We start from the raw sequence: 57,161 nt of genomic DNA on the forward strand, positions 1-57,161 counted from the left end.
TGTCTCCCCGGTCTCCCGCGGCGACTCCGGAACTGTACGGGCACCGACCCGCCACATGCAAATCGCCTCCGCCCGGGACTCCGGACGGAGGCGATGCGACGCGGTGCGACGCGTGTGACGCGTGCGATGCGACGTGATGCAGACACAGAGCCCGTCGGCCCGGGGTCAGCGGACCTCGGTGATCTCCGGGCCTCGGGCGAACGGGTCGAGCGAGCCGTAGCGGCCCTCTCCCTCGCCGGCCGCGGCAGCAGCCCCGCCACCGTCGGCGACCATCTGGGCGTCCTCGGGAAGCTTCAGCACGATCGGGTCGCGGGGAGCCATCGGGCTCTCGCCGCGGACGACGACGGTCTGGCGGAAGACCTGCTCGAGGATGCCGGCCATCTCGGGCTGCACGGCGGCCTGGCCCGAGATCACACCGCGCAGGAACCAGCGCGGGCCGTCGCATCCGACGAAGCGCACCAGCTGCACCCCCTGGGTGCCGTCCGGGAGCTGCACCGGGACCTGGGCGCGGAGGTGCCAGCCGAGCGGGCCCTCCTCCTCCTCGACCAGGCCGCCCTGCGAGGTGATGCCGTTGGCGATCTCCTCGCGGACCTCCCCCCAGATGCCCTCGGACTTCGGGGCCGCGAAGGCCTGGAGCTGGATGGCGCTGTTGCCGAGCACGAGGGTCGCCGCGACGATCGCGTCACCCGCGACCTCGACGCGCAGCTCCATGCCCTCGACACCGGGGACCAGCAGACCCCCGAGGTCGACTCGTCCCTCCTCCGGGGACTCGAGCTCGGTGTGGTCCCACGGGCCGTCCGGCCGCGGGGCCGGCGGCAGGCCGACCTTGTCGGCCGGGTCCAGCTCGGTCACGTTCTCGCTCTCGGCGGAACCTTCGACGTCATCGGCCGTCTCGTCGGCGCTGATGGCGTCGTCGGCGAGCTGCTCGACAGCGTCCTCGCTCTTCTGGCGACGACGGAACACGGTCACTGTCCTTCCCGGTCCAAGACCGATGCGAATACCTGCTCGGCTTCCTGCGAGGCCGCGGGAATGCTAGACCGCGGCGTGGCCACCGGTCGACCCGAACCCGCCCTCGGCGCGTGCCGACCCCGGCAGCTCGGCCACCTCGTGGAAGCGGGCCTTCTCGACCTGCTGGATGACCAGCTGAGCGATCCGGTCCCCTCGGCGGAAGCTGACCCCCTCGCGCGGGTCCAGATTGACGACGATCACCTTGATCTCTCCACGGTACCCGGCATCGACCGTCCCCGGGGCGTTCACGAGGGCAACTCCGCAACGAGCTGCCAGCCCGGAGCGCGGGTGGACGAAGGCCGCGTAGCCGTCCGGGAGCGCGATGGCGACGCCGGTGGGGAGCACCGCCCGCTCTCCGGGTGCCAGCTCGGCGTCGACGGTGGTCCGCAGGTCGGCACCGGCGTCCCCGGGCTGCGCGTACTCGGGCAGCGGCAGCTCGGGATCGATACGCCTGATCAGGACGTCCAGCTGCGGGCGGGGGGTCTCGCTCAAGGGTTCACCTCAAAGGCTCGTGCGCGCTTCATCAGATCAGGGTCGTCGAGGACCTTCTCGATGTCCTCGGGACGACCGTGCGTGGTGAAGTGTTCCAGCTTCACCTGGATGAAGAGCGCCTGTGCGCGCACGGCGACCGGTCCGTCCGGGCCGCCGATCCGCGCCTCGGCGGCGCTGTAGATCTTGCGGCCGTGCACACCGGTGATCCAGGCGCGCAGGTGCAGCACCGAGTCGACGGGCACCGGGCTGAGGAAGTCGGTCTCCAGCCGGCCGGTCACGGCGGGCGCGTGCAGCAGCCAGTTGAGCGTGCCGAGGGTCTCGTCCATCGCCGTCGTGAGAAGCCCGCCGTGGGCCAGCCCGGGGCCGCCCTGGTGGACGTCCCGGACGGTGAGCTCGGCCGTGACGTCCAGGCCCTCTCCCGCGACCGCGTCGATCCGCAGGCCGCCGGGGTGTTGCGGGCCGCAGCCGAAGCAGTGCTCGTAGTGGGAGCCGAGGCGGGTGCCGGGGGCGGGCGCCTTGGGGTGGCGCTCCGGAATCACGGCGTCCGGCGGCGGCGTGGTCGGGGTCGGCGGCAACGCGGGCGCCGACCGGTCGGTGGGGATTGTGGTGGGGGTGGTCGTACCGGTCACGGATCGCAGCCTACCCAGGGGTAGCAAGGCCTCCGGTGGGGGTGGCGTCCCGTGCCGGGCATCAGGACGCCCACAATGGAGGGCATGTACGACGAACGCCTCACGGTGCCGCGCTCCTGGTGGCTGCTCCCCGTCGCAGTCGGTCTGACCCTCGCGCTGATCCTGATCCGGGTCAGCGGTCTGGCCGCCCTGGTCGGCCTGGTTGTCGGCATCGCCGCCGGCGCGGTGGCGATCAGCAGCTACGGCTCGGCTCGGATCCGGGTGGTGCAGGGCTCGCTGGTGGCCGGGCCGGCCCGCATCCCGGTGGACGCGCTGGGCGCCGCGCAGGCGCTGAGCCCCGCCGAGGCCGCGGCCTGGCGCGGTCCGAAGGCCGACCCCCGCGCCTTCATGCTGCTGCGCAGCTACGTCCCGACCGCGCTGCGGGTCGAGGTGAGCGACCCGGCCGACCCGACGCCCTACCTCTATCTGTCGACCCGCTCGCCGATGAAGCTGGCCGAGGCGCTGGAGGAGGCCCGGCGCGGCGCCCGCACGTAGCCCGTGCACCACGAGGGCCCCGAAAGACCGAGAGGGACGGTTCCGCTGCTGCGGGACCGTCCCTACGACTTCGTCCTGGCCGGCGCACGGCCGACCGACTCCGTCCTCCCGGGTCCGTCCTTCCGGACGGTCCGCGGACCTGCCGTCCGGCCCCGCTGCCCGGGGCCGGAAGGAGCGTTGTGCCGGTCCCGCGGGAGCCACGGGTGCCTGGCGCTGTCCGCTGCGGTGCTCAGGCGCCGCAGTCCCGGCAGATCGGGTTGCCGTTCTTCTCGCTGTACAGCTGGCTGCGGTGGTGGACCAGGAAGCAGCTCATGCAGGTGAACTCGTCGGCCTGCTTGGGCAGCACCCGAACCGCGAGCTCCTCGTTCGAGAGGTCGGCGCCGGGAAGCTCCATGCCCTCGGCGGCGTCGAACTCGTCGACGTCCACCGAGCTGCCGCCCTTGTCGTTCCGACGCGCCTTGAGCTCCTCGATGCTGTCCTCGTTGAGCTCGTCGTCGGTCTTGCGTGGGGTGTCGTAGTCGGTTGCCATTTTTCGCTCTCCCCCTCCGGGTTGTGCGGTGTGTGCGGTATCTCCAGCGCACGTAACGCATGGGGGGTCGGTCTTGTGCCCGACCCGAGGCGGAGATTTTGCCTTACTTCAAGCCCCGTTACTCAATCGACACTCAGCCAGGGCTCCGTTGGGGTGATCCTCCGGGGCGCGGAAGGCCTCACGCTGGGCCATCGCCGACCCGTCGCGCGCCTGTCTTTCCAGCGACTCACAGTGAGCGGGAGCCGTACTGGTGTGCGCGGAATCCCTTGCCCACCAGGGGCGCCGACCGATCCCGCGATCCGGTAGCAGGCCGGATTCCGGTCACGGACGGCGATCAGCACCTCCGACGAAGTGATCACTCTCCGGGGTCGACCGACATCATGGAGCGACACGGTGTGAGCTTGGTCACGTTCAGAATCTTCCGGGGCAAAACCCGGAAAATCCACCCACTCCGCCCCCCTCGGCCGGGGGCGCGACCGTCGACGGGGGGCGCCCCGCGGGGGTTCTAGCCGGCGTTGCGGCGGGCCTCCCGGCGTGCCAGCAGCGCGGCCTGGCGCTCCTCGAACTTGCGCGCCTGCGTGTCCAGGCCGTCCAGGAAGACGCCCAGCTCGTTCTGCGCCACCAGGCCCTCCGGGCCGAGGCCGCCGAACTCCATCACCCGCAGGTGGCGCAGCACCGGCTGCAGCACGTCGTCGTGGTGGATGCGCAGGTTGTACACCCCGCCGAGGGCGATCTGCGCGGCGGCGCGCTCGAAACCGGGGATGCCGTGGCCGGGCATCCGGAAGTTGGTGACCACGTCGGCGATGGCGCGCATGGCCTGGTCCGGGGCGATCTCCAGGGCGGCCTTCAGCAGGTTCCGGTAGAAGACCATGTGCAGGTTCTCGTCGTTGGCGATCTTCGCCAGCAGCTGGTCGCACAGCGGGTCGCCGGCGTGCTTGCCGGTGTTGCGGTGCGAGATGCGGGTGGCGAGCTCCTGGAAGGCCACGTACGCGACCGAGTGCAGCATGCTGTGCGCGTTGTCGGACTCGAAGCCCTCGGACATGTGCGACATCCGGGCCCGCTCCAGCTCGACCGGGTCGACGGCCCGGGTGGCGAGCAGGAAGTCACGGATGGCTATCCCGTGCCGGCCCTCCTCGGCGGTCCAGCGGTGCACCCAGGTGCCCCAGGCGCCCTCGCGGCCGAACATGGTCGCGATCTCGTGGTGGTAGCTGGGGAGGTTGTCCTCGGTCAGCAGGTTGACGACCAGGGAGACCCGGCCGAGCGCGGTCACCTGCGACTGCTCGACGTTCCACGCCTCGCCGCCCAGCACGCCGTCGAAGTCACGGCCCTGGCTCCACGGGACGAACTCGTGCGGCATCCACTCCTTGGCCACGCCCAAGTGGCGGTTGAGCTCCTTCTCCACGACCTCCTCCAGGGCCAGGATCAGTCGCGTGTCGGTCCAGCCGCTCGATCCGAGCGAGGGGCTCTGCACAGGGGCGATGGTCACGGTCGGGCTCCTGGGGGACGGATACGCGCGGGACGGGCGCGTTGGGCGGGCAAGCGTCGTACGGGGGCCGTCGGCGGGCAGACCGACAGACACACTTACGGTTGCGTAGGTTACGACACCGTAAGTTGCCCGGGCCGGAATGACAAGCCGCCCCCGCCAGGCCTTATGTCGTCTTGACAGGCCTGCCGGGGGCGGCTGGGAACGGTCGCCCACGGAACGCACCGGCGTCCGGGGCCGACATCGCGCAGAACGGCGCAGGAGGCTCCTACGGCGAGGGAATCCGCACCCGCATGGTGAGGCCTCCCCCGGCGCGCGGAGTGGCCTCGATGGTGCCGCCGTGGGCGCGCACCACCGAGCGGACGATGGACAGGCCCAGCCCGACCCCCTTGTCGCTGCGGGTGCGGTCGGCGCCCTTGATCCGGCGGAACGGCTCGAAGATGTGCTCCAGTTCGTAACCGGGCACCACCGGGCCGGTGTTGGAGACCACCAGCTCGCCGCCGCCCGGCACCGTCGTGGTGGCCAGCTCGACCCAGCCGCCCGGGGTGTTGTACCGGACGGCGTTCTGCAGCAGGTTCAGGGCGAGCCGCTCCAGCAGCACGCCGTTGCCGGCGACCGCGGCCGGGTCGAGCTTCGAGCGCAGCTCGACCTCGCGCTTGTCGGCCTCGCTGCGGGTCTGCTCCAACGCCCGGGTGGCCACCTCGGACAGCTCCACCGAGCGGCGGTCGGTCAGCTCGTTCTCGCTGCGGGCGAGCAGCAGCAGGCCCTCGACCAGCTGCTCGCTGCGCTCGTTGGTGGCCAGCAGGGTCCTGCCGAGCTGCTGGAGGTCGGGCGAGGCGGCCGGGTCGGAGAGCTGGACCTCCAGCAGGGTGCGGTTGATCGCCAGTGGGGTGCGCAGCTCGTGCGAGGCGTTGGCGACGAAGCGGCGCTGGGAGTCGAAGGAGCGGTCCAGCCGGTCCAGCATGTCGTCGAAGGTGTCGGCGAGCTCCTTGAACTCGTCGTCCGGCCCGTCCAGCTCGATCCGGCGGTGCAGGTCGGAGGAGGCGACGTCACGAGCCGTTCGGGTGATCCGGCCGAGCGGGCGCAGCACCCGGCCCGCCATCGCGTAGCCGGCCGCGAAGGCGATCACGGCGAGGCAGACGAGCACGGTGAGCAGCTTGCGCAGCAGGGTGTTGAGCGCCTGGCTGGCCTGGAAGCTCCTCTGGTCGCTCAACCACTGGTCGAGCGCGGACTGGCTGGTGATGATCTGGTTGTCCTGCGTCCGGAAGGGGATGCCGCTGAACAGCAGGTGCGGCTGGCCGACCTGCTGGAGCGCCTGCTGGACGAAGAAGTACATCACCAGCAGCAGCACCACGCCGGCCATCAGGAACATCCCGCCGTACAGCAGGGTGAGCCGCATCCGGATGGTGGGCCGGAAGGGCAGCCAGGCGAGCAGGCCGTCGCCGGGGACGTAGGTCTCCGGCTGGTGCCCCCGGGCCTGGCGCGGCGGGTGCACGGGCTTGGGCGGGACGGCACGCGGGCCGCCGGCGGGCGCGCCGGAGGGCCCGCCGGCCGGGCGCGGCGGGGTGGTCATGATGGTCCTCTCGGGCGTCCGCCAGGGCGGGCGCTGGTACAGCGGGGAATCCTCGGGGGCGGGCTCGGTGGCCCGGACCGCAGCGGTCGGGCCGTGGGTGTCGGGTTCCGGTCAGATCCGGTAGCCGGAACCGGGCACGGTGACGATCACCGGTGGGTCGCCGAGCTTGCGGCGCAGCGTCATCACGGTGACGCGCACGACGTTGGTGAACGGGTCGGTGTGCTCGTCCCAGGCCTTCTCCAGGAGCTGTTCGGCGGAGACGACGGCGCCGCCGGCCCGCATCAACACCTCCAGGACGGCGAACTCCTTGGGGGCGAGCTGGACGGTTCGCCCCTCGCGGATCACCTCGCGCCGGCCAGGGTCGAGCGAGATGCCGGCCCGCTCCAGCACGGGGGGCAGCGGGATGGTCGCGCGACGGCCCAGCGCCCTGACCCGGGCGACGAGTTCGCTGAAGGCGAACGGCTTCGGAAGGTAGTCGTCGGCGCCGATCTCCAGGCCCTCGACCCGGTCGCTGATGTCGCCGGAGGCGGTCAGCATGATCACCCGGGTGGCCAGGCCCTGCTCGACCACCTTGCGGCACACGTCGTCGCCGTGCACCAGCGGGAGGTCGCGGTCCAGGACCACCACGTCGTAGTCGTTGACCGCGATGCGCTGGAGCGCGGCCTCCCCGTCGTACACCACGTCGACGGCCATCGCCTCGCGGCGCAGGCCGGTCGCGACGGCCTCGGCGAGCAGCTGCTCGTCCTCGACGACGAGAACCCGCACGGTCGTTGTCCCTTCTCCAGGCCGGCCCCGGAAGCGGACGCGCGGCTCCGACGGTGCCTCCATCCTGCCTGGTCCTGCGGTAAAGCAGCGATAAGCTGCCCCCCTGGCAGGGAACCGGGGCCCGCGGCGGTGACCGTTCGTGCCGAGAACGCTCCGGTTGGACTGTGACAGGGGCAACTTTCTTCCGCGGCGAGGTTTCCCGGCCCCCGGGGTGGGGAGGACAGCTGCACACCCGCGATCTGGCTGTTGGCCGATCGCACCCACCCGCCGTGCGTTCATCCGCGCCGGCCCTGGGGCTGGGGCGTCACCGGGAGCGGCCGAAGGCCGTCGTCCGCGTCCGACCGGAGATCCACCACCTGCCGGCTCGGGAGCATTCACCGGCTGGACCCTCCTCAGGGCGGAGAGCGCACGACCGTGCACGTCCGACACAGTAAGGGGGCCCGTATGGACGCCTTCAAGGCCGGAATCCTGCAGCGCATAGCCAACGCCGAGCAGGACCTGCACCGCGCGATCGAGGCCGGGGACGAGTTCCTCGCCGAGGTGGAGCAGTCCGAGCTGGACGACCTCCGTCGTCTCGCCGCCGAGCACGGTGTGGACACCGTGCTGGACCGCCACCGCACCGCCGCCTGACCCGACGCCGGTACTCCGGCACCAGCGGCCCTGCGGGGGCCGTGCGAAACCCCAGGCCCTGGCATCCCCCGTGTGCCAGGGCTCTTCGCTTGTCCGGAGGGTCCTGGCACACGGGCCCCTTTACGGTGGGGCCTCAGTCCGCCCAGGCGCGCAGCGCGGCCAGTCGCTCCTGCAGCGGCTCGTACACGCCCGGGGCGGCGGCCACGGTCAGATCGCCGTCCGGGCCGTGGCCAGGGCGGCCGCCGACCAGGGCGCCGGCCTCGGTGGCGATCAGGCAGCCGGCCGCCCGGTCCCAGGGGGCGAGGCCGCGCTCGTAGTAGCCGTCCAGTCGCCCGGCGGCGACGTCGCACAGGTCCACCGCGGCCGCCCCGCCCCGGCGGACGTCCCGCACCTCGGGCATCAGTGCCAGCAGCACCTCTGCCTGGCGCACCCGCACCGGCTGGACGTAGTTGAAGCCGGTGGCGATCAACGCCTGGCCCCAGGGCGGGGCCGGGCGGGCCGAGACCGGGCGGCCGTCGAGGCGGGCGCCGCGGCCCAGCACCGCGTGGAACAGCTCGCCGCGCGCCGGGGCGTACACCACCCCGACGGCGGCCCGGCCGTCCACCTCGGCGGCCACGCTGACCGCCCAGGAGGGCAGCCCGTAGAGGTAGTTGACCGTGCCGTCGAGCGGGTCGACGACCCAGCGCACCCCGCTGGTGCCGGGGCGCTCGGCGCCCTCCTCGCCGAGATAGCCGTCCTCGGGGCGGCGGTCGGCGATCAGCTCCACGATGAGCTTCTCGGAGGCGAGGTCCATCTCGGTGACCACGTCGACCGGGCTGCTCTTGGTGCCGGCCACGCCGAGGTCGGCGGGGCGGCCGTCGCGCAGCAGGGCGCCGGCCTTCCGGGCCGCGTCCAGGGCGACGTCCAGCAGGTCGTCGAGGAGCCCGTCGGCGGGCGGGGCGGGGGTGGGCACGGGGGTTCTCCTCCGGGAGGGATCAGCGCTCGGCGGCGGCCGGGCGGGGAGCGCGCGGGTTGGGGCAGCAGGCCACCGCGCACACGTCGTGGCTGGGTCCGAGGGCACCGAGGGCGCAACGGGTGACGCCCTCGCCGCGCTCGGTGGCGGCCCGTTCCAGGACGAGTTCGCGCACCGCGGCGGTGAACCGCGGATCGGCGCCGACGGTGGCCGCGCGGGCGACCGGCAGGCCCAGTTCGGCGGCCTTGGCGACGGCCTCGGTGTCGAGGTCGTACTTGACCTCCATGTGGTCGGAGACGAAGCCGATCGGGACCATCACCACGGCCGGCGCGCCGTCGGCGTGCTGGGCCTCCAGGTGGTCGCAGACGTCCGGTTCCAGCCACGGGATGTGCGGGGCGCCGCTGCGGCTCTGGAACACCAGCTGCCACGGCCGGTCGGCCACGCCGGTGCGCTCGGCGACGGCCGCGGCGATCAGCCGGGCCACGTCCAGGTGCTGGGCGACGTACGCGCCGCCGGGCGTGCCGCGGGCCGGGTCGTCGGGGGCGCCGGAGGTCTCCGCCATCGCGTCCGGGATGGAGTGGGTGGTGAAGGCCAGCCGGGCGTCGGGGCGGACCGCCTCGGGCAGCTCGGCCAGGGCGGCGACGGTGGCGTCGATCATCGGCTCGACGAAGCCGGGGTGGTTGTAGAAGTGCCGCAGCTTGTCGACGGTCAGCGCCGGGTGGCCCTCCTCGGCGAGGACGGCCAGCGCGTCGGCCAGGTTCTCCCGGTACTGGCGGCAGCCCGAGTACCCGGCGTAGGCGCTGGTGGCGAGCACCGCGATCCGGCGGTGGCCGTCCGCGGCCATCTCCCGGAGGGTGTCCACCAGGTACGGGGCCCAGTTCCGGTTGCCCCAGTAGACCGGCAGCTCCAGCCCGTACTCGGAGAAGTCCTTGCGCAGGGCGGCGAGCAGCTCGCGGTTCTGCTCGTTGATCGGACTGACCCCGCCGAACAGGAAGTAGTGCCTGCCCACCTCCTTCAGCCGTTCCTTGGGGATGCCGCGGCCCCGGGTGACGTTCTCCAGGAACGGGACGACGTCCTCGGGGGCCTCGGGCCCGCCGAAGGAGAGGAGCAGCAGGGCGTCGTACGGGGCGGCGCCGGAGGGGGAGGGTTTGCGCGCGTCGGACATGGGACCGATCCTGCCACTGAGGGGCCGGGGCCCGGCGCCGGGGCCGCGCGGGTGTCCGGAAAATACCGTTTGCCAACGTACGTAAGCTGTGTTGACCAGCCTTGTTCCTTACCCCCCTGCCCGGAGCTCCCGTGCTGTCCAGCTACCGCCGAATATTCGCCGCGCCCGGCACCGTGGCCTTCTCCTCCACCGGCTTCGTCTCCCGACTGCCGATCTCGATGACCGGCATCGGCATCGTGACCATGCTGTCCCAGCTGCGCGGCTCGTACGGCGTGGCCGGCCTGGTCTCGGCCACCCTGGCGGTCTCCGCCGCGGTCCTCGGCCCCCAGGTCTCCCGGCTGGTGGACCGGCTCGGCCAGGCGAGGATCATCGTCCCCGCCATGGCCCTCACCATCGGCGCCGTCGTCGGCCTGCTGATCTGCGCCCGGCTGAACGCACCGGACTGGACGCTGTTCGTCTTCGCCGCCGGCATGGGCGTCATGCCGAGCACCGGCGCGATGGTCCGCGCCCGCTGGGCGCACCTCTACCGCGAGGACGCCGGCAAGCTGCACACCGCCTACTCCTTCGAGGCCGTCGTCGACGAGGTCTGCTTCATCGTCGGCCCGATCCTCTCCATCGGCCTGGCCACTTCCGTCTTCCCCGAGGCCGGCGTGCTGCTCGCCGGGATCTTCCTGGCCGTCGGCGTGCTGCTCTTCGCCGGACAGCGCTCCACCGAGCCGCCGGTCCACGAGACCGCCCGGCACGAGGGCCGCTCGGTCATCCTCAACCGCGGCCTGCAAGTACTGATCCTCACCTTCGTCGCCACCGGCGCGATCTTCGGCTCGGTCGAGGTGGTCACCGTCGCCTACTCCGAGGCCCAGGGGCACAAGTCGGTCTCCAGCGTGATCCTCGCCCTGTGGGCGCTCGGCTCCTGCCTCGCCGGGGTGGTGTTCGGCGCCCTCAAGCTCACCGGCTCGATGGCCGTGCGCTTCTTCCTCGGCGTGCTGTTCATGGCGCTCAGCATGGTGCCGCTGCTGCTGGTCTCCCACGCGGTGCACGGCATCGGCGGGCTGGTCGCGGTCGGCACCGCGCTGCTGGTCGCCGGCATCGCCATCTCCCCCACCCTGATCAGCGCGATGGCGCTGGTCGAGCGGCTCGTCCCGGCCTCCCAGCTCACCGAGGGCATGACCTGGACCACCACCGGGCTGGCCCTCGGCGTCGCGGTCGGCTCCTCCGCCGCCGGCTGGGTCGTCGACGCCTTCGGCGCCGCCGCGGGCTACGCGGTGCCGCTGGCCGCCGGCGTGCTCGGAGTCTTCGCCGCCCTGGCCGGCCTCGGCCGCCTGCGCGCCGGACTCCCCGCCGAGCAGCCCGCGGCGGCACCCGCCGGACCGGCTTCCGGATCGGTCGATCGACCCGTAGACGCCGAACGGTGAACTGACTAATCTCTCGCCCTACCCGCGGCCCTACCCGTGGGTAGGGCCTTTCCCCCGGGTCTTGCCGGATCAGGCCGCGGCGCTGGGGTGCGTGCACCGCAGGGCGGAGTGAGGAAGCCACTGCGATGGGGGCACCTCCCGGCCGAAGGCCGGGGCAGCGACGCGGACGCGGTGAGGACGAGGAGACAGGCCCTGAGGGCGGCCCCGCCGCCCCGGACGCGCCGGACCTCGTCCGGCCACGGAGCAGGAGGCAGCGCAATGCCCCAGGCCAGCAGCGCGACCCGCACCCGGTGGACCAACTGGGCGGGCAACCAGAGCGCCCACCCGGCCCGGACCGCCACCCCCGGCACCGCGGAGGAACTGGCCAAGGAGATCCTGCGCGCCGCCGAACAGGGCCGCAGCGTCAAGGCCGCCGGCTCCGGCCACTCCTTCACCGCGATCGCCTCACCCGGCGACGGCCTGCTGGTCCGCCCCCACGCCCTCACAGCCGTCCGCGAGATCGACCGCGAGGCCGGCGCCATCACCGTCGAATCCGGCCTCCCGCTGAGCCGCCTCAACCGGATCCTCGCCGCCGAGGGGCTCTCCCTCACCAACATGGGCGACATCGAGGTCCAGACCGTCGCCGGCGCCACCAGCACCGGCACCCACGGCACCGGCCGCGACTCCGGCTCGCTCGCCGCGCAGATCCGCGCCCTGGAGATCGTCCTCGCCGACGGCACCGTCCGGCGCTGCTCCCCCACCGAGAACCCCCGGCTCTTCCAGGGCGCCCGGCTCGGCCTCGGCGCCCTCGGCGTGATCACCGCCCTCACCTTCGGCGTCGAACCGGCCTTCCTGCTCACCGCGCACGAGCAGCCGATGGGCTTCGACGAGGTGCTGGAACGCCTCGACGACCTCACCGCCGTCAACGAGCACTTCGAGTTCTACTGGTTCCCGCACACCGACCGCTGCTCCACCAAGCGCAACAACCGCAGCCAGGGCCCGGCCGCCCCGCTGCCCTGGTTCAAGGGCTGGCTGGAGGACGACTTCCTCTCCAACACCGTCTGGGAGGGCGCCTGCCGGGTCGGCCGCCACTTCCCCGGCTCCATCCCCACCATCGCCTCCCTCGCCAGCCGCGCCTGGTCCGACCGCAGCTACACCGACACCGCCCACAAGGTGTTCACCAGCCCGCGCAGGGTCCGCTTCGTGGAGATGGAGTACGCCGTCCCGCGCGCGGCCGTCGCCGAGGTGCTGCGCGAGCTGAAGGCCCTGGTCGAACGCTCCGACTGGAAGGTCAGCTTCCCGGTCGAGGTGCGCTTCGCCCCCGCCGACGACCTCTGGCTGTCCACCGCCTCCGGCCGCGACAGCGCCTACATCGCCGTCCACCTCTACCGGGGCACCCGCGACCAGGGCTACTTCACCGGCGTGGAAAAGCTGATGACCGCCCATCAGGGCCGCCCCCACTGGGGCAAGCTGCACACCCGCGACGCCGACTACCTGGCCGGCGTCTACCCGCACTTCGGCGACTTCACGGCGCTGCGCGACGAGGTCGACCCGCAGCGACTCTTCGGCAACGACTACCTGCGGCGCGTGCTGGGCGCCTAGGACAGGTCCTAGGGCGCCGGGGCCCCTGCACCGGGCGGCGGGGCCACCGTCGTGTGGACCGGGACGTCGCCGGGCGCGGACGGCTGCGGCGTAACCCCGCCCGTCGGCCCGGTGTCGCCGCCCGCCGACGGGGAGGCGCCGGCCAAGGGGGTCGAGCTCGGGACGGCCGAGGGGGAGGCGGTGCCACGGTGCTCGCCCGTGCCACCGCCCGGGGTCGTGCCCGGCTCGAGGCCCGGCCGGGTGGTCGCCGGGGCCGAGGCGCCGCCGGAGGGCGTGGCCTCCGGGCCGCGCCCTCCGCCCCCGGTGGCCGGCCGGTCCGCGGGGGCGTCCTGCGGCGTGGACGACCTGGGCGCCACCGCGCCGCCGAAGGACGTCCCGTTGCCGGACTCGCCCTTCACCGTCGCCGACACCGGCTGGCCGGTGGCCAGCTCGAACGCCACGATCGGCGTCATCGCCAGCACGAACACCAGCCCGGACATCGCCGCGTAGGTCTTCCAGCCCCAGCGCCGGCGCACCCGCACCACCTGCGGCTCGTTCCACTCCGCGGTGATCACCGGCGGTCCGGCCGGCTCCGGCGCGGCGCACTCCGGCTCCACCGGCACCTGGCGCAGGGCCTTCACGGTCTGGTTCGGCCCGCGGTCCACCACCTCGCGCAGCTGCTGGCCGGTCCGCCTGAACACGTGCTGGAACACCGCGCCACCGGTGGTGGCCCCGACGCTCACCACCGCCGCGCCCATGATCGTGCCGTAGACGCCGAGTTCGGAGGCGAGCACTGCGCCCACCACCGCGGCCAGTGCACTCGCCACGACCTGAGCCACGCTCAGGTCGATCCGCTTGCGCTCCTCCTTGCCGCCCTCCTCGGCGGGGCTCCGCTCCGGCATCAACATCCCTCGGTCCGTACGACTCTTACTCGAACAAGCCACTCCATCTTGCCCAAAGAAGGACACAAGGGGCGAAAATGCGGTTCTGCGCGCCCGGATTGTGTGAAGATGATCACCGTTCATCCGACGGCGGTCCGCCGTTCGGGGTGCGCGCTCTTGAGATTCCCGTGAATCGCGGGAGACTTGAGCGGCGAGCCGCCCCTCCGGATGCCACGAATGGAGTACTGTTCGTAAAGCCCGAGCCTTGGGTCGACTTGTCGACTGTGCCTACACCGGCAGCTTGACGAAGAGCCACTGAACGGGCACGCACGGCGACGCCGGTCCCGGATCGTCGCGAACACTCCGCGTGCGAGGACGGCCGGGACACCCAGGCGCGACGTCGACGGATGACGTGGCAAAAAGGCAACCGTGCCACATTGGTGTGCCCGGGCGTACGCCCGACACGCCGGGGAACTCAGCAAGGTTGTGGCCAGTCGCGAGTGGGCAGGCCACACTCAGTACGGGAGCAGCGACGCAGGTGACGTCGGCAGGCACCACCCGGGAGGTAACCGTGCCCGAACTGCGGGTTGTGGCCGTCAGCAACGACGGCACACGGCTGGTGCTCAAGGCTGCCGACAGCACGGAGTACACCCTCCCCATCGACGAGCGGCTGCGCGCCGCCATCCGCGGGGACCGGCCGCGCCTCGGCCAGATCGAGATCGAGGTCGAGAGCCACCTCCGCCCCCGGGACATCCAGGCCCGGATACGAGCCGGTGCCTCCGCCGAGGAGGTCGCGCAGGCCGCCGGCATCTCCGTCGACCGCGTCCGCCGCTTCGAGGGACCGGTCCTCGCCGAGCGCGCCTTCATGGCCGAGCGCGCCCGCAAGACCGCCATCCGCCGCAATGGCGAGTCCCCCGGACCGCAGCTCGGCGAGGCCGTGGCCGAGCGGCTCGCGCTGCGCGGCGCCGAGAAGGACACCGAGCGCTGGGACTCCTGGCGGCGCGACGACGGCACCTGGGAGGTCATCCTCTCCTACCGTGCCGACGGCGAGGGCCGCAGCGCGTCCTGGACGTACGACCCGCCCCGGCGCCTGGTCCAGCCCAACGACGACGAGGCCCGCGCGCTGATCGGCGAGACGGTCGAGCGCGAGGAGGACTCGGTCTTCCCGTTCATCCCGCGGATCGCCCGGCTCCCCCAGGACCGGCCGCCCCGCCCGATGATCGACCGGCCCTCCGCCGACCGCATCATGTCGGCCCGCGAGGTCCGCGAGTCACGGGAGGCCACCGCCGAGTCCCGGGACTCGCTGACCAGCCTGCTCGACGTGGTGCCCGCCTTCCGCGGCGACCTCGCCGTCGGCGGTCCGACCCCGATCGAACCGGTGCCCGCCGAGGTCACCGAGGAGAGCGAGGAGGCGGCCGCGGCCGCCGCCCCGGCGGTCGGCGCGGGCTCGGCCTACGCCGACATCCTGATGCCGCGCGCCGTCGCGCCGCACCGCGAGCGCCTGGTCGGCACCACCGACCGGCAGGCCGAGGCGGACGGCGTCCGGCCCGGCCGCCGGGCCACCGTGCCCAGCTGGGACGAGATCGTCTTCGGCAGCCGGCGCAAGAAGCAGGAGTAGCGGTCCCGACGTACGTCGAAGGGGCGGGAGGCCGGCCGGCCTCCCGCCCCTTCGACGTGTCCGGGGCTCAGCCCGGCCGGCCGGTCACCGCCACCGGGCGGCTGCCGTCGCTCGACCACTCGCTCCACGAGCCCGGGTACAGCGTGGCGTCCAGGCCCGCCACCTCCATCGCCAGGATCTGGTGCGCCGCCGTCACCCCCGAACCGCAGTACACCGCGGTCCTGCGCTCCCCCGCACCGAACGCCCGGAACCGGGCGAGCAGTTCGGCGACCGGGCGGAACCGCCCGTCCGGACGCACGTTCTCGGAGGTCGGCGCCGACACCGCGCCCGGAATGTGCCCGGCCCGCGGGTCCACCGGCTCGGTCTCGCCCCGGTAGCGCTCCCCCGACCGGGCGTCCAGCAGCAGCCCGCTGCGCGCCCAGTCCGCGGCGGCGTCCGCGTCCACCGTCGGCAACTGTCCCGGCACCGGCTCGAAGTCGCCCGCCGCCGGCTCCGGCAGCTCGGCCGTCACCGGCAGCCCGGCCGCCTGCCAGGCCGCGAAGCCGCCGTCCAGCACCCGGACGTCCCGGTGCCCGGCCCAGCGCAGCAGCCACCAGGCCCGGGCGGCCGCCATCGAGGCGGCCCCGTCGTACACCACGACCGGCCGCCCGGCGCTCACCCCGAAGCCGCGCATCGCCGCGCCGAACTCCTCGGGATCCGGCAGCGGGTGGCGGCCGCCGTGACCGGGGGCGCCGGGCGGGGCCGCGAGGTCCCGGTCCAGCTCGACGAAGTGGGCACCGGGCAGGTGTCCGGCCCGGTACTCCTCGGCCGCGGTCGGACCGCCCGGTGCGGCGCCGACCAACTGGTAGCGCACGTCCAGCAGCACCGGCGGACGCTCGGAGGCGAGCGCCTCGCCCAGTTCGGCCGCGGAGATCAGCGGGGAACCGTCGTTGAAGGTCGTCATGCGGGCCATTGTCGCGCAGCGCGCCCGAACCACGGCTCTTTGTGTGCTCTTTGCCGGACTTTCCGCGCGGGTCGAGGGTTGGGCGCGCGCCAGGGTGGAAGCATCACCCTCGCCCGCACGTGTTTCCGTGCGCCAACCACCCGTGAGGAGGCCCGCATTGCCCGCGGTGGAACTCCGACTGGCCCAGGGCACGCCCTGCTGGGTCAGCCTGCTGACCCACGACCTGCCCGGCGCCCGCGCCTTCTACGGCGAACTGCTCGGCTGGACGTACTCCCCCGGGCCCGGCCAACTCGGCGCCTACGTACGGGCCGAGCTCGACGGGGCACCGGTCGCCGGCCTCGGTGTCTCCACCGCCACCGGCTTCCCGGTGCAGTGGACCACCTACTTCGCCGTGGACGACGCCGACCGCACCGCCCAACTGGTGCGCGAGTGCGGCGGCACCGTCGCGGTCGGGCCGCTCCAGGCCGAACGGGCCGGGCGGATGGCCATCGTCTCGGACGTCTCCGGCGCCGTCTTCGGCCTCTGGCAGGGTGAGGAACACCTCGGCCGCGAAGCCGGAGCGGAACCCGGCGGCCCCGCCTGGGCCGAACTGCTCACCCCGGACGCCGACGGCGCCGCCACCTTCTACGGCTCCGTGCTCGACCGCCCGGTGCGGCCCGCCGTCGGCGGCTCCGCGCTGCTGGTGCACGGGCGCCCGGTCGCGGGCATCCGCCACCACGCCGACCTGCGCGGCCACCCGCCGCGCTGGCGCACCCACTTCGCGGTCGGGGACGCCGCGCTGACCGCCCGGCACACCGTGGAACTCGGCGGCCGCGTCCTGGTCGAGCCGCACGACACCGCCCACGGCCGCGCCGCCCAGCTGGCCGACCCGCAGGGCGGGCACTTCTCGGTACTCGAAGCCGCGGTTTAGCCTTCGAGCGGACCCGCCTGCGGGGAGTCCGCAGGCGGGGCCCTAGACCTGGTGCTCCTCGAAGGGCAGCACGTCCGGAGACAGCACCGAGGCGCGCGCGGTCGCGGCGGTCAGCCGGCGGCGGTGGTGGCGGCGGCACAGCACCTCGTAGCCGATCTCGTCGTCGCTCACCGAGATGTCGCCGATCACCACCTGGGCACCCTCGACCACCATCACCCCGCCGACCGTACGGGCGTTGTGGGTCGCCCGGGCGCCGCACCAGCAGAGCGCCTCCACCTGCAGCAGCTCCACCCGGTCGGCCAGCTCGATCAGCCGCTGCGAACCCGGGAACAGCCGGGTGCGGAAGTCGGTGGTGATACCGAAGGTGTAGACGTCGATGTCCAGTTCGTCCACCACCCGGGCCAGCTGGTCGACCTGCTCGGCGGCGAAGAACTGGGCCTCGTCGCAGATCAGGTAGTCCACCCGGCCGCCGGCCGAGAGCCGCTGCACCACGTGCGCGTGGAAGTCGAAGTCGTCCGTCACCTCCACCGCGTCGGCGCGCAGGCCCAGCCGGCTGGAGATGGTGGCCGCGCCGGCCCGGTCGTTGCGGGTCAGGATGACGCCCCGCCGGCCGCGCGCGGTGTGGTTGTGGTCCATCTGCAGCGCCAGCGTCGACTTGCCGCAGTCCATCGTGCCCGAGAAGAACACCAGTTCAGCCATGGGTGGAGCAAAGGCCTTTCACGTCAGGGGGGTTCGGGCACAGAGAAGTCAACGGTCCGGCTCAGCCACGGACTTCGAGCAGCGGGACGAACTGTTCGACCGAGGTCATCGAGCCGTGCAGGCCGATCATCGCGGACTCGCCGGGCTCGTTGCGGGAGGCGATGACCGCGATGTCGTCGCGCGCCGCGGCGACCACGTCGCCGATCCGGTGGTACACCCGCTCGTCGACGGTCGGGCCGAACCAGCCCGCCTCGATCGCCTCGTCCCGGGTGGCCACCCACATCCGGTCGCCCAGCACCTCGCTCCAGACGGTGTGCACGTCGGCCGCGGCGCCCGGCACGGCGTACACGTGCCGGGCCCGGCCCTCGCCGCCGAGCAGGGCGACTCCGGCGCCGAGCTCCCAGTCCTCGTCGAAGTCGATCCGGTCCTCGGGCGCGATGTCGATCATGCCGTGGTCCGCGGTCACGTACATCGCCGAGCGCGGCGGCAGCTGTTCGGCCAGCCGGCGGGCCAGCCGGTCCACCGCGTCCAGCGTCATCCGCCACTCGTCGGAGTCCACCCCGAACCGGTGGCCCGCGCCGTCCAGCTCGCTGACGTAGGTGTACACCAGTGCCCGGTCGTGCTCGGCCAGCCACGAGGCGGCCAGGTCCATCCGCTCCTCGCCGGTGGTGCGGCCCAGGAAGCTGCCGCCCGACAGCGCCACCCTGGTCAGCGGGGTCTGGGCGAACAGCGGGGAGGACACCTGGGCGGTCGCCACCCCGTCCCGGTGGGTCTGCTCGAAGACCGTCGGGTACGGCTGCCAGGCCTGCGGGTCGGTGTGCGGCTGCCAGCGCAGCTGGTTCATCAGGTAGTCGGCGCCCGGCACCGCCACCGTGTACCCGGCCAGGCCGTGCAGGCCCGGCGGCGTGCCGGTGCCGACCGAGGCCAGCGAGGTCGCGGTGGTGGACGGGAAGCCCGCGGTCAGCGGACGGCCCGAGCCGCCCATCGAACTCCCGGCCAGCGAGGACAGGAACGGCGCGTACTCCGGGTGGCGCAGCAGCAGCTCCCAGCCCAGGCCGTCCACCAGGAACACCACCGCCCGGTCGGCCGGGGCGATCGGCAGCGTCGCGGTGAACCCCGGGACGCCCAGGCCCGCCGCCACCGAGGGCAGCAGGTCGCAGAGCGAGCCGCTGCCGTACGGGGGTGCGGGGGCGGCGGCCGGGTCGAGGATCTCGAAGGCGTCGTAGCCGTCGGAGGGTGCGAAGGACATGGAACCGGATTCGTAGCGGTCGGAAACGCGGGCGGAGGCGCGAACGGGCACGCGCGTGGGGGCGCGGACGGAAGCGGCCGGGTTCGGCCCGGGGCTCAGACCCGCGGTCCGTTGTCGATCGTCGCGTCGGACAGCGCGCGGGCGAACACCAGCGCCTGGGCCACCGTCTCCGGGCCGTCCCCGGCTTCGCTCACCCGCAGCGACAGGTCGTCGGCCGTCGCCGAACCGGTGTAGCCGTGGTCCGCCTCGCAGTTCGGGTCGGAGCAGCCGGCCGGCTCCAGGTCCAGACGCTGCACCGCGCCCCAGCCGATCGTCAGCACCACCTCGCGCGGCAGCGTGCCGGGCGTGTACGTCTCCGGGTTCGCCACCATCCGGCTCAGCACGACCGAGCCGATCCGGTCCAGCCGCACGCTCTCCGTCGAGGTGGTCGCGAACGGCACGGCGGGGCTGCCCGCGTCGCCGGTCTGCTCGTCGGTGTGGCTCACCACGAACCGGGTCGGGGTCAGCACCAGCACCGTCACGTGCCGGCGCACCTCGTTGGAGTCGAAGGTCGTCTCCTGGTGCACCAGGTAGGAGCTGATCGGCTCCGGGCCCACCGCGGACTCCACCGCTTCGGACACCAGGGCCGGGTAGTAGCCGCTGCGCTCGATCGCCGAGCGCAGGTCCTGAGTGGTGGTGGTACCGGTCTTCGCCATAACTCCATCCTGGCATGGTCCGCCGACGAAGCGGGCGGCACGGCGCCGAGCTTCGGACATCAGCGCCAACGGGCAGGCGCAACCAAGGAAGGTTACAGCGTGCTCATCGCCCGCGGGCCCAGATCGCTGCGGACGGGCAGCGGTGCGACCCGCACCCGCGCCCCCAGGATCGCCAGTCCGTGCGGGGCCACGACCACCGGTTCGAGGTCCACCGAGGCGATCTCCGGGACGTCGTCCACCAGCTGCGACACCCGCAGCAGCAGCTCCTCCAGCGCGGCGGTGTCCACCGCCTCGGCGCCGCGCCAGCCGAACAGCAGCGGCGCCGCCCGCACCTCGCGGATCAGCCCGGCGACGTCCTGGTCGGTTGCCGGGACGAGGCGGTGGGCCATGTCGCCGAGCAGTTCGGCGGGGGCGCCGGCCAGGCCGAAGGAGAGGATCGCGCCGACGGCCGGGTCGACCGTGGCGCCGATCACGGTGTCCACGCCGCGCGGGGCCAGCCGCTGCACCACCAGCTGGGCCCCGGCAGCGCCGCCGAGCAGGGCGTCCAGCTCGCGGTGGGCACGGCGCAGACCCGGCTCGCCGGTCAGGTCCAGCCGGACGCTGCCCAGGTCGGGGCGGTGGCGCAGGTGCGGGGCGGTCGCCTTGAGGGCCACCGGGTAGCCGAGCTGCTCGGCGGCCCGGACGGCCGCCTCCTCGTCCGGGGCCGGCAGCGTGGGCGAGACGTCGATGCCGTAGCGGTCCAGCAGCGCCCGGGCCTCGGTGTCCGGCAGGGTGATCCGGGCACCGCCGGGCTGGGTGCGCGCGGCAACCGCGGCCCGGGTGCGCAGCGCCGCCGCCACCAGGGCGCGGGCGCCCGGCTCGTCGATCCGGTCCAGGTCGGGGACGCGCGCCGTCTCCTCCGCCTCGGCGGTGCGGCGGCGCCACTCGGCGTAGTGCACGGCGTGCGCGAGGGCGCGTACGGCGCGCTCGGGCGCCGCGTAGGCCGGGATGCCGCCGGGGCGCAGCCGGGGCGGCAGGTCGGTCAGGGCCAGGTGGGCCAGCACCAGCGGCTTGCCCAACTCCCGCGCGCGCTCGCCCGCGTCGAGCAGGGCGGTGGCGATCTCCGGGTCGTCCGAGCCCATCTCCGGGTCGTCCGGGCCGGTCAGCCGGCCGCCCATGAAGGCGTGCGCGGAGGTGCCGATCGGGGGGATGGCGACGGCGATCACCGCGTCCACGGCCGGGTTGCTGAGCGCGACGTCCAGCGCGATCCGGAAGTTCTCGCCGGTGGCGGCGGTGGTGAGGTCGACGGGCGTGCACGGGCGCAGCCCGGCGCTCAGGCAGGCGTCGTAGGTGAGCAGGCCGAGCGAGTCGGAGTTGCCGACCACGGCGACCCGGTCGCCGGGCGGCAGCGGCTGCTGGGCGAGCAGCTCACCGGTGTCGAACAGCTCGGTGATGGTCGCCACCCTGGTCACCCCGGCCTGCTCGAACAGCGCGTCCACGGTCGCGTCGCGCAGGCCGGTGGCGGTGGCCGGGACGGCGTGGCCGGGCGGCAGGCTGCCGGTGTGCCGGGCGCCCTTGACCACCACCACCGGCTTGGCGGCGGCCAGGCGGCGGGCGATCCGGGTGAACTTGCGGGGGTTGCCGAAGGACTCCAGGTAGAGCAGCACCACCTCGGTGGCGTCGTCCTCTGCCCAGTACTGCAGGAAGTCGTTGCCCGAGACGTCCGAGCGGTTGCCGACCGAGGCGAAGGAGGAGACCCCGAGGCCGCGCCTGTGGGCGGCCTCCAGCAGGGCGACGCCGATCGCCCCGGACTGGCAGAAGATGCCGAAGCCGCCGCGATCGGGCAGGTGGGGGGCGAGCGAGGCGTTCAGCGGAAGGTCGGGGTCGGTGTTGATCAGGCCGAAGGCGTTCGGGCCGATCACCCGCATCCCCGCCGCGCGGGCCTGGCGGACCAGGGCGCGCTGGCGGTCGCGGCCCTCCGGCCCGGTCTCCGCGTAGCCGGCGGTGACCACCACCAGGCCCTGCACACCGTGCGCGCCGCACTCGGCGACTGCCGCCGGGACGGCGCCCTCGGGGACGGCGATCACCGCGAGGTCGACCGGCCCGGGAATGTCCAGAACCGAACGGTGCACCGGGATGCCGTCCAGCTCGGTGCCGGGCGGGGCGCTGCGGTTCACCGCGTAGACGGCGCGCGGGGCCCGCTCGGGCTCGTACCGGCTCTCGAACCCGGCGTCGAAGCTGCCGAGCAGGTCGCGCAGGAGGGCCCGGCCGACGGTCTGCGGGTTGCGGGAGACCCCGATCACGGCCACCGAGCGCGGGGTCAGCAGCCGCTGCACCGAGCGGGCCTCGGCGCGGTGCTCGCGGGCGCGCATCACGGCGAGAGAGCGGTCGGTCTGTTCGAGGTCGAACTCCAGGTGCACCACGCCGTCGGCGAAGCTGCGGCGCTGGGTGTAGCCGGCGTCGGTGAAGACCTTCACCATCTTGCGGTTCTCCGGGAGCACCTCGGCCTGAAAGCGGCGGATGCCGCGTTCCTGGGCCACCGCCGCGATGTGCTCCAGCAGGGCGGAGGCCACCCCGCGGCCCTGGTGGGCATCCTGGACCAGGAAGGCGACCTCGGCGTCGGTGCCGTGTTCGCAGGGGCGGCCCTCGGCGTCGATCCGGTCGTAGCGGACGGTGGCGATGAAGTGGTCCCGGACCACCACGGCGAGGCCGACCCGGTTCACGAAGTCGTGGTGGGTGAAGCGGCGGACGTCCTTGTCGGACAGCCGCGGGTAGGGGGCGAAGAAGCGGAAGTACTTGGACTGGTCCGAGACCTGCTCGTAGAACTCGACCAGCCGCCCGGCGTCGTCGGGAGTGATCGGCCGGATCCGGGCCGTGCCGCCGTCACGCAGCAGGACGTCGGCTTCCCAGTGCTGCGGATAGTCGGGTTGCGCGGGGTTCACCACCGCGGGGTCTTCCACATTCGTCAGGTTATCCGGCGGCGGGCCCGATGGCGCCGGGCGCGGGCTCACGGCAGGGTGGACAGGGCCACTGGCCGGGCTTTATGCCCCGAAAAGAAACAATCACAACTCCTGAACGCGACGCCTCCAAGGGGTTGTCTGCGTGCGACACTGGTCTAGACAACACGGTCGTTTCCCCCGCTCCCCCGAGCACGGCCGTGACCAGCTTCACCGGAAAGGCACGTCTCATGGCTGAGCGCCGCGTCACCATCGGTTGGGCCGAGGGCCTGCACGCCCGTCCCGCCTCGATCTTCGTCCGGGCCGTCACGGCGACCGGCGTGCCGATCACCATCGCCAAGCCGGGCGGCAACCCGGTCAACGCCGCCTCCATGCTCGGCCTCCTCGGCCTGGGCGCCCAGGGCGGCGAGGAGGTCATCCTGGCCTCCGACGCCCCCGGCGCCGACGACGCCCTCGACCGCCTCGCCAAGCTGGTCTCCGAAGGCCTCGACGAGCTCCCCGCCGCCGCCTGAGCCTCGCAGCCGCCCGATCGGGGGGGGGGGCCCCCCCGGGGGGGCCCCCCCCCCGGGGGGGGCCCCCCCCCCCCCCCCCCCGTCCCCCCCCCCCCCCCGGTGGGTGGGGGACCCGCCCCCCCCCCCCCCCCCCCCCCCCCCCCCCCCCCCCCCCCCCCCCCCCCGCCGGGGCGGGGGCCCCCCCCCCCGGCGCCCCCCCACCCCGATCGGCTTTTCGCCCCCACTCGCTCAGCCCTTGACGCAGACCACCTGCTTGAGGTGCGCGACCACCTCGACCAGGTCCTTCTGCTGCTCGATGACCTTCTCGATGTTCTTGTAGGCGCCCGGGATCTCGTCGACGACACCACTGTCCTTGCGGCACTCCACGCCCTTGGTCTGCTCGGCCAGGTCCCGCGTGGTGAACCGCTTCTTGGCGGCGTTGCGGCTCATCTTGCGGCCGGCGCCGTGCGAGGCGGAGTTGAACGAAGCCGCGTTGCCCAGGCCGCGGACGATGTAGGAGCCCGTCCCCATCGAACCCGGGATGATCCCCAAGTCGCCGGAGCCGGCCCGGATCGCGCCCTTGCGGGTCACCAGCAGGTCGACGCCGTCGTACCGCTCCTCCGCGACGTAGTTGTGGTGGCAGCTGATGACGTCGTCGAACGTGACCTTCGCCTTGGGGAATTCACTGCGGACGGCGTCCTGGAAGAGCGCCATCATCACCGCTCGGTTGTTCTTGGCGTACTCCTGCGCCCAGAACAGGTCCTGGCGGTAGTCGGCCATCTCGGGGGTCTTCGCGAGGAAGACCGCGAGGTCGTGGTCGACCAGGCCCTGGTTGTGCGGCAGCGACCGGGCGACGCCCATGTGGTGCTCGGCCAGCTCCTTGCCGATGTTGCGGGAGCCGGAGTGCAGCATCAACCAGACATTTCCTTCCGTATCGAAACACACCTCGCAGAAGTGGTTGCCGGCTCCGAGCGTTCCCATCTGCCGCATGGCACGTTCGCGACGCCACTTGACCGCGTCCGCCACCCCGTCGAAGCGCTGCCAGAAGTCGTCCCAGCCCGCCGCGCGGAAGCCGTGCAGCTTGGTCGGGTCGACCGGGTCGGTGTGCAGGCCGCGGCCGACCGGGATGGCCTGCTCGATCTTGTCGCGCAGGCCGGAGAGGTCGTCCGGGAGGTCCTCGGCGGTGAGCGAGGTCTTCACCGCGCTCATCCCGCAGCCGATGTCGACGCCGACGGCCGCCGGGCAGACCGCGTCCTTCATGGCTATGACGGAGCCGACCGTCGCGCCCTTGCCCAGGTGGACGTCGGGCATCACGGCGAGACCGTACAGCCAGGGCAGGGAGCTGATGTTGCGCAGCTGCTGCAGGGTCTGGCCCTCGACCGTCGCCGGATCGGTCCACATCCGGATCGGAACCCGAATACCGGGCACCTCGGTGTACGTCATGGTTGAACGACCTCCAGCGGTCGGGGAGTTCAGAGGAAGGGCATGCCGCGCGAAGAGAATCCCGGCGCGGCTCGGGGAAGTTCAGGGAACGGCTGGGCTCAGGCAGCCGGAGCGGAACAGGGGAGGAACGGCCCTGGGGAGCGTCGTCGTATCTCTCGCTCGACCCGCACGGTGACCGCCTCCCTTCGTTCGTCGCAGTTCGCAGTTCGCACGTGCTGTGCGTCGGGGAACATCTATCCACGGAACCACCGGGGCCCGCAACGGATTTAGGAACGCGTCCGGCCCGGCGGAGCAGAGGCGCTCCACCGGGCCGGACGACGACGACTGGCGTCAGCTGATGACGGTGACCTCGCCGATCCCGAGCGCCCGCACGTCGTCCTCGATCGCGGCGGCGTCGCCGACCAGGACGGTGACCAGGCGGTCCGGCGGGAAGGCCGCGACCACGGCCTCGGTGGCCGCGGCGGTGGGCAGCTCGGCCAGCTGCCGGTAGACCTCGGCCTGGTAGTCGTCCGGGAGGTACTGCTCGACCTGGTCGGCCAGGGTCCCGGCGACCGAGCCCGCGGTCTCGTACTTCAGCGGCGCGACGCCGACCAGGAACTGCACGGCCTCGTCGCGCTCGGCGTCGGTGAGGCCCCCGGCGGCGAGGTCGCGCAGGATGGTCCAGGTGTCGGCGAGCGCGGGGGCGGTGGAGGCGGTGTCCACCGAGCCGCTGATGGCGAGCAGCGAGCGCCCGCTGCCGTCGGCGGCGGAGCGCAGCGGCTGGGCGAAGGCGCGGACGCCGTAGGTGTAGCCCTTCTCCTCGCGCAGGACGCGGTCGAGGCGGGAGGTGAGGGTGCCGCCGAGGCAGTAGGTGCCGAGGATCTGGGCGGCCCAGACCGGGTCGTGGCGGTCGGGACCGATCCGGCCGATCAGCAGCTGGGTCTGGACGGAGCCGGGGCGGTCGACGATGACGACGCGGCCGCGGTCGTCGCCGGTGACGGGGGCGTGGACGGAGGGTTCGGCGGCGGAGCCGGTCCAGGTGCCGAGGGTGCTCTCCAGCAGGTCGGGCAGGTCGACGCCGGTGAGGTCGCCGACCACCACGACGGTGGTGGTGGCGGGGCGCACGTGGGCGTCGTAGAAGGCCTTGACGGCGGCACGGTCGATCGACTTGACGGTGTCGGCGGTGCCGCTGCGGGGCCGGGAGAGGCGGTCCGCGGCGTCGAAGAGCTCGGCGTAGAGGGCCTTGGCGGCGCGCCGGGCGGGGTTGGCCTGCTCGTGGACGATCTCGTCGAGGCGGTTGGCGACGAGTCGCTCGATCTCCTCGGCGGGGAGGGCGGGGGCACGCAGGGCGTCGGCGAGCAGGGTCAGCCCGCGCTGGAGCCGGGAGGCGGGGACCTCCAGGGCGACCCGGATGCAGGGGTGGTCGGCGTGCGCGTCGAGGGTGGCGCCGGCGCGCTCGAGTTCCCCGGCGAACTCCTCGGCGGTGAGGGTGTCGGTGCCCTCGTTGAGCGCGCGGGCGAGGATGGCGGCGATGCCGTCGAGGCCCTCGGGCTCGGCGGCGAGCGGGGCGTCGAGGAGGACCTCGACGGCGACCAGCTGCTGGCCGGGCCGGTGGCAGTGCAGGACGGTGATGCCGTTGCCGAGGGCGGCGCGCTCGGGGGCGGGGAACGCCCACGGGCCCGGGGTGCCGGGCTGGGGCTGGGGGTGGAAGGTCATCGCGGGGACGTAGTCGGTGCTCATACGGCGGCACCCTCCTCTTCGGAAGCGGCGTCGGAAGCGTCGTCGGCGGTCGCGGTCGGCTCGTAGACGAGGACGGCCCGGTTGTCGGGGTGGAGCCGGGCCTGGGCGACGGCCTGGACCTCTTCGGCGGTGACGTCGAGGACCTTGGGGAGGGCGTCGTTCAGCAGCTTGGGGTCGCCGAACAGGACGGCGTAGCGGCAGAGTTCGTCGGCGCGGCCGGCGACGGTGGTGAGCCGGTCGAGCCACTCGCGCTCGATCTGGGCCTGGGCTCGCTCGAGTTCCTCCGCGGTGGGGCCCTCGGCGGCGAAGCGGGCGAGTTCCTCGTCGACGGCGGCGTCGATCTGGGCGATGGTGGCGTCGCCGGAGGTCTTGACGTCGAGCCAGCCGAGGCTGGGGGCACCGGCGAGGCGCAGCAGGCCGAAGCCGGCGGCGACGGCGGTGCGGTCGCGGCGGACGAGCCGGTTGTAGAGGCGGCTGGACTCGCCGCTGCCGAGGATGGTGAGGGCGAGGTCGGCGGCGTCGGCCTCGCGGGTGCCGTCCTGCGGCAGGCGGTAGGCGGCCATCAGGGCGCGGGAGGGGACGTCCTCGGTGAGGTTCTGCCGGATCTCGCGGCCGATGGTGTCGGGGAGTTCGCCGGAGCGCGGGGGCTGCTTGCCGTCGTGGGAGGGGATGGAGCCGAAGTACTTCTCGACCCAGGCGATGGTCCGCTCGGGGTCGATGTCGCCGACGACGGACAGCACCGCGTTGTTGGGCGCGTAGTACGTGCGGAAGAACGCGCGGGCGTCCTCCAGGGTGGCGGCGTCGAGGTCGGCCATGGAGCCGATGGGGGTGTGGTGGTACGGGTGGCCGTCGGGGAAGGACAGCGCGGTGAGCTTCTCGAAGGCGGTGCCGTACGGGACGTTGTCGTAGCGCTGGCGGCGCTCGTTCTTGACGACGGCGCGCTGGTTCTCCATGGACGTCTCGTCGAGGGCGGCGAGCAGGGAGCCCATCCGGTCGGCCTCCAGCCAGAGCGCGAGCTCCAGCTGGTGGGCGGGCATGGTCTCGTAGTAGTTGGTGCGCTCGAAGCTCGTGGTGCCGTTGAGCGAGCCGCCGGCGCCCTGGACGAGTTCGAAGTGCCCGTTGTTGGAGACGTTGGCGGAGCCCTGGAACATGAGGTGCTCGAAGAGGTGGGCCAGGCCGGTGCGGCCCTTGACCTCGTGGCGGGAGCCCACGTCGTACCAGAGGCAGACTGCGGCGACCGGGGTGAGGCGGTCCTCGGAGAGGACGACGCGCAGGCCGTTGGCCAGGCGGTGCTCGGTGATGGCGATGCCTCGGCTGGAGGCGGGGGCCGGGTTGGCCATGCGCTCGGGTCCTTCCCGTCGTCGATGTCGGGGTTCGTGTGGCGTCCCCCATTGTGGTGCAACGCGCGGGAGGCGCGTTCGTGCCCGCGCGGAAGTGGCGTTCGCCAGGGGCGGAAGAGGGCCGCTGACCGGGAGTGTCGGCGCGAGGGTCCACAATGGGGGCGCCGCGCCCTGTTGACCGCGCCCGGTTGACGGGTCGCGGCGGCAGGACGGCGAAGCAGGACGGCGACGTCCGTCCGACGATTTGACCGACGGCCGACGACCGACCGACGACCCAGCCAGCGACACGTAAGGGAGCCCCGCCGCGATGGCCCGCCGCAGTTCGCAGACCCCGCCGCCCGGAGACTTCGAGGAGCGGATCCTCGACGTCGACGTCGTGGACGAGATGCAGGGCTCCTTCCTGGAGTACGCCTACTCGGTGATCTACTCGCGTGCGCTGCCGGACGCGCGGGACGGTCTGAAGCCGGTGCACCGCCGGATCCTGTACCAGGCCAACGAGATGGGCCTGCGTCCGGACCGCGCGCACGTGAAGTGCGCCCGTGTGGTGGGCGAGGTGATGGGTCGGCTGCACCCCCACGGTGACGCGTCGATCTACGACTCCGTGGTGCGCATGGCGCAGCCGTTCTCGATGCGGCTGCCGCTGATCGACGGGCACGGCAACTTCGGTTCGCTGGGCAACGACGACCCGCCGGCGGCGATGCGCTACACGGAGTCGCGGCTGACGGCGGCCTCGATGGCGATGGTGGAGTCGATCCACGAGGACACCGTCGACTTCGGGCCCAACTACGACGGCAGCGAGCAGGAGCCGCTGGCGCTGCCGGCCGCGTTCCCGAACCTGCTGGTGAACGGCGCGACGGGCATCGCGGTGGGCATGGCGACGAACATGCCGCCGCACAACCTGTCCGAGGTGGTGGCGGCGGCCCGACACCTGATCAAGCACCCGACCGCGGACCTGGACACGCTGATGCGGTTCGTACCCGGGCCGGACCTGCCGACGGGCGGGCGGATCGTGGGCCTGTCGGGGATCCGGGACGCGTACGAGTCGGGCCGCGGCACGTTCAAGATCCGGGCGACGGCGACGGTGGAGTCGGTGACGGCGCGCCGCAAGGGCATCGTGGTGACCGAACTGCCGTACAACGTCGGCCCGGAGAAGGTCATCTCGAAGATCAAGGACCTGGTCAACGCGAAGAAGCTGCAGGGCATCGCGGACGTCAAGGACCTGACCGACCGCGAGCACGGGCTGCGGCTGGTGATCGAGGTGAAGAACGGCTTCGTGCCGGAGGCGCTGCTGGAGCAGCTCTACAAGCTGACGCCGATGGAGGAGACCTTCGGCATCAACAACGTGGCGCTGGTGGACGGGCAGCCGCTGACGCTGGGGCTGAAGGAGCTGCTGGAGGTCTACGTCGACCACCGGTTCACCGTGGTCCGCCGGCGCAGCGACTTCCGCCGCCGCAAGCGGGAGGAGCGGCTGCACCTGGTCGAGGGTCTGCTGGTGGCCCTGGTCGACATCGACGAGGTCATCGCGATCATCCGGTCGAGTGACAACGCCCAGCAGGCGAAGGAGCGCCTGATGGAGCGCTTCTCGCTGTCGGAGACGCAGACCGGGTACATCCTGGACACCCCGCTGCGCCGGCTGACCAGGTTCGACCGGGTGGAGCTGGAGCAGGAGAAGGCGAAGCTGACCTCGGAGATCGCGGAGCTGACCGAGATCCTGGAGTCGGACGGCAAGCTGCGCAGCGTGGTGTCGTCCGAACTGGGCGCGGTGTCCAAGCAGTTCGGGACGGAGCGGCGGACGGTGCTGCTGGAGGCGGGGGCGGCTCCGTCGGCGGCGCTGTCGGTGCCCCTGGAGGTGGCGGACGACCCGTGCCGGGTGCTGCTGTCCTCGACGGGACTGCTGGCGCGGACGGCGGACGGCGAGCCGTTCGAGCTGTCGGAGAAGCGGGCGAAGCACGACGTGATCGTGTCGGCGGTGCCGGCCACGGCGCGGGCGGACGTGGGTGTGGTGACGTCGGCGGGCCGGGTGCTGCGGCTGCCGGTGATCGACCTGCCGGCGCTGCCGCCGACGCCTTCACCGACGCTGGCGGGCGGCGCCGCGGTGGGAGAGTTCCTGCGGCTGGAGGCCGGGGAGCGGGTGCTGGCGCTGACCACGCTGGACGAGTCCTCGCCGGGGCTGGCGCTGGGCACGGTGCAGGGTGTGGTGAAGCGGGTGGTGCCGGAGTGGCCCGCCAACAAGGACGAGTTCGAGGTGATCGCCCTCAAGGAGGGCGACGAGCTGGTGGGCGCGGTCGAACTGCGCACCGGCGAGGAGGACTTGGTCTTCGTCACGTCGGACGCCCAGCTGCTGCGCTACCCGGCGGGGCAGGTCCGTCCGCAGGGCCGCCCGGCGGGTGGCATGGCGGGCATCAAGCTCGCGGACGGCGCCCGGGTGCTGTCGTTCACGGCGGTGGATCCGGCCGCGGACGCAGTGGTGGTCTCGGTGGCGGCGGCCTCGGGCACGCTGTCGGGTGACGAGCAGACGTCCTGGAAGGTCACCCCGTTCGAGCAGTACCCGCGCAAGGGCCGGGCCACCGGCGGCGTGCGCTGCCAGCGCTTCCTGCGCGGCGAGGACGGCCTGGCGTTCGCCTGGGTCGGCGCCGCCCCGGCCCGGGCCGCCACCGCCAAGGGCGCGCCGGTCGACCTGCCGGAGCGCGACCCGCGCCGGGACGGCTCGGGCACTCCGGTGACGACTCCGATCGCGGTGGTCGCCGGCCCGGCGTGACCGGGAGACGGAGGGCGGGGTGCCTGCGGGCGCCCCGCCCTGCGGCGTCCGGAGGCTCCCGCTGCGGCGGGTCCGCAGGCTCCCGCTCCGGCGGGTCGGGGCCCCTTGCCGGCCCCTGAGCCGGGCCTAACCGCTGAGGGTAGCCTTGCCTAGATGAGCACCTGTACGACCCTTTCGCGTGAACTTTCGGAGCCGCTGACCGCGACCGCCGCGGTGGCGACCACCTGGCTGCTGGTGGAGCAGAACGGCCCGTGGGGTGCGAAGGCACTGGGCGAGAGCCACCTCGACCGGGCGACCGGGCGAGCGCTGGAGGCCGCCGCGGCCGGTACGGGCGTGCGGGTGGCGCTGATCCGGCGGCCGGGCCGGCACGCGGACCGCCCGCCGACGGCGCGGCACGAGGTGGTCGTCGCGCACACGGTGCCGGGCCGCGGCTGGGTGCGCCAGGCGCAGGTGGCGGACCCGGCGGTGCTGCTGGAGCTGGACTTCGCGGCGCTGGGCGCCGGTGACCACACGGGTTTCGGGGCGGAGCACGTCGGCGTCCCGCTGGCGCTGGTGTGCACCAACGGCCGCCGGGACCGCTGCTGCGCGTTGCTGGGCCGTCCGCTCGCCGCGCAGTTGGCGGGGGCCGGGCACAGCGAGGTGTGGGAGGTGACCCACCTGGGCGGGCACCGCTTCGCCCCCACGATGCTGGTGCTGCCGTACGGCTACGCGTACGGACGGCTGACGCCGGAGAGCGCCAAGGAGGTGCTGGCGGCGACGGCGGCCGGACACATGGTGCCGGAGTGGTCGCGGGGCTGCTCGGGCTGGGAGCGCCCCGGGCAGGCGGCCGAGCACGCGGTGCGGCTGGCGACCGGCGAGACCCGGGTCGACGCGCTGACCGTGGCGCAGCGCCCGGACGGCGAGGGCCGCTGGCTGGTGCGCGTGATCCACCGGGACGGCCGGGCCTGGGAGGTGGACGTGATCGAGACGGTGAGCGAGCCGCCGCGACCGGAGAGCTGCGGCAAGGCGGTGGGGACGCCGTCGCGGATGGACGTGCTGTCGGTCAGGGGCGTGTAGCGGCGGCCCCGCGCCCGTGGGGGTGAGCGCGGGACCGCGGCGGTGGGGGCCTCAGCCGGCGGCCTTGCCGACGAACTCCGTGGTGTACGTCCTGGACAGGTCGATCGTGCCCTCCTTGCCCTGGACGTCGGGGTGGAAGGCGGCGAGCACCGCGAGCACGGTCCTGGGCCCGTCGGCCGGCATCACCCCGTCGGTGGTGAACATCGGCAGGGTGGACTTGATCGCCGCCGCGTACTGGGCGGCGCCGCCCTGGGCGTAGTCGGCGGGCATCTGCGCGGCGATCTCCTCCGGGCTGTGGGTGGACATCCACTTGAGGGTCTTCACGAAGGCGTCGGCGAGCTTCTGGGTGGTGTCCTTGTTCTTCTCCACCCACTCGGTGCTCATGTACAGCGAGGACGACGGGTAGAGCCCGCCGAGCGCCTGCCGCGAGCCCTCGGGGGTGCGCATGTCGTAGAGGATCTTGCCGAGGCCCTTGTCGAGGACGTTGGCGACGGTCGGGTCGGTGGTCATCCCGGCGTCTATGCTGCCCTGCTGCAGTGCGGCGACGAAGGTCTGGCCGGCGCCGACGGCGATCGGGCTGAACTCGCTGACGGAGGCGCCGTTCTTGACCGCGAGGTACTTGGTGAGGAAGTCGGTGGAGGAGCCGATGCTGGTGACGCCGAGCTTCCTGCCCTTGAAGTCGGCGCCGGACCTGATGGCGTCGGCCTGCTTGGTGGAGACCAGTTCGACCTCGCCGGGGGCCTGGGCGAACTGCACCACGGACTCGACGTGCTTGCCCTTGGCCTGGAGGTCGATGGTGTGGTCGTAGAAGCCGACGGCGCCCTGGACGTCGCCGGCCAGCAGTGCGGTGGTGGCGTTGACGCCGGCCGGCTCGGTGAGCAGTTCGACGTTGACGCCGGCGTCGGCGAAGTAGCCGAGCCGCTGGGTGAGCATCGCGGGCAGGTAGATGACCTTGTCCAGGCCGCCGACCATGATCTTGACCTTGGGTCCGTCGACCTGCTTGCCGGCCGGGGCGGCGCCGTGGGCGGAGGTGGCGGCGTCGTTGGCACAGGCGGAGAGCGGGAGGAGCAGGACGGCGGCGAGGGCGGCGACGGCGGATCTGCGCATCACGGGGGAGCCTCTCTCTTCTTACGAGCGGGGGGGTTCAGCGGATTCAGCGACTCTGTGGGCTGGGGGGAGCCCAGCGGCCCTGCGATTGGGGAGTGCTCAGCGGCCTTGGGATCGGGGGGGGTGCTCAGCGGCCTTGGGATCGGGGGGGTGCTCAGCGGCCTTGGGATCGGGGGGTGCTCAGCGACCGGGTGGTCAGCGGCCGTCGCCCGCGTCGGCGGGCTTCCAGCGGAACAGCTTCTTCTCGGCGAAGGTCAGCAGCCCCTCGGTGAGCAGCGCGACGACCGCGAGGATGGTCATGGCGGCGTACACCCCGGCCGCGTTGAAGGTGCCCTGGGCGGCGGCGACCAGCAGGCCGAGGCCCTTGGTGGCACCGATGTACTCGCCGACGATCGCGCCGATCAGCGCGAAGCCGAAGCTGACGTGCAGGCTGGTGAAGATCCAGGTGGTGGCGGCGGGGATGACCACCTGGAGGGTGACCCTGCGGTTGTCGGCGCCCAGGATGCGGGCGTTGGCGACCAGGTTGCGGTCCACCTCGCGGGCGCCCTGGAAGGCGTTGAAGAACACCGGGAAGAACACCAGCACCACCGCGGAGGCGACCTTGGACGCCGGGCCGAGGCCGAACCAGATCAGGAAGATCGGGGCGAGCACGATGCGCGGGATGGCGTTGAGCACCTTGACGTACGGCCCGAACACGTCGGCCAGGAAGCGGATCCGGCCGAGCGCGATGCCCAGCAGCACGCCGCAGACCACGCCGATCACCCAGCCGGTGAGGGCCTCGTAGAGGGTGTAGCCGATCTGCTCGCCCAACGAGCCCTGGGCGGTGCCGTGGGTGATCCACTGCCAGATCTGGTCCCAGATCTTCGACGGCTGCGAGAAGTTGAACGGGTCGATGACCTCGGTGCGGGCACACACCTCCCACAGCCCGAGGAAGGCGACCAGCACCCCGGCCCGGGCCGCGAAGACGGTCAACCGGCGGTTGCGGGCGGCCCGTTCGCGGGCCTCGGTCCTCGTGGTGGCGGCCGGGGACTTCCCGGCCGCGGTCGCGGCGGTCTCGGACGCGGTCTCAAGCGGCACGACCCGCTCCTCTCTCCCGGGTGATGCGCACCTCTTCGCCGAGCGAGGCCCAGATCTCGCGGTACAGCTCGACGAACCTCGGTTCCAGCCGGACGGCCTCCACGGTGCGCGGTCGTGGCAGGTCGACGGTGAAGATCTCCTTGACGGTGGCGGGCCCGGCCGTCATCACGACGACCCGGTCGGCGAGCGCGATGGCCTCGTCCAGGTCGTGGGTGACGAAGACGACCGACGAACCCGTGCCGGCCCACAGCTCCAGCAGCTGATCGGACATCAGGGCGCGGGTCTGCACGTCCAGCGCCGAGAACGGCTCGTCCATCAGCAGGATGGTCGGGTCGTTGACGAAGGTCTGGGCGAGCGCGACGCGCTTGCGCATGCCGCCGGACAGCTGGTGCGGGTAGCGGTCCTCGAAGGCGGCGAGGCCGACCCGGCCCAGCCAGTCCCGCGCCCGCTCCCTGGCCTCGGCGGCGGGCACGCCGCGGAAGCGCGGCCCGGCCATCACGTTGGACAGCACGGTGCGCCAGGGGAAGACGGCGTCCTGTTGGAAGACGAACCCGACCTTGGGGTCGATCCCGCGCACGGGCTCGCCGTACACCCGGACCTCGCCCTCGGTGGGCTCCTCCAGGCCGCTGACCAGGGTCAGCGTGGTGGACTTGCCGCAGCCGGTGGGGCCGACGACGGCGACGAACTCGCCCTGGGCGACGGTCAGGTCGAGATCGCGGACAGCGGTGTGCAGCGCCCCGGAGGGGGTGCGGAAGCGTTTCGTCGCGCCGGTCAGCTCGATCGCCGGGGTGCTCATTCCCCACCTCGCTTCGCTCGGCGGGTGCCTCGCACCGGTGGCACCTCTCGACGGTTCACTCGCCGCGCTCGCTCACGCATTCATTCCTCCCGGGTCAGTGCCTGCCCCGGAAAGGTAGGAGCGGGCCCGGCCCCGGCGGGAGCCTTCTCCGCGTAGTGCGACTTCTCCGCGTTGAAGGGTGTTCTGCTCGTTTTGCTTCCGCTACAACTGCGGGGACGCGGGCTGACAGAAACACCCGGGAAACATAGGGTGTCCCGACCCCGGTCGCCTGAAGCCCACCCCCGGCACCCCGGGCCCGACCCCCGCCCCCGTAGCACCGCCGCCGCCGAGAGGAGGCCCGGATGAAGCTCCCCCACTGGCCCCGCCGGGTCTTCGCCCAGCTCCTGCTGAGCCAGACCGTCGTCACCGTCGGTGTCACCACCGTGACCGCCGGGCTCTTCCTGGCCCCGGTCAGCAGCGAGCTGGACCACGACGCGATGCAGCGGGCGCTGTCCATCGCCCAGGCCACCGCCACCGACGAGACGATCGCCCGGGCCGCCGACACCCGCGACGTGGTCACCGCGCAGCGCAACGCCGAGCAGATCCGACTGGCCACCGGCGCCAGCTTCGTCGTGGTCACCGACCTGGACGGCATCCGCCTCTCGCACACCGACCCGGACCGGATCGGCCAGCGGGTCAGCACCGACCCCGAGCCCGCGCTGGGCGGCCGCAGCGTCACCGCCATCCAGCAGGGCACCCTGGGCCGCACCGCGCGCGGCAAGGTGCCGCTGCGGATGGCAGACGGCCGGATCGTCGGCGAGGTGTCGGTCGGCATCAGCGACGACTCGATCCGCCGCCGCCTGCTGAAGATGCTCACCGGCATCCTGCTGTGCGCCGGCGCGGGCCTGGCCGCCGGGACCGTCGCCACGCTCGCCCTGGCCCGCCGGCTCAAGCGCCGCACCCACAACATCGCGCTGGCCGACATCTCGGCGCTGCTGGTCGAGCGCGAGGCGATGCTGCACGGCATCCGCGAGGGCATGGTGGCGCTGGACGAGCGCGGCCGGATCCGGCTGGCCAACGACGAGGCCGTCCGGCTGCTCGGCCTGCCCGGGGACTGCACCGGCCGCCCGATCGCCGGGGTGCTGCCGCCGGGCCGGCTGGCCGACGTGCTGACCGGGCGGATCACCGGCACCGACCTGCCCGCCGTACGGGACGACCGGGTGCTGGTGGTGAACCGGATGGCCACCACCGAAGGGGCGGTGGTGACCCTGCGCGACCGGACCGAACTGGAGTCGCTGGTCCGCGAGCTGGACACCACCCGCAGCCTGACCGAGGCGCTGCGCGCCCAGGACCACGAGCACGCCAACCGCATGCACACCCTGCTCGGCCTGCTCGAACTCGGCCGCCACGAGCAGGCGGTGGCCTTCATCTCCGAGCAGTCGGGCTCGCACGCCGTGGTCGCCGCCCGGATCGCCGAGCAGGTGCAGGACCCCCACGTGGCGGCGCTGCTGGCGGGCAAGACGGCGGTGGCCGGCGAGCGCGGGGTGCGGCTGGTGCTGGCCCCGGGGGCGCACCTGCCGGACACGGTGGTGGACGCCCGGGCGCTGGTGACGGTGCTCGGCAACCTGATCGACAACGCGGTGGACGCGCTGACGCCGAGCGGGGGCGGGGGCGTCGGCGGGCGGCTGGAGGTGACGCTGGCGGCGGCCGGCTCCACCCTGCTGCTGCAGGTCACGGACAGCGGCCCCGGCGTGCCGGAGGAACTGCGCGAGCAGGTCTTCGAGGAGGGCTGGACCAGCAAGGACGCGCCCGCGCACCGTCCGCGCGGGCTGGGCCTGGCGATGGTGCGGCGGCTGGTCGAGCGGACCGGCGGCCGGATCGTGCTCGACACCGGCCCGCTGGGTGGCGCCCGGTTCACCGTCGAGCTGCCCGAAGCCCTGCTCACCACTCAGCTCGTGGAGGCGTGATGATCGACGTACTCGTGGTGGACGACGATTTCCGGGTCGCGGACGTGCACGCCGCGTACGTGGCCAAGGTGCCGGGCTTCCGGGTCACCGGCACCGCGCACTCGGCCGGGGAGGCACTGGCCGCGCTGGAGCGCCGCCCGGTGGACCTGCTGCTGCTCGACCACCACCTGCCGGACGAGACCGGCCTCGCCCTGGTGCGCCGGCTGCGGGAACGGCAGGTGGCCTGCGACGTGATGATGGTGACCGCCGCCCGGGACGTCTCCACGGTGCACGCCGCGATGCAGCACGGCGCGCTGCAGTACCTGGTCAAGCCGTTCACCTTCGCCGGGCTGCGGGACAAGCTGGTCTCGTACGCCCAGCTGCGGCACGCGCTGGCCGCACCCGCCCGGGAGGCCGGCCAGGACGAGGTGGACCGGCTGTTCGCGACCCTGCGCAGCGTCGGCGCGTCCAGCGGGGCACTGCCGAAGGGCCACTCGGCGCCTACCACCGACCTGGTCCTGGGCGTGCTGCGACGGGCGGGCCGGCCGCTGTCCGCCCAGGAGGTCGCCGACGCCACCGGACTGAGCCGCTCGACCGCCCAGCGCTACCTCAAGCAGCTGGAACGGGACAGCCGTCTGCGGCTGACCCTGCGCTACGGCGACACCGGCCGCCCCGAGCACCGCTACGGGCTGGCCGCGAGGAGCACCCAGGCCTGAGCGCCCGGGCAGGGGGGAACCCCGGCGGCCCCAAGCCCGCCGGGGTTCCCGGGGCACGGCGACTAGGCCGCGCCCGCACCGGTGAGGGCGCGCACCTCCAGCTCGGCGAAGCGATCCGCGTCGGCGGGCTCGGGCGAGGTGAGCGTCCCGATCCAGCCCGCCAGGAAGCCGAGCGGGATGGAGACGATGCCGGGGTTCTCCAGTGGGAACCAGTGGAAGTCGACGCCGGGGAACAGCGCCGTCCCGGAGCCGGAGACCACCGGCGAGAAGAAAACCAGCAGGATCGCCGGGACCAGTCCGCCGTACACCGACCAGACCGCGCCCCGGGCGGTGAACCGTGACCAGAACAGGCTGTAGAGCAGTACCGGCAGGTTCGAGGAGGCGGCCACCGCGAAGGCGAGGCCGACCAGGAAGGCGACGTTCAGCTGCTGGGCGTAGAGGCTGATCACGATCGCCGCCGCGCCGATCCCGGCGGCGGCGAATCGGGCGACCACCACCTCCTGTTGCTCGCTGGGCTTCTCGGCGACCTCTCCCCCGCGGCGGCGGCGCGGGCCGCCGTGCCAGGCCCCGGCCCAGATGTCGTGGGCGAAGGCGGCGGAGGAGGCCAGGGTCAGCCCGGCGACCACGGCGAGGATGGTGGCGAAGGCGATCGCCGAGATCAGTGCGAACAGCACCACCCCGCCGGTGCTTCCGTTGCCGCCGCCGAGCACCAGGGCGAGCAGCGGGACGGCGGTGTTCCCGGCCGAGTTGGCGTGCCGCACCTCGGCCGAGCCGATCAGCGCGGTGGCGCCCAGGCCGAGTGCGATGGCCATCAGGTAGAAGCCGCCGACCAGGCCGATCGCCCACATCGTGGACCGGCGGGCGGCCCGGGCGGTGGGCACGGTGTAGAAGCGGGACAGGATGTGCGGCAGCCCGGCGGTGCCCAGCACCAGGGCCAGGCCCAGACTGAAGAAGTCCAGCCGGCTGGTGAGCGTGGCGCCGTACTTGAGCCCGGGTTCGAGGTAGCGGTGCCCGGCGCCGCTGTGCTGGGCGGCCTGGCGCATCAGCTCGAAGAGGTCGCCGTGGAAGCGCACCAGCAGCAGCACGGTGAGCAGCACCGAGCCCGCGGTCAGCAGGAAGGCCTTGACGATCTGGATCCAGGTGGTGGCCCGCATCCCGCCGATCGTCACGTAGACGATCATCAGGGCGCCGACCGCGATGATGGTCCAGGTCCGGGCCTGGGCGCTGTTGGTGCCGAGCAGCAGGGCGACCAGCGAACCGGCGCCGACCATCTGGGCGACGAGGTAGAGCAGGGTGACCACGACGCTGGCGCCGCCGGCCGCCGCCCGCACCCGGCGGCGGCGCAGCCGCAGCGCGAGCACGTCGGCGAGGGTGTACCGGCCGGCGTTGCGGACGAGTTCGGCGACCAGCATCAGCACGACCAGCCAGGCGACCAGGAACCCGATGCTGTAGAGCACTCCGTCGTAGCCGTACAGGGCGATCAGCCCGGCGACGCCGAGGAAGGAGGCGGCGGAGAGGTAGTCGCCGGAGAGCGCGAAGCCGTTCTGCAGCGGGGTGAAGTCGCGCCCGCCGGCAAAGAAGTCCTCGGCGGCGTTGCCCTGGCGGCCGACCCAGAGGGTGATGCCGAGGGTGACCAGGACGATGACGGCGAACAGCACGATCGCCAGGCCGTGGTGCTGGCCGGTGGGGGCGACGGGGGGCGGGGTGGCGGTGGTCATCACGCCGGTGGTGGCCGTCATCGCAGCTGGTCCTGGGTGTCCCAGCGCAGGCCCAGGGCGGCGCGGTCGCGCCTGGTCCGGGCGTTGCGGGCGTAGAGCCAGGTGAGCAAAAAGGTGGAGGCGAACTGCAGCAGGCCGAGCAGCCAGGCCACGTTGACCGGGCCGGCCACCGGACTGCGCATCACACCGGGCACGACGGCCTCGGCGCCGACGTACACCAGGTACCAGCCGAGGAAGGCGCCGCAGGTCGGGAAGACGAACATCCGGTAGCTGCGCCGGATGTCCCGGAAGGCCGCGCTGGCCTGGACGCTCCGGTAGACCTCGGTGCTGTCGGTGGTGCTCACCGGCGCCGGCGGCTCCTGCGCCGTGACGGCCGGGGCGACCGACGGTGCCGCTGGTACGACGGGCCGGGCGAACGGCGGCTCCACGGGCGGTGCGGTCACCGGCTCGGCGGCCGCGGCCGACTGGGCGGCGGCCGTACGGGTGGATCCCTGCTGGGCCGGTACGGCCGTTCGGCGGGGCGCGACAGCTGACTCGGACACGGCGTCGGCGGCCGGAGTGGCCCACCAGTCGAATCGCTGCCCCTGACCGGGACTGCTGGTCTGCTGCTGTGGCACTGCTGCTCCTGGGCCGGACCGGGCGTTCTGACCCGAACCATCATGGAGGGCCTCGGACACCGTCCCTGACCATCGCAGATACCTTCACTCAATGAGGTGGTCGATCATCTGACGGATGGTCATCCGACTACTGCTGCGTACCGGTGATTCCGTGGCGGAAGGCGTACGCGACCGCCTGCGCACGGTCCCGCACCGCGGTCTTGGCGAACAGGTTGTTGATGTGCGTCTTCACGGTGGCCTGGCTGACGAACAGCCGCTGGGCGATCTCGGCGTTGGAGAGCCCCTCGGCGATCAGCGCGAGCACCTCGGCCTCCCGCACGGTCAGCCCGTCCGGCAGCCCCCCGGCCCGGGCGGCGGTCGGCGCGGTCGGCCCGCCGGGCGAGCCGGACGTGCCGGACGTGCCGGACGTGCCGGAATTCGGCGCGGACTTCACCGGAGACTCCGAAAGCCTTTCCAACAAACGGAGTTGAACCTGCGGCGAGAGTCCCGCCGCGCCCGAGCGGACATCCGCGATGGCCTTGGCGATCTCCTCGCCACCGGCGTCCTTGGTGAGGTAGCCGCGCGCCCCGGCCTGCAACGCGGGGAACAGCGACTCGTCGTCGGCGTAGGTGGTGAGCACCACGACCTCGGTCTGCGGGTGCGCGGCCCGGATCCGCCGGGTCGCCTCGACGCCGTCGACGCGCGGCATCCGCAGGTCCATCAGCACCACGTCCGGGTGATGGCGCTCCACCAGCGCGACGGCCTCCTCCCCGTCCGCCGCCGCGCCGACCACCTCGATGCCGGGCAGCAGCCCCAGCAGCATCACGATGCCCTCGCGCACCACCGTCTGGTCGTCCGCCACCAACACCCTGGTGACCGCACCGTTCATGCCGGCACCCGCAGCAACACCCGCCACCCTCCGTCCTCCGGGCCCGCCAGCAGGGTGCCGCCGAGCAGTTCCGCGCGTTCGCGCATCCCCAGCAGACCGTACCCGCTGCCGCTGACGGCCAGCTCACCGGAGGACTGCTCCGCGGACGGGCCGCGCGGCGCCCGGGTGTTGCGCACCTCCAGCTCCACCGCGTCGTCCAGGTACCGCAGTTCGACCGAGCACCGGGCGCCCGGCGCGTGCTTGCGCACGTTGGTCACCGCCTCCTGTGCCGTGCGCCGCACCGCCAGGCCGGCCTCGGCGGCCAGCGGCCGGGGCGTACCGGTCACGGTGAACGGGGCCCGCTCCCGCTCGGTCAGCTCCACCAGGAACTCCCCGACCGGCGTGAACTCTCCGCGCAGCGCGGACAGCGCCTGCCGGGTCTCGGCCAGTCCGTCCTGCGCCATCCGCCGTGCCGCGACGACCCGTTCGCGGATCTGCTCGCGGTCCGTCCCGGCGTCCAGCATCAGCCGGGCCGCCTCCAGGTGGACCAGCTGCGCGGAGAGGCTGTGTGCGAGCACGTCGTGGATCTCCCGGGCGATCCTGGCCCGTTCGGCGAGCGCCGCGCTCTCCGCCTCGGCGGCCCGGGCGGCACGCTCCTGGACCAGCAGTCGGCGGGCGGTGCCGCGCGCCTCGATGTCCAGCCGGAGCAGGAAGCCGAGCAGGGCGACCCCGCCGATGGTGGCGAGGACGCTGAGCCAACTCGCCCAGCTGGCCACGGTGTACGAGCCCAGCGCGGCCGTGCCGACGAGCAGCGCGGGCGCGAACGGCAGCCGGACCAGCGCGATCACGGCCAGTCCCACCCAGATCAGGTCGGCGAGCGTGTAGGCCCGGCCCCAGTTGGCCAGCCAGGCGGCCCCGACCAGGACGGCGGCCAGCAGGTAGGAGGCGGCCGGGCGCTGTTCCCGGCTGGCCTGGAGGAACGCCACGCAGAGGGCGGCGGCCGCGGCCAGTCCGGCCGCCGCGGCCGGCACCGCCCAGCCGGTGTACTTGCCGTCGGCGAAGGTGCCCCAGCCGACGACGGCCAGCAGGACGATCCGGCCGAGCACGGTGAGGACCCGCCGCGGCACGCTCTCGGCGTCGCGCTCCAGCCCCTCCCGGGACGGCCAGCGGGTCCGGTACCACCCGGGCAAGGGTGCCTCCTCAGTGCTCACGGCGGTGGATCAGTGCAGTACGGCGGTCGCCTGCGCGGGCTCCAGCGTCCGGGCCCTCCAGTTGACCACGAGCGAGCGGACCAGCAGCAGGACCGCCATGCCCAGCATCAACGAGCTGCCCGCCTGGTGGACGCCCAGGGCCGAGCCGATCGCGTACAGGCCGATCCGGATGGCGAGCATCCCGCCCCAGGCGGCCAGCGTGGCCTTGGTGCCCTTGACCAGGACCTTGCCGTCGGCGGCCCGCCAGATCCGCACGGTCCAGCCCCAGACCGTTCCCATCGCGAGCACGGTGACCAGCCCGGCGGCGAGCAGGGTGGCCGACAGCGCGGCGTGCCGGTGGTCGATGATCTGCGGATCGCGCAGCGCGAGCACGCCCAGGACCAGCGGCAGCAGCCAGAAGCGGCGCTCGGTGTCCAGGCGCTGGACGCGCGTCTGACGCTGGACCACCAGGACCACCACCGCGGCGATCACGAGGAGGTTGACTACGGCAGTCATGGGAGGTTCTCCGTCCCGGGGAGAGGCTTTCGCTGACCTCTCCGACGCTACGGATCCGGCACTCCCCGCTGATCGGCGCCAGGGTGGACCCCAGGTGGAACCAGCAGCGCGAGGGCCCTCCACCCACGGGTGGAGGGCCCTGGTCGGCCGGGCGCGTCAGGCGTCGATGCGGGAGCGGTCCAGGGTGGCCGCCGAGTCCACGATGAACTCCTTGCGCGGGGCGACGTCGTTGCCCATCAGCAGGTCGAAGATCCTCTCGGCCTGCTCCAGGTCGCCCAGGTTGATCCGGCGCAGGGTGCGGTGGCGCGGGTCCATGGTGGTCTCCGCCAGCTGGTCGGCGTCCATCTCGCCCAGGCCCTTGTACCGCTGCACCGGCTCCTTCCAGCGCTGCCCCTTGCGCTGGAACTCCAACAGGGTGGAGCGCAGCTCCGCGTCGGAGTAGGTGTAGTGGTACTTCTCCTGGCCGCGCTTGGGATTGGTGAGTTCGATCCGGTGCAACGGCGGGACGGCGGCGAAGACCCGGCCCTGCTCGACCATCGGCCGCATGTAGCGGTGGAAGAGGGTCAGCAGCAGGGTGCGGATGTGCGAGCCGTCGACGTCGGCGTCGGCCATGAAGATCACCCGGCCGTAGCGGGCCTGGTCGATGTCGAAGGTGCGGCCCGAGCCGGCCCCTATCACCTGGATGATCGCGGCGCACTCGGCGTTCTTGAGCATGTCGCTCACCGAGGCCTTCTGGACGTTGAGGATCTTGCCGCGGATCGGCAGCAGCGCCTGGAACTCTGAGTTGCGGGCGAGCTTGGCGGTGCCGAGCGCGGAGTCGCCCTCGACGATGAACAGTTCGCTGCGGTCGACGTCGTCGCTGCGGCAGTCGGCCAGCTTGGCGGGCAGGGAGCTGGTCTCCAGCGCGGTCTTGCGGCGCTGGGCCTCCTTGTGCTGCCGGGCGGCGACCCGGGTGCGGGCGGCGGCGACGACCTTCTCCAGAACGGCCCGGGCCTGCTGCTTCTGGTCCTTCTTGGCCGAGGTGAGGAAGGCCTTGAGCTCCTTGGCGACGACGGCCGCGACGATCCGGTTGGCCGCCGAGGTGCCGAGCACCTCCTTGGTCTGGCCCTCGAACTGCGGCTCGGCGAGCCGGACGGTGACCACGGCGGTGAGGCCCTCGGTGGCGTCGTCCTTGGTGATGTCGTCCTCGGCGACGCGCAGCAGCTTGCTGGCGCGCAGCACCTCGTTGACGGTCTTGGCCAGCGAGCGCTCGAAGCCGGTGACGTGGGTGCCGCCCTTGGGGGTGGCGATGATGTTGACGAAGGAGCGCAGGGTGGTGTCGTAGCCGGTGCCCCAGCGCAGCGCGATGTCCACGCCGAGGTGGCGGGTGACCTCGGTGGGGGTCATGTGGCCGAGTTCGTCCAGGACCGGCACGGTCTCCTTGAAGGTGCCCTCGCCGCGCAGCCGCAGCACGTCGCTGACCGGCTTGTCCGGAGCCAGGAACTCGCAGAACTCGGCGATGCCGCCGTCGTAGTGGAAGACCGACTCCTCGACCTGCTCGCTCTCGGTGAGCCGCTCGTCACGCACGACGATGGTCAGGCCGGGGACGAGGAAGGCGGTCTGCCGGGCGCGGTTGTGCAGGTTCTCCAGGGAGAGCTTGGCGTCCTTGAGGAAGATCTGCCGGTCGGCCCAGTACCGGATGCGGGTGCCGGTGCGGGCCTTGGGCACCTTGCGGGTCCGGGTGAGGCCGTTGGCGGGCTCGAAGGGCGCGTCCGGGCTGGCCTCGGTGAAGATGCCCGGGGTGCCGCGGCGGAAGCTGATCGCGTGGGTGTGGCCGCTGCGGTCGACCTCGACGTCCAGCCGCGCGGAGAGCGCGTTGACGACCGAGGCGCCGACGCCGTGCAGACCGCCGGAGGCCGCGTACGAGCCGCCGCCGAACTTGCCGCCCGCGTGCAGCTTGGTCATCACGACCTCGACGCCGGACAGCCCGGTCTTGGGCTCGACGTCGACCGGGATGCCGCGGCCGTTGTCGCGGACCTCGACCGAGGAGTCGGGGTGCAGCAGGACCTCGATGCGGTCGCAGTAGCCGCCCAGCGCCTCGTCGACCGAGTTGTCGATGATCTCCCAGAGGCAGTGCATCAGACCTCGGCTGTCGGTGGACCCGATGTACATGCCGGGGCGCTTGCGGACGGCCTCCAGGCCCTCCAGGACGAGCAGGTGCCGCGCGGTGTAGTTGGAACCGTCGTCGCCGGCCAGCAGCGCGGACGGCACGGTCGTTTCGGCACTCACGCGGCACTCTCCTCGGTGAAGTTCTGTCTCATCGGTCACATCCGGACACATCCGGACCATCCGCCAGTGCAGCACGCCGCACCGACAGTCGTCGCTCCGTGTGCTCGCGCCCCTGCGACGGGTGCACAGCACGGCGGGCCGGCCCGGCGCAGCTTGTACGCGCTGCGCGAACAAGGACCGCACCCGGGTGTGGGCCCCGGGGGCGCCATCTCCTCCCGGTACCACCGGTCCTGGCGGATCGTGGGGTCGGGCACAGGCTCCGGAACTGCCGTTATGCAGGCTACCGGGGCCCGGGACGGGGCTTATGCTCCAACCCGGCAGAGGATTATGCTACGCGGACCTCGAACCCGGTCCCGATCGGACGTTCGAGCGAGGGGCGGATCCCGGGATTCGGCACGCATGAACCACCGGCCCCCGGGGCACGTCCTCATCAACACAGCAGAATCCTCAGAGAAGAAAAGCCACGAGCGGGAACGTTTTCGGCCTGGTTGGATGTTGACCCTGGTACGACAGCTCGTCGAGCTAGAGAAGAGGCGACGTGACTACTGTTCTGACACCTGCGAGCCCGCTCACCGCGGCTGACCGCTGCGACCGCTGCGGCGCCCAGGCCTACCTGCGCGTCGTACTCGCCAGCGGCGGAGAGCTGCTCTTCTGCGCCCACCACGGCCGGAAGTTCGAGCCCGAGCTCAAGAAGATCGCCGTGGAGATACAGGACGAGAGCGGCCGTCTCACCACCAGCACCACCGCGACGGCCACCGACGACGAGCGCTGATCACAGGCGCCCCAACCAGCCGGCGTCGAGCTGTGTCCGGCCGCGCACCCTGCGCGACCGGGGAGCCGGGTGGTCGACCCCTCCGGGGCCGGCCACCCGGCTTCGCCGTTCCCCGAACGGTTCTCCCGCGTTCTGCCGCGTTCGCCCTGCGCGGGCCGCACCGGCCGTCACCGGGGAGCGAAACGACGTCAGGACGTCACCGCCCCCTCACCCGCAGCGATGATCAGAGAGCCGAGCGCACCGCGTCCGTGACCGAGGACACCCGGGTGTAGACCCCCGGGTGGGCCGCTTCTGCGCAGCCCGTCCCCCAGGACACCAGCCCGGCCAGTCGGCCGGCCACGATCAGCGGGCCTCCGCTGTCGCCCTGGCAGGCGTCCTTGCCGCCCTTCTCCTCGCCCGCGCAGACCATGCCCCGGGCGTCGAACTTGCCGTCCGGGCCGCCCGGGTAGGCGTGCGCGCAGGTCTGGTCCGGGAGGATCGACACGTCCACCCCGCGCAGCGACGGCGAGTAGTCGCCCCGACCGCTGGTGTCGCCCCAGCCGTAGACCCGCGCCCTGGCCCCCGCCTCGTACGGCCCGCTCTCGCCCTGACCGACCAGCTCGACCACCGGCCGGCCGCCCTGGGGCTCGGCGAGGGTGAGCACCGCCACGTCGTTCATGTTCGCGGTGAAGTCGTAGGCGGGGTGGATCCAGACCCGTTGGACGGCCACCTCACGACCGACCGAGCCGCGGAGGTCGTCCCGGCCGACGATCACCTTGAGGCCCGGGCGGTCCACCCGACCCTTGGCCTCGTCGTAGAAGCAGTGCGCGGCCGTCACCACCTTGGTCGGGGTGACCAGCGCGCCGCCGCAGAACTGGCCGGAGCGCCTGTTGCCGAACTGCTGGCGGCTGGCCAGCGCCACGATCCACGGGTGGTCGGCGGTGCTCACGGCGTCACCCCCGACCACCCTGCGCTGGGCCTCGGCCGGGGCGGCCGCGCCGAGGGCGACCAGCGGCACGGGAACGGCGGCGAGCAGCGCCAGCAGGGCGCCCCGCCGGCGGCGACGGCCCGCCCGGGCAGCGGCCGGGGCCGCGGGCGAAGCGTCGGCCCGGGCGGCGGTCGGGACGGCCCCGCATGCGGCGGGGGTCGGCAGGTCGGCTCGGTCCGGGTCGGTCAGCACCGTGACTCCACAAGGCTCGGCAGCAGGCAACCGGCACAGCGTAGGTGATCGATTACAGTGCGCGACCGGATCCCGGTGCGCCGCCACCCGGACGGGGGACAAGCGCCACCCGGACGCTGACACACCGCCCCCGAACGGCCCGAAGGCCCGGAACCGTACGGTTCCGGGCCTTCGTCGCGTACTGCGGTCGGATCAGTCCAGGTAGTCGCGCAGCACCTGGGAGCGCGACGGGTGGCGCAGCTTCGACATGGTCTTCGACTCGATCTGGCGGATGCGCTCACGGGTGACCCCGTACACCTTGCCGATCTCGTCGAGCGTCTTCGGCTGACCGTCCGTCAGGCCGAAGCGCATCGAGACCACGCCGGCCTCGCGCTCGGACAGGGTGTCCAGCACCGAGTGCAGCTGCTCCTGGAGCAGGGTGAAGGAGACCGCGTCGGCCGGGACGACCGCCTCGGAGTCCTCGATCAGGTCACCGAACTCGCTGTCGCCGTCCTCGCCCAGCGGGGTGTGCAGCGAGATCGGCTCGCGGCCGTACTTCTGGACCTCGATGACCTTCTCGGGGGTCATGTCGAGTTCCTTGGCCAGCTCCTCCGGGGTGGGCTCGCGGCCCAGGTCCTGGAGCATCTGGCGCTGGACGCGGGCCAGCTTGTTGATGACCTCGACCATGTGCACCGGGATGCGGATGGTGCGGGCCTGGTCGGCCATGGCGCGGGTGATCGCCTGACGGATCCACCAGGTCGCGTAGGTCGAGAACTTGTAGCCCTTGGTGTAGTCGAACTTCTCGACCGCACGGATCAGACCGAGGTTGCCCTCCTGGATCAGGTCCAGGAACAGCATGCCGCGGCCGGTGTAGCGCTTGGCCAGCGAGACCACCAGGCGGAGGTTGGCCTCCAGCAGGTGGTTCTTGGCCCGGCGGCCGTCCTCGGCGATGATCTCCAGCTCGCGCTTGAGCTTGGGGGCGAGCTTGTCGGCGGCCGAGAGCTTGTCCTCGGCGAACAGGCCGGCCTCGATGCGCTTGGCGAGCTCGACCTCCTGCTCGGCGTTGAGCAGCGGGACCTTGCCGATCTGCTTCAGGTAGTCCTTGACCGGGTCGGCGGTGGCACCGGCGACGGCGACCTGCTGGGCCGGCGCGTCGTCCTCGTCGTCGTCGGAGAGGACGAAGCCCTCCGACTCCTCCTCCGGACCGGCCTCGGCCTCGGCCTTGTCGCCGGGCAGCGCGACGTCCTCGAGCAGCTCCTCTTCGCCGAGCAGCTCCTCGTCGCCACCCTTGCCTGCCTTGGCGGCGGTGGTCTTCTTGGCGGCGGTCTTCTTGGCGGGCGCGGCGGTCTTCTTGGCCGCGGCCTTCTTGGCCGGGGCGGCCTTCTTCGCCGCGACCGACTTCGCCTCGGTGACGACGCCGGCGGTCTCCTCGACGGTGATCTCGGCGGACACGGTTGGGGCGGGCGCCGCGGCGGCGGCCGCGACGGCCGGAGCCGCGACGGGGGCGCCGGGGGCGATCCGCACGGGCGGCTTGGTCGGGGCCGACGGAGCGGCCGGGGTCCGGGTGGTGACAGCCTTGGTGGCGGTGCGCTTGGTGGGGCTCTTGGCAGCAACGCTCTTGCGCTTGGCGCCGGCCGGCTCGGCCGCACTGACCATGAGGTCCACCCCCTCCTCAATCAGCACCTGGTTGAGGCTGCGCATGACGTTCTTCCACTTGGTGACCGGGATCTGGTCCGCCTCGAACGCCTGGCGCACGTCGTCACCGGCGATCTGCCCCTGGGCCTTGCCCCGCTCGATGAGCGCCAGCAGAGCCGCGGACTCGGCGATCTCGGGGGGAAGCGAACGGGATGTGCTGGCCGACACGAACAACCTCTCGGACGATGAGTGGACTCGAACCCGTACCGGCCGCCCGAGCGGGCGGGGAAGGAGATCGCGCGCCGGACGCGCGGTGTCGATTCCGACCGACTCGGGCTTGAGGACTGGGTTTGCAGGACGGCAGCAGCGCCGCGGACCAACACAGCATTCTGACATGTTGGAGTATTCCGGAGCTGCTTCCGCTCAGGACACATCGCTGCTACTCGTCAAGTGTTACGCATGGCCTTCGTGTCGCGGGTCACACCGCTCGGCGCCCGCGGCCCCGGGGCCGGGATCCATCATCGCGCACTCTCGGCGGAGTTGATTGTCATGCGCGTGCCATATATCCGATCAGGGCTCGCTCCGCTTCGTCACTCAGCTTCCGTCGCCCCGTTCCGTCGCTCCGCCCCGCCGCCGTCGTCGGCCGGGCCCGGGGCGGTCGCCGGCGCGCGGGAGCCCGGTCACCGCCGTGCAGAGGCCCTCCGACTGCGCCGCACGGTGCGGCCGGAGGGCTCTGGAGGGGCGGACCGCGCCCGGCGCGTCCGCTCGCCGAGAACAGCCCGCTCAGTGCTCCCGGGGCGCGGGAACGGAGGGCTCGATCTCGGGGTGGACGGTGAGCAGCGCCCGCATCGCGACTTCGCCCGCGGTGCCGTCACCGGCGCCCAGCGCGTCCACCAGCCGGGCGTGCAGGCTGACCGAGGACTCGGAAGGCCGCTCGCAGGAGATCGCCGGACCCCCCGAGACCTGCAGCGCGCAGGAGACGATCCCGGACAGGTGCTCCAGCATCCGGTTGCCGGCCATCTGCAGGACCAGGACGTGCAGCTCGGCGTCGGCGCGGGTGTAGGTGGACAGGTCGGCCTGGGCGGTGGCGTGCCCCATGATCTCGACCAGCTCGACCAGCCGCTGCTGGACGTCCTCCCGGCCGTGACCGGCGGCGAGGCGGGCGGCCAGCGGCTCGATCGCCCAACGGAGCTCGAACAGCTCCCGGCGCTGCTCGTCCCGCTGCGGGCCGAAGGCGCGCCACTCGATGATGTCCGGGTCCAGCAGGTTCCAGTCGCCGACCGGGCGGACCCTGGTCCCGACGTTCGGGCGGGCGCTGACCAGGCCCTTGGCCTCCAGCACACGCAGCGACTCGCGGACGACGGTCCGGGACACCTCGAACCGCTGGCCGATCTCCTCGGGCACGAGCGGACGGTCGGCGCCGAGGTCACCGGAGACGATCATCTGACCGAGCTGCTGGACCAGCTGGCCGTGCAGACCGCGCCCGCGGCTGCTGGTGGTCTTGCGGCCGACCCGGCCGATGTCGGACTCGGCGCCCTCCCAGCGGGGCGCCGGCGGGGTCGGCCGATCGGCGTACGAGAAGCGGTCCAGATCGCCGGGACCGTGGATCGGCCCTTCGGCGGAACGGGCGGGGGTCATGGTGGGGTGCGCAAGGGTACTCACGCCTCCTTTGTCGGCGATCGGCAGGCGCAGCTTGAGAATTCTCGTGAAAAGCACACGAAAGGGTGATCGACCGTGACTGGATAATTGACTTCTTATCAGGAAGAACCGCCCATTCCGCTCACTGCTGGTCGATCTTGGTACTCGGGGGGGCGGCGCACGCGGCGCTGGACCGCACGGCGGGGCCCTGACGCGAGACGCGTCGGGCCCCGACGCGAGTGCGGCGGGCCCCGACGCGAGTGCGGCGGGCCCCGACGCGAGTGCGGCGGGCCCCGACGCGAGTGCGGCGGCTACGGGCGCGGGGCCCGGGAGGTCCAGGCGTGTCGGGCCCGGGAGGCTCGGCGGACCAGGCTGCCCTAGAGGGAGCGGCGGCGTGCCTGGGCGAGCAGGGCGGCGAGCAGCAGGGCCGCCGCAGGGGCCGCGACCGCCGCCAGTAGCGCCGGGTCCGTCAGCGCCGCGCTCCCGGCCGCGGCCTCGCGCGCTCCCCCGCCGTACACCCAGCCGTGGGCCCACTCGATGCCGGACTGGAAGGGCAGCAGCTCCGCCGCCCTGGGCGGCCACGGACGGCCGGTGTGACGCAGCAGCAGGGCGACGCCGGACTCCAGCAGCGGCGGTAGCGCGCACAGCAGCAGCACCCCGGTGGCAGCGCTGCGGGTCAGCGAGGCGGTCAGCACGCCGGTCCACGCGGCCACCACGGTCAGCAGGACGAAGGCCAGCAGTGCGGCCGGCACCCCGTGACCCGCCACCAGCCCCAGCGGGGCGAACACGCCCGGCAGGTCGGCAGGCCCGCTCAGCCCGATGGCGCCCAGCGCCTCGGACACCCGGTCGGACACCGCGCCGGGATCCGTCCAGGCCGCCACCGTCGCCCCGCCCGGCAGCGCGAGGTGCACGGCCACCACATCGAGCGCCAGGGTGGTCAGCGCCAGCAGCGCCGCCACCGGGCCTACCACCAGCAGCTTGGCCAGCAGCAGCCGCACCCGGCGCGAGTACGTCACCTGCGAGGCCGCCAGCCCGGGGTGACGCACCTCGTGGCCGTACGAGAGCGCACCCAGCACTCCGGCTCCGAGCGCCGAGAAGGGCAGCGGGATCAGCGGGACGACGGCGGTCAGCAGCCGTACCCCGGCCGGGGCGGCCAGCGGGCCGGCCGGGGCCTGGCCGGCGAGGACGGCGGATACGACGGCGTCGCAGAGCAGGACGGCGGCGAGCAGCAGCCAGGTGGAACGCAGGCCGCGCAGCCGGCGCAGCTCGTAGGCCAGGACACGCACGGTTCACTCGCTCCGGTGGTCGTCGGGGGTGGCGGGGGTGGCGGGGGTGTCGGGAGTGGTGGGGGCCTTGCTGGTGGTGATCCGGCTTAGGCGGACGGTGTCGTCGGTGAGCAGGTCGGCGGCGCTCTCGCGGCGGCGGCGCGGGGGCTCGGGTTCGGTACGGGCGGGCTCTGGGCGCGCGGACTCAGTGCGGGTGGGTTCGGCGCGCTTGGGTTCGCCGCGGACGGGCTCGGCGCGGACGGGCTCGGCGGCCCGGGTGGGGCGGGCGACAGGGGTCAGATGGCCGCGGAAGAGCCGGTCGACGGCGGGAGCGAGGGCGCCGCCGGGAGCGGGGTCCGCCTGGGGGGCGGCGGCCGCGGCGAGGGCGGGCAGGGCGGCCGTCACGGCGGCGACGGGCAACGCGCGGGTGGGCCGGACCGCCGCGCCGTCCCGGGGCCGTCCCTCCACGCCGGGCTCGGGGACGGTGGGTTCGGGGAGCACGGGCCGACGGCTCGGGCTGGGGCTCGACACCGGGGTCGGCCGCGTGACCTCGGGGGCGGACGCATCGGCCGACCCCTGCGCCGTCCCGGATTCCGACCGGGGGCGGAGGTGCCCGGAACGTCCGGAGGCGACCGGCAGGGCGGTGCGGGGCACCGGCTGCTCGACCACCCGGTCGGCCAGTTCGTGCAGCAGGATCCCGTTGCGGTAGGCGAGTTCGCCGATCTCGGTGCGGTCGATGCCCGCCACCGCGAGGCTGGCGCCACCGTCCGGGCGCACCTCGGCGCCCTGGCTGACCAGCAGGTCGGCCAGCCGGGCCATCTGCGGCCCCCGGACGGCCACTTCCAGGCTGAGCCTGGTCCGGCAGAACTCCGCGACCGGCTGGTCGGCCACCAGGTGGCCGCGGTCCAGGGTGACTACCCGGTCCGCGAGCTGCGCCGCCTCCTGCGGGGCCCGGGTGGTCACCAGCACCGTTCCGCCCGCGACGGCGAAGGAGCGCAGGAAGGAGTGGAACCACTCGACGTTGCGCGGGGACAGTCCTTCGGTGGGCGCGTCCAGCAGGAGCGTGCCGGGATCGCCGAGCAGCGCGGCGGCCAGCGCGAGCCGCCGGTGCATGCCCGGTGAGAAGGTGCGCAGCCGCTGCTCGGCGACGGCGGCCAGCCGGGTCTGCTCCAGCAGCTCATCGGCCCGCCGTACGGGGACGCCGACGGCCGCGGCCAGCATCCGCAGGTGGCCGCGCGCCTTGCGCCCCGGGTTCCCGGCCACCGCCGCTGCGCCCTCCCCCGGCCCGGGCAACAGCACTCCGACCTCGCGCTCAGGGCGGCGGATCCGGCGGTAGGGGCGGCCGTCGAAGAGCGTGACGCCCTGGCCTCGTTCGAGTTCGAGCATCAGCCGCAGCGCGGTGGACTTGCCGGCCCCCTCGTCACCGAGCAGCACCGTCACCATGCCGGGCCGGGCGTCGAAGGTCAGGTCGAGCACGGCGGGCGGCGCGCCCTTGCGACGGACCTTGGTCAGTCCGGTGATCTGGATCATCGCTGGCTGCTCCCATACCCTCGGCCGACGTTCTCGACGCCAGCACATTAGGGGCCAGCACCGCCGATTCCGGGCATTACCGAACCGCCACGGGCCCACCGCCCGCCCACCTCACCCGATCAGGGGACAATCCGATCCTGCGATTCACGAAGCGGGCGTGCTCCGCGGGCCATCGGACCCCCGGTCCGGGCTCGGTGGATCGGTCAGCAGGAACTCGTCGGCACCGGGCGGCAGGGTCTGACCGACGCACTCTCCCTGGAACTCCTCGACGGCGGCCTTGCCCTCGGCGGCGATCTCGGCCAGCTGCTCCTCCTCGGCACTCAGAGTCTCCCGCACCGAGATGATCGAGGCAGGGTCGACGTGCGGCTCGGCCTTCAGAGCGGCCAGCTGCCGCTCGGTTCTGGTGACGGTCTCGCTGAGTCTCCTGAAGTCCGCCACCCGGCCCTCGAGGAGGCGTCGCTGCCTGGCGCAGTCGTCATTGGTGGTCATCACGGGGCTCCCAGGTCCGAAGTCCTCCGGTCCGGTGACCGAAGCGTCCAACGCCACTGTGCGCCGGTGCCGCCGCGCCGGCTCCCGGGCCGGGGCCGTTCGGCGCGCCCCGGGCGAAGCCGGGTGCGGGGGGGGGGGAGGGCCCGTGCCCTCCAGGAGCTCAGGAGTCGGGCCGCAGCATGGGCGGGTTGAGGACGGTCGCGCCACCGGCCGTGAAGAGCTGGGCCGGGCGGCCGCCCTGGCGGGTGGTCGTGCCGCCGGAGGGGAGGAGGAACCCGGGGGTGCCGGTGACCTTGCGGTGGAAGTTGCGCGGGTCGAGGGCGACGCCCCAGACGGCCTCGTAGACCCGGCGCAGCTCGCCCACCGTGAACTCGGTCGGGCAGAAGGCGGTGGCGAGGGAGGAGTACTCGATCTTGGAGCGAGCGCGTTCCACGCCGTCGGCGAGGATCAGACCGTGGTCGAAGGCGAGCGGGACCCCGTCGGCCGGACTCTCGCCGAGGAGTTCGCTGACCGGGGCCCAGCGGGCGCTGCTGGCGTCGCCGCCGGCCCGGGGGGTCGGGAGGTCGGGGGCGAGCACCAGGTAGGCGACACTGACCACGCGCATGCGGGGGTCGCGCTGCGGGTGGCCGTAGGTGGCGAGCTGCTCCAGGTGGGCACCGGCCGCGCCGGGACCGACCGCCTCGTGACCGGGGGCGGAGTGGGCGCGCAGGCCGGTCTCCTCGGCCAGCTCGCGGGAGGCCGCCTCGGCCAGTCCCTCGTCCGGGCGGACGAACCCGCCGGGCAGCGCCCAGTAACCCTGGTAGGGCGGCTCGCCCCGTCTGACCAGCAGGGCGCAGAGCGAGTGGTCGCGCACCGTCAGAACCACCAGGTCAACTGTGACAGCGAACGGGGGGAAGGCCGACGGATCGTAGCGCGACATGGCGACGATCATAGTCGTCTCTCTGACGATAAGCACAGGGCCGTGCACGGAGAGCGCAGCACCGGTGACCGTGGCCGCCCGGCACGGTTCGCGCACGGGCGGCCGCGGACCGGGCGGCGCGCAGCGTGGACGCCTGCAGCCGAGGTGCCGACGACACCGGGTGCCGACGAGGCCGGTGTCAGCGGGCGACCAGTTGCAGCTCCGCGGACGCCTCCTCGACCAGCGCCACCCCGATCCTGCTCACCCGGACCGAGAAGGGCTCGCCCGCGACCCGCAGGCCGGTCAGTTCGAGTTCGCCGAGCGGGGCGGTGCTGGCAGGGCGGACCAGGACGCGGCCGCCCGGGACGTCGGGCCGGACCCCGGCGAGCGCGAACACCGCGTGAACGGCTCCGGCCGCGGAGACCGCCGCGGGGCGGCAGGCCGCGGGGTGCGGCACCGGTGGGCAGCCGGGGGTGCGCTGCTCCCCGGCGTACATCTCCGGCAGCCGCCCCTCGAAGTGGGCGGAGGCGGCGAGCAGGCCCTCCAGCAGGGTGCCGGCCTCGTTCTCGTGGCCGGCCTCGGCGAGTCCTGCGATCGCCAGCGCCGTCTCGTGGATCCGCACCGCGCCGCCGCGGTGGCCCAGCGGGTTGAAGCGGGGGGACTTCGCGCTGAGCGTCCGCAGGCCCCAGCCGCTGTCCAGCTCGGGCGCGACCAGGCGCTGGGCGAACAGCCGGGTCTGTTCGCGGTCCAGCAGACTTTCGTGCCGGCCGCCGTCGACGGCGAGCCCGGTGTCGAGCAGGTGCACCAGGGAGGAAGCGACGGCCGGCAGTGGCTGGCCGCCCGGGGCCAGTCCGGCGGCGGGGCGGCCGCCGGAGAGGTCCTCGATCCAGAACCGCTCGCGGAAGCGCCCGCGCAGCTCGGCGGCCCAGCTCCGCCACTCCTCGGCGCCCGGCCTGGCGAAGGCGTCCAGGAGTTCGGCGCCGTGCAGCGCGGCGCGGTGAGCCTGCGCCTGGACCTCGGCGCGGGCGGCCACCGGGTGGGCGGCCCGGTCCTCCGCCGGACGGCTCAGATCGGTGACGAAGCCATCGACCAGGCCCTCGCGCACCGCGGCCAGCGCCCGCTCCGCAGCCGGCAGCAGTTCGGCGACCTCCGCCGGGGGCAGGCCCCAACGCCAGGCCTCGGCCAGCACGGTGACGAACAGCAGGGTGGCCTCGGTGGCGGTGCAGGTGGGCGGCAGTTCGGGACCGCCGTGCCGCAGGGCACCGGGCAGCAGGCCCTCGGTGCGGCCCGACGCGGAAGTGAGCTGCTGGCGGCGGGCCAGCGCGCGCAGGGTACCGGCCGCGAGCCGGGTGCCGAGCGGGAGGCTCAGCCGGGCGGCCCAGAGCGCGTCGGCCGGGGCGAGGCCGAAGCGCCAGGGCGCGCCGGAGGCCGGGTAGAGGTCGGTCGGACGGTCCGGATCGGCGAACAGCAGCCCGGCGAGGGCGTCCAGGGACCGGTCGACCAGCGGGGCGGCACGCGGGTCGTCGCTGCGCACCTCCGGTGCGGCCCAGGGCAGCGGTACGCCGGTGCCCCGCCCGGCGGGCGGGCGCGGGCCGCCGGGGGCGCTCTCCAGCTCGGCGCGCAGTTCGACCGACCAGCGGGCGCCGGGCTGGACCTCCAAGTCCCAGCGGAGCACCCCCGCCCCGGCCAGGACGGCGTGCGGGGAGGGCTTGGCGCTGACCACGGCGCTGTGCACCGGACCGGACCAGCGCAGCCCCGCGGACTGCACCTGCCCGGGCAGGTCGGGCGGGCGGTGTCCGGCGGCGATCTCGCCGACCGGGCCGAGGTCGGTGCCGAGGGCGATCTCCAACGGCAGCCGGGCGGGCCGGGCACCGGTGTTGCGCACGGTGACGGTCTCCACGCCGTCCGCGTGGCGCAGCCGCTCGACGGTGAGCGCCGGATCCGGGTCGAGGTCGCCGGGGACGCGGACGGCGCCGAGGAAGCGGGCCTGGGCGGTGCTGGTCTGGGTGCCCTGGAGCGGCAGCGGCTCCATGCCGCCCAGCCGCAGTTCCATCCGGGCCAGCACCCGGACGCCGTTGCGGTAGAAGCCGTGCAGGCCGTGGCCGCGCAGCTGGCCGTCCGGGCCGGAGGCGGCCATCGCGGGGGCGTTGACGCAGAGCAGCGCGTGGTGGACGGCCGGGGGCTGGGGGCGCGGCGGGGCCGTGGGCCGTCCGGGGCCGACGGGGGCGCCTGCGGGTCCGACCGCCGGTCCGTGGTCGGGACGGCCGGCCGGTCTGGGCGCGCCGACCACGCTCTCGGCCGGCAGGGCCTGTAGTGGCCTCATGGCGGTCACCGGACTCTCCTCCCCTCGGCGGTCCGGTGGCCGTTCAGGCCGGTGGGCCGCGAGCATGCTCGATCGCGTGCTGATGGTGCCTGGCCGACGGGGCTCGCCCCGCCAGCGGGTGTGCCGTGTCTGGCCGTACCCGGCGGTGGGCCGTGCCATGCGGTGCGCGGTACCGAGCTGGTACCGCGCGCCGCGCCTTCGCGTCGAGCACGTCATCGTGCCAGACACCTCGTCAGGTCCGGCGCGCCGTAGCGCCGGTGACGCCCCACCCGCGGCGCCCTCCGTCACGCCGGCCCGCACCCGACGGGCCGGCGGTGGATCTCGGGCGGAATCCGGCTGCGGTCGGACACCGTCGGGGCGCAGGGCCCCCAGGGGTGAACGCCGCGCACCGCCGCCAGGTCACGCCCGGCGCGGCCACCGCTGGTCGTGCCCGGCCCGCCGGGCGGACGTGCCGCCTCCACCGGACCGTCACGGAAGGTTCCGTCATGCCCCCGGCCCGGGGCACGTCCTGGGCCCGGCTCCGGCGCCGCTCGGACTGGTCCCGGCCACGGTCGGCCGCTCGGTCCCGGTGGACAGGGGCGGTCGAACCGCTGCTCGACCGCGCCAGGATACGGTGCGGGGGTCGCGGGGCCCGCCCCCGGTGACCCCGTGAACCGCGACGCAACCGCTGTGACCAGCAGAGACCGAGGAGTTGCATGTCCACCGTCAGCCGACTGCGCGGGATTGTCACGACCGATCACGTCTTCCGGGTCCCGCTCGACCACACCTCGCCCGAGGGCGAGCAGATCGAGGTGTACGCCCGCGAGGTGGTGGCCTCCGGCCGCGAGCGGGACGACCTGCCCTGGCTGCTGTTCCTCCAGGGCGGCCCCGGCGGCAAGGCCGCCCGCCCGCTCGGCCGGGACACCTGGCTGGACCGCGCCCTGGACGACTACCGAGTGCTGCTGCTCGACCAGCGCGGCACCGGGCGGTCCACGCCGGCGACCCGACAGACCCTCGCCCGTCGCGGCGGCCCGCAGGCGCAGGCGGACTACCTGGCGCACTTCCGCGCGGACTCGATCGTCCGGGACGCCGAGCTGATCCGTCACCGGCTGCTCGGCGCCGACGAGCGCTGGAGCGTGCTCGGTCAGAGCTTCGGCGGCTTCTGCACCCTCACCTACCTCTCGTTCGCCCCAGAGGGCTTGACCGAGGCCTTCATCACCGGCGGCCTCGCCGGTCTCCGCAGTTCG

47 protein-coding genes and 1 pseudogene (1 of these 48 running past the window's edge) are annotated in these 57,161 nt (G+C 73.3%); 13 read left to right on the forward strand and 35 right to left on the reverse strand.

The features are described 5' to 3' along the window. Positions 1 to 165: 165 nt before the first annotated feature. The 3 genes and pseudogenes from ACH4J0_RS12180 to ACH4J0_RS12190 form a co-directional block, all read right to left on the reverse strand. On the reverse strand, positions 166 to 963 hold the full coding sequence (locus tag ACH4J0_RS12180) for a DUF3710 domain-containing protein (RefSeq protein ID WP_396238977.1): 798 nt from the start codon (positions 961 to 963) through the stop codon (positions 166 to 168). Positions 964 to 965: 2 nt separating this feature from the next. Further along, positions 966 to 1,500: pseudogene (gene dut / locus ACH4J0_RS12185) on the reverse strand (dUTP diphosphatase). After that, positions 1,497 to 2,075: a PaaI family thioesterase gene (locus ACH4J0_RS12190; protein WP_396239479.1), complete on the reverse strand. Its 579-nt coding sequence runs from the start codon at positions 2,073 to 2,075 to the stop codon at positions 1,497 to 1,499. Before ACH4J0_RS12190 ends, dut begins: the two are co-directional and overlap by 4 nt. Positions 2,076 to 2,213: 138 nt before the next feature. Here ACH4J0_RS12190 and ACH4J0_RS12195 point away from each other — a divergent pair, with 138 nt between their 5' ends. Further along, the gene (locus tag ACH4J0_RS12195) at positions 2,214 to 2,663 is read left to right on the forward strand and encodes a DUF3093 domain-containing protein (RefSeq protein WP_396238979.1); all 450 of its coding nucleotides are present in this window, start codon (positions 2,214 to 2,216) and stop codon (positions 2,661 to 2,663) included. A 229-nt stretch (positions 2,664 to 2,892) separates the two neighbouring features. Here ACH4J0_RS12195 and ACH4J0_RS12200 read toward each other — a convergent pair whose 3' ends face one another. The 4 genes from ACH4J0_RS12200 to ACH4J0_RS12215 form a co-directional block, all read right to left on the reverse strand. Beyond that, positions 2,893 to 3,192: a DUF4193 domain-containing protein gene (locus ACH4J0_RS12200; protein WP_030285479.1), complete on the reverse strand. Its 300-nt coding sequence runs from the start codon at positions 3,190 to 3,192 to the stop codon at positions 2,893 to 2,895. 505 nt (positions 3,193 to 3,697) lie between these two features. Then, a complete protein-coding gene (locus ACH4J0_RS12205; RefSeq protein WP_396238981.1) occupies positions 3,698 to 4,678 on the reverse strand; it encodes an acyl-ACP desaturase in 981 nt (326 codons plus the stop codon). A gap of 265 nt (positions 4,679 to 4,943) precedes the next feature. After that, positions 4,944 to 6,248, reverse strand: coding sequence for a sensor histidine kinase (locus ACH4J0_RS12210; RefSeq protein WP_396238983.1), 1,305 nt, complete (start codon positions 6,246 to 6,248; stop codon positions 4,944 to 4,946). A gap of 111 nt (positions 6,249 to 6,359) precedes the next feature. Then, positions 6,360 to 7,013, reverse strand: a complete 654-nt coding sequence (locus tag ACH4J0_RS12215) for a response regulator transcription factor (protein WP_030285473.1) — start codon at positions 7,011 to 7,013, stop codon at positions 6,360 to 6,362. 444 nt (positions 7,014 to 7,457) lie between these two features. Between ACH4J0_RS12215 and ACH4J0_RS12220 the strand changes: the two genes are divergently transcribed. Beyond that, positions 7,458 to 7,643: a hypothetical protein gene (locus ACH4J0_RS12220; protein WP_030285471.1), complete on the forward strand. Its 186-nt coding sequence runs from the start codon at positions 7,458 to 7,460 to the stop codon at positions 7,641 to 7,643. 133 nt (positions 7,644 to 7,776) lie between these two features. Here ACH4J0_RS12220 and ACH4J0_RS12225 read toward each other — a convergent pair whose 3' ends face one another. Together ACH4J0_RS12225 and ACH4J0_RS12230 are read right to left on the reverse strand one after the other, a co-directional pair. Further along, entirely contained in the window at positions 7,777 to 8,595 is an 819-nt protein-coding gene (locus ACH4J0_RS12225) for an inositol monophosphatase family protein (RefSeq protein ID WP_396238985.1), read from the reverse strand. Positions 8,596 to 8,617: 22 nt separating this feature from the next. Next, on the reverse strand, positions 8,618 to 9,760 hold the full coding sequence (locus ACH4J0_RS12230) for a ferrochelatase (protein WP_396238987.1): 1,143 nt from the start codon (positions 9,758 to 9,760) through the stop codon (positions 8,618 to 8,620). Positions 9,761 to 9,891: 131 nt separating this feature from the next. Between ACH4J0_RS12230 and ACH4J0_RS12235 the strand changes: the two genes are divergently transcribed. Together ACH4J0_RS12235 and ACH4J0_RS12240 are read left to right on the forward strand one after the other, a co-directional pair. Further along, a complete protein-coding gene (locus tag ACH4J0_RS12235; protein ID WP_396238989.1) occupies positions 9,892 to 11,172 on the forward strand; it encodes an MFS transporter in 1,281 nt (426 codons plus the stop codon). A 258-nt stretch (positions 11,173 to 11,430) separates the two neighbouring features. Further along, on the forward strand, positions 11,431 to 12,753 hold the full coding sequence (locus tag ACH4J0_RS12240) for a D-arabinono-1,4-lactone oxidase (RefSeq protein WP_396238991.1): 1,323 nt from the start codon (positions 11,431 to 11,433) through the stop codon (positions 12,751 to 12,753). 8 nt (positions 12,754 to 12,761) lie between these two features. Here the strand turns inward: ACH4J0_RS12240 and ACH4J0_RS12245 are convergent, their stop codons facing one another. Then, positions 12,762 to 13,634: a hypothetical protein gene (locus ACH4J0_RS12245; protein WP_396238993.1), complete on the reverse strand. Its 873-nt coding sequence runs from the start codon at positions 13,632 to 13,634 to the stop codon at positions 12,762 to 12,764. A gap of 517 nt (positions 13,635 to 14,151) precedes the next feature. Between ACH4J0_RS12245 and sepH the strand changes: the two genes are divergently transcribed. Continuing rightward, positions 14,152 to 15,231, forward strand: coding sequence for a septation protein SepH (gene sepH / locus ACH4J0_RS12250; protein WP_396238995.1), 1,080 nt, complete (start codon positions 14,152 to 14,154; stop codon positions 15,229 to 15,231). A 67-nt stretch (positions 15,232 to 15,298) separates the two neighbouring features. Here sepH and ACH4J0_RS12255 read toward each other — a convergent pair whose 3' ends face one another. Then, positions 15,299 to 16,174 carry a sulfurtransferase gene (locus tag ACH4J0_RS12255; RefSeq protein WP_396238997.1) on the reverse strand — a complete coding sequence of 292 codons (876 nt, stop codon included), beginning with the start codon at positions 16,172 to 16,174 and terminating at the stop codon, positions 15,299 to 15,301. Positions 16,175 to 16,340: 166 nt separating this feature from the next. Here ACH4J0_RS12255 and ACH4J0_RS12260 point away from each other — a divergent pair, with 166 nt between their 5' ends. Next, positions 16,341 to 17,084, forward strand: a complete 744-nt coding sequence (locus ACH4J0_RS12260) for a VOC family protein (RefSeq protein WP_396239481.1) — start codon at positions 16,341 to 16,343, stop codon at positions 17,082 to 17,084. 42 nt (positions 17,085 to 17,126) lie between these two features. On the opposite strand, the gene ACH4J0_RS12265 is transcribed toward ACH4J0_RS12260, so the two are convergent. From ACH4J0_RS12265 to ACH4J0_RS12280, 4 genes are all read right to left on the reverse strand, one after another. Continuing rightward, on the reverse strand, positions 17,127 to 17,783 hold the full coding sequence (locus ACH4J0_RS12265) for a thymidine kinase (protein WP_396238999.1): 657 nt from the start codon (positions 17,781 to 17,783) through the stop codon (positions 17,127 to 17,129). A gap of 61 nt (positions 17,784 to 17,844) precedes the next feature. Next, positions 17,845 to 19,032, reverse strand: coding sequence for an alkaline phosphatase family protein (locus ACH4J0_RS12270; protein ID WP_396239001.1), 1,188 nt, complete (start codon positions 19,030 to 19,032; stop codon positions 17,845 to 17,847). A 95-nt stretch (positions 19,033 to 19,127) separates the two neighbouring features. Beyond that, positions 19,128 to 19,727: a DUF5998 family protein gene (locus ACH4J0_RS12275; RefSeq protein WP_396239003.1), complete on the reverse strand. Its 600-nt coding sequence runs from the start codon at positions 19,725 to 19,727 to the stop codon at positions 19,128 to 19,130. 92 nt (positions 19,728 to 19,819) lie between these two features. Then, positions 19,820 to 22,666: a GNAT family N-acetyltransferase gene (locus ACH4J0_RS12280; RefSeq protein WP_396239005.1), complete on the reverse strand. Its 2,847-nt coding sequence runs from the start codon at positions 22,664 to 22,666 to the stop codon at positions 19,820 to 19,822. Positions 22,667 to 22,893: 227 nt separating this feature from the next. Here ACH4J0_RS12280 and ACH4J0_RS12285 point away from each other — a divergent pair, with 227 nt between their 5' ends. Continuing rightward, entirely contained in the window at positions 22,894 to 23,175 is a 282-nt protein-coding gene (locus tag ACH4J0_RS12285) for an HPr family phosphocarrier protein (protein WP_396239007.1), read from the forward strand. Positions 23,176 to 23,403: 228 nt separating this feature from the next. On the opposite strand, the gene ACH4J0_RS12290 is transcribed toward ACH4J0_RS12285, so the two are convergent. The 3 genes from ACH4J0_RS12290 to ACH4J0_RS12300 form a co-directional block, all read right to left on the reverse strand. Continuing rightward, on the reverse strand, positions 23,404 to 24,597 hold the full coding sequence (locus ACH4J0_RS12290) for an RtcB family protein (protein ID WP_396239009.1): 1,194 nt from the start codon (positions 24,595 to 24,597) through the stop codon (positions 23,404 to 23,406). 330 nt (positions 24,598 to 24,927) lie between these two features. After that, on the reverse strand, positions 24,928 to 26,316 hold the full coding sequence (locus ACH4J0_RS12295) for a M16 family metallopeptidase (RefSeq protein ID WP_396239011.1): 1,389 nt from the start codon (positions 26,314 to 26,316) through the stop codon (positions 24,928 to 24,930). Beyond that, entirely contained in the window at positions 26,313 to 27,656 is a 1,344-nt protein-coding gene (locus ACH4J0_RS12300) for a M16 family metallopeptidase (RefSeq protein ID WP_396239013.1), read from the reverse strand. The genes ACH4J0_RS12295 and ACH4J0_RS12300 overlap by 4 nt, the downstream gene beginning before the upstream one ends. A gap of 307 nt (positions 27,657 to 27,963) precedes the next feature. Here ACH4J0_RS12300 and ACH4J0_RS12305 point away from each other — a divergent pair, with 307 nt between their 5' ends. Together ACH4J0_RS12305 and ACH4J0_RS12310 are read left to right on the forward strand one after the other, a co-directional pair. After that, a complete protein-coding gene (locus tag ACH4J0_RS12305; protein WP_396239015.1) occupies positions 27,964 to 30,414 on the forward strand; it encodes a DNA topoisomerase (ATP-hydrolyzing) subunit A in 2,451 nt (816 codons plus the stop codon). Positions 30,415 to 30,567: 153 nt separating this feature from the next. Next, the gene (locus ACH4J0_RS12310) at positions 30,568 to 31,470 is read left to right on the forward strand and encodes a sucrase ferredoxin (protein WP_396239017.1); all 903 of its coding nucleotides are present in this window, start codon (positions 30,568 to 30,570) and stop codon (positions 31,468 to 31,470) included. Positions 31,471 to 31,521: 51 nt separating this feature from the next. Here ACH4J0_RS12310 and ACH4J0_RS12315 read toward each other — a convergent pair whose 3' ends face one another. From ACH4J0_RS12315 to ACH4J0_RS12325, 3 genes are all read right to left on the reverse strand, one after another. Then, the gene (locus tag ACH4J0_RS12315) at positions 31,522 to 32,577 is read right to left on the reverse strand and encodes an ABC transporter substrate-binding protein (RefSeq protein WP_396239019.1); all 1,056 of its coding nucleotides are present in this window, start codon (positions 32,575 to 32,577) and stop codon (positions 31,522 to 31,524) included. Positions 32,578 to 32,772: 195 nt separating this feature from the next. After that, positions 32,773 to 33,654 carry an ABC transporter permease gene (locus ACH4J0_RS12320; protein WP_396239021.1) on the reverse strand — a complete coding sequence of 294 codons (882 nt, stop codon included), beginning with the start codon at positions 33,652 to 33,654 and terminating at the stop codon, positions 32,773 to 32,775. Further along, positions 33,644 to 34,450 carry an ABC transporter ATP-binding protein gene (locus tag ACH4J0_RS12325; RefSeq protein ID WP_396239023.1) on the reverse strand — a complete coding sequence of 269 codons (807 nt, stop codon included), beginning with the start codon at positions 34,448 to 34,450 and terminating at the stop codon, positions 33,644 to 33,646. Before ACH4J0_RS12325 ends, ACH4J0_RS12320 begins: the two co-directional genes overlap by 11 nt. A gap of 341 nt (positions 34,451 to 34,791) precedes the next feature. On the opposite strand from ACH4J0_RS12325, the gene ACH4J0_RS12330 reads away from it, so the two are divergent. After that, complete coding sequence (locus tag ACH4J0_RS12330; protein ID WP_396239025.1) at positions 34,792 to 36,396, forward strand: ATP-binding protein; 1,605 nt, start codon at positions 34,792 to 34,794, stop codon at positions 36,394 to 36,396. Next, positions 36,396 to 37,091 (forward strand): response regulator, encoded by a 696-nt coding sequence (locus ACH4J0_RS12335; protein ID WP_396239027.1) that lies wholly within the window; start codon positions 36,396 to 36,398, stop codon positions 37,089 to 37,091. Before ACH4J0_RS12330 ends, ACH4J0_RS12335 begins: the two co-directional genes overlap by 1 nt. Before the next feature lie 62 nt (positions 37,092 to 37,153). On the opposite strand, the gene ACH4J0_RS12340 is transcribed toward ACH4J0_RS12335, so the two are convergent. The 6 genes from ACH4J0_RS12340 to ACH4J0_RS12365 form a co-directional block, all read right to left on the reverse strand. After that, positions 37,154 to 38,830, reverse strand: coding sequence for a cation acetate symporter (locus ACH4J0_RS12340; RefSeq protein WP_396239029.1), 1,677 nt, complete (start codon positions 38,828 to 38,830; stop codon positions 37,154 to 37,156). Further along, a complete protein-coding gene (locus ACH4J0_RS12345) occupies positions 38,827 to 39,426 on the reverse strand; it encodes a DUF485 domain-containing protein (protein ID WP_396239031.1) in 600 nt (199 codons plus the stop codon). Before ACH4J0_RS12345 ends, ACH4J0_RS12340 begins: the two co-directional genes overlap by 4 nt. Before the next feature lie 127 nt (positions 39,427 to 39,553). Then, positions 39,554 to 40,294: a response regulator gene (locus tag ACH4J0_RS12350; protein WP_396239033.1), complete on the reverse strand. Its 741-nt coding sequence runs from the start codon at positions 40,292 to 40,294 to the stop codon at positions 39,554 to 39,556. Beyond that, positions 40,291 to 41,463, reverse strand: coding sequence for a sensor histidine kinase (locus tag ACH4J0_RS12355; protein ID WP_396239035.1), 1,173 nt, complete (start codon positions 41,461 to 41,463; stop codon positions 40,291 to 40,293). The genes ACH4J0_RS12350 and ACH4J0_RS12355 overlap by 4 nt, the downstream gene beginning before the upstream one ends. Positions 41,464 to 41,493: 30 nt before the next feature. Then, entirely contained in the window at positions 41,494 to 41,979 is a 486-nt protein-coding gene (locus tag ACH4J0_RS12360) for a DUF1453 domain-containing protein (RefSeq protein WP_396239037.1), read from the reverse strand. Positions 41,980 to 42,135: 156 nt separating this feature from the next. Continuing rightward, positions 42,136 to 44,247: a type IIA DNA topoisomerase subunit B gene (locus ACH4J0_RS12365; protein ID WP_396239039.1), complete on the reverse strand. Its 2,112-nt coding sequence runs from the start codon at positions 44,245 to 44,247 to the stop codon at positions 42,136 to 42,138. Positions 44,248 to 44,785: 538 nt separating this feature from the next. Between ACH4J0_RS12365 and ACH4J0_RS12370 the strand changes: the two genes are divergently transcribed. After that, on the forward strand, positions 44,786 to 45,019 hold the full coding sequence (locus ACH4J0_RS12370; RefSeq protein WP_097236007.1) for a hypothetical protein: 234 nt from the start codon (positions 44,786 to 44,788) through the stop codon (positions 45,017 to 45,019). Between the two features lie 223 nt (positions 45,020 to 45,242). On the opposite strand, the gene ACH4J0_RS12375 is transcribed toward ACH4J0_RS12370, so the two are convergent. From ACH4J0_RS12375 to ACH4J0_RS12410, 8 genes are all read right to left on the reverse strand, one after another. Next, entirely contained in the window at positions 45,243 to 46,178 is a 936-nt protein-coding gene (locus ACH4J0_RS12375; protein ID WP_396239041.1) for a S1 family peptidase, read from the reverse strand. 192 nt (positions 46,179 to 46,370) lie between these two features. Continuing rightward, positions 46,371 to 48,026 carry an RNA polymerase sigma factor gene (locus tag ACH4J0_RS12380; protein WP_396239043.1) on the reverse strand — a complete coding sequence of 552 codons (1,656 nt, stop codon included), beginning with the start codon at positions 48,024 to 48,026 and terminating at the stop codon, positions 46,371 to 46,373. Positions 48,027 to 48,575: 549 nt separating this feature from the next. Continuing rightward, positions 48,576 to 49,508 (reverse strand): FadR/GntR family transcriptional regulator, encoded by a 933-nt coding sequence (locus ACH4J0_RS12385; RefSeq protein WP_396239045.1) that lies wholly within the window; start codon positions 49,506 to 49,508, stop codon positions 48,576 to 48,578. A 299-nt stretch (positions 49,509 to 49,807) separates the two neighbouring features. Beyond that, positions 49,808 to 50,716, reverse strand: coding sequence for a hypothetical protein (locus ACH4J0_RS12390; protein WP_396239047.1), 909 nt, complete (start codon positions 50,714 to 50,716; stop codon positions 49,808 to 49,810). A gap of 3 nt (positions 50,717 to 50,719) precedes the next feature. Next, entirely contained in the window at positions 50,720 to 52,225 is a 1,506-nt protein-coding gene (locus tag ACH4J0_RS12395) for an ATP-binding cassette domain-containing protein (RefSeq protein ID WP_396239049.1), read from the reverse strand. Between the two features lie 144 nt (positions 52,226 to 52,369). After that, positions 52,370 to 52,714: a hypothetical protein gene (locus tag ACH4J0_RS12400; protein WP_396239051.1), complete on the reverse strand. Its 345-nt coding sequence runs from the start codon at positions 52,712 to 52,714 to the stop codon at positions 52,370 to 52,372. Between the two features lie 160 nt (positions 52,715 to 52,874). Further along, the gene (locus ACH4J0_RS12405) at positions 52,875 to 53,633 is read right to left on the reverse strand and encodes an NUDIX domain-containing protein (RefSeq protein ID WP_396239053.1); all 759 of its coding nucleotides are present in this window, start codon (positions 53,631 to 53,633) and stop codon (positions 52,875 to 52,877) included. A 178-nt stretch (positions 53,634 to 53,811) separates the two neighbouring features. Continuing rightward, positions 53,812 to 55,935, reverse strand: coding sequence for a glycogen debranching N-terminal domain-containing protein (locus ACH4J0_RS12410; protein ID WP_396239483.1), 2,124 nt, complete (start codon positions 55,933 to 55,935; stop codon positions 53,812 to 53,814). A 695-nt stretch (positions 55,936 to 56,630) separates the two neighbouring features. Here ACH4J0_RS12410 and ACH4J0_RS12415 point away from each other — a divergent pair. After that, on the forward strand, positions 56,631 to 57,161 hold the 5' end (the start) of the coding sequence (locus ACH4J0_RS12415) for an alpha/beta fold hydrolase (RefSeq protein WP_396239055.1). 783 nt of this gene lie beyond the right edge of the window; the window shows 531 of its 1,314 coding nt (coding positions 1-531); its start codon is at positions 56,631 to 56,633; its stop codon lies off the right edge, out of view.

Origin of the sequence: Kitasatospora sp. NPDC017646, from assembly GCF_044329365.1 — a bacterium.
Classification (GTDB): domain Bacteria; phylum Actinomycetota; class Actinomycetes; order Streptomycetales; family Streptomycetaceae; genus Kitasatospora.

Coding starts and splice junctions, on each gene's coding strand:
- ACH4J0_RS12330 (WP_396239025.1), top strand. CDS start 34,792: ATGAAGCTCCCCCACTGGCCCCGCCGGGTCTTCGCCCAGCTCCTGCTG.
- ACH4J0_RS12230 (WP_396238987.1), bottom strand. CDS start 9,760: ATGTCCGACGCGCGCAAACCCTCCCCCTCCGGCGCCGCCCCGTACGAC.
- ACH4J0_RS12325 (WP_396239023.1), bottom strand. CDS start 34,450: ATGAGCACCCCGGCGATCGAGCTGACCGGCGCGACGAAACGCTTCCGC.
- ACH4J0_RS12210 (WP_396238983.1), bottom strand. CDS start 6,248: ATGACCACCCCGCCGCGCCCGGCCGGCGGGCCCTCCGGCGCGCCCGCC.
- ACH4J0_RS12295 (WP_396239011.1), bottom strand. CDS start 26,316: ATGAGCACCGACTACGTCCCCGCGATGACCTTCCACCCCCAGCCCCAG.
- ACH4J0_RS12240 (WP_396238991.1), top strand. CDS start 11,431: ATGCCCCAGGCCAGCAGCGCGACCCGCACCCGGTGGACCAACTGGGCG.
- ACH4J0_RS12315 (WP_396239019.1), bottom strand. CDS start 32,577: ATGCGCAGATCCGCCGTCGCCGCCCTCGCCGCCGTCCTGCTCCTCCCG.
- ACH4J0_RS12350 (WP_396239033.1), bottom strand. CDS start 40,294: ATGAACGGTGCGGTCACCAGGGTGTTGGTGGCGGACGACCAGACGGTG.
- ACH4J0_RS12245 (WP_396238993.1), bottom strand. CDS start 13,634: ATGCCGGAGCGGAGCCCCGCCGAGGAGGGCGGCAAGGAGGAGCGCAAG.
- ACH4J0_RS12305 (WP_396239015.1), top strand. CDS start 27,964: ATGGCCCGCCGCAGTTCGCAGACCCCGCCGCCCGGAGACTTCGAGGAG.
- ACH4J0_RS12220 (WP_030285471.1), top strand. CDS start 7,458: ATGGACGCCTTCAAGGCCGGAATCCTGCAGCGCATAGCCAACGCCGAG.
- ACH4J0_RS12270 (WP_396239001.1), bottom strand. CDS start 19,032: ATGTCCTTCGCACCCTCCGACGGCTACGACGCCTTCGAGATCCTCGAC.
- ACH4J0_RS12200 (WP_030285479.1), bottom strand. CDS start 3,192: ATGGCAACCGACTACGACACCCCACGCAAGACCGACGACGAGCTCAAC.
- ACH4J0_RS12335 (WP_396239027.1), top strand. CDS start 36,396: ATGATCGACGTACTCGTGGTGGACGACGATTTCCGGGTCGCGGACGTG.
- ACH4J0_RS12310 (WP_396239017.1), top strand. CDS start 30,568: ATGAGCACCTGTACGACCCTTTCGCGTGAACTTTCGGAGCCGCTGACC.
- ACH4J0_RS12290 (WP_396239009.1), bottom strand. CDS start 24,597: ATGACGTACACCGAGGTGCCCGGTATTCGGGTTCCGATCCGGATGTGG.
- ACH4J0_RS12195 (WP_396238979.1), top strand. CDS start 2,214: ATGTACGACGAACGCCTCACGGTGCCGCGCTCCTGGTGGCTGCTCCCC.
- ACH4J0_RS12340 (WP_396239029.1), bottom strand. CDS start 38,830: ATGACGGCCACCACCGGCGTGATGACCACCGCCACCCCGCCCCCCGTC.
- ACH4J0_RS12395 (WP_396239049.1), bottom strand. CDS start 52,225: ATGATCCAGATCACCGGACTGACCAAGGTCCGTCGCAAGGGCGCGCCG.
- ACH4J0_RS12410 (WP_396239483.1), bottom strand. CDS start 55,935: ATGAGGCCACTACAGGCCCTGCCGGCCGAGAGCGTGGTCGGCGCGCCC.
- ACH4J0_RS12265 (WP_396238999.1), bottom strand. CDS start 17,783: ATGGCTGAACTGGTGTTCTTCTCGGGCACGATGGACTGCGGCAAGTCG.
- ACH4J0_RS12255 (WP_396238997.1), bottom strand. CDS start 16,174: ATGACGACCTTCAACGACGGTTCCCCGCTGATCTCCGCGGCCGAACTG.
- ACH4J0_RS12360 (WP_396239037.1), bottom strand. CDS start 41,979: ATGACTGCCGTAGTCAACCTCCTCGTGATCGCCGCGGTGGTGGTCCTG.
- ACH4J0_RS12300 (WP_396239013.1), bottom strand. CDS start 27,656: ATGGCCAACCCGGCCCCCGCCTCCAGCCGAGGCATCGCCATCACCGAG.
- ACH4J0_RS12405 (WP_396239053.1), bottom strand. CDS start 53,633: ATGTCGCGCTACGATCCGTCGGCCTTCCCCCCGTTCGCTGTCACAGTT.
- ACH4J0_RS12400 (WP_396239051.1), bottom strand. CDS start 52,714: ATGACCACCAATGACGACTGCGCCAGGCAGCGACGCCTCCTCGAGGGC.
- ACH4J0_RS12275 (WP_396239003.1), bottom strand. CDS start 19,727: ATGGCGAAGACCGGTACCACCACCACTCAGGACCTGCGCTCGGCGATC.
- ACH4J0_RS12285 (WP_396239007.1), top strand. CDS start 22,894: ATGGCTGAGCGCCGCGTCACCATCGGTTGGGCCGAGGGCCTGCACGCC.